We start from the raw sequence: 46,470 nt of genomic DNA, 5'->3' as shown, positions 1-46,470 counted from the left end.
TATGCTTAAATCTATCCGGCGTCACTATAGGCAAGGATGCCCGCGCCTCGATGAGTTACGCGCCTGATGTTCCTAAAAAACCACTCGGCTTTAATAAGCCATCTTAACCTTTAGGTTTCTCATCAGGTCGATAGGCCGTTCATGTCATCAATTATCAGTCTTCGCAAAACCAGTGGGATAACGTTTAAATTTATTCATAATGACGCAGGATCAGGCGTCAAATACCGTGTGCTGTGTCGTGATTACCCAAGCTATCCGGGCAAATTTATTCGCTAGTGCACAAGTCACTACATTGGCGTGTTTTCGTTCAAGCTGCTGTCTGACCCAGTCAGCCAGTTTTCCTGAATAATTATCCAATCGTTGCATAAATATTCGTGCACATTGCACCAGTAGTCTCCGCAAGTTCTTATTTCTTCGTTTACTGATACCCAGCAGGGTATTTTTTCCTCGCTATATTGCCTGGGAACTAATCCCGTTGAGGCGGCAAAATCACGACTTTTGGCATATTGTCGACCATCTTCCCAACGATGAAGAAAGTAAGCTAGCTGTGATTAAACCAACACCGGGGAGGGTCATAAAACGCTGGGCTGTGTCATCCGTGGTGATCGTGTGTTTTAGTTCAGATTCTAACTCGACTATTTGTTCAACAATATAGTGATAATGGGCGTGTAGTTGCATCAACAATCGGACCCGATAACTTGGGAGTTCGTGCTCTGCCAACACAAACGATAAGCGCTTATAATAGCGTCTCCCCTCGGTAGGCTAATCCCAAACTCGAGTAAAGAGCCATGTATCTGATTAGTCGTTTTGATCTTATCCCGGACAAGTGACTTCCTGACCCGATGTAATACACGCATTGCTTGTTGAGCTTCAGTTCTGGGCTGAACAAAATGCATTGAAGGACGTGATGCGGCTTCGCATATCGCTTCGGCATCAACAAAATCATTCTTGTTACTTTTAACGAAAGGTCGGACAAACCGAGGCAAATGAGTTTAGCCTCATGCCCCAAATTTTATAGTTGATTTTCAAAATCTGGTCGAGAGAAGAGTTTCGGAGCAAACCGGTGAAGCGATAAATCTTTCTATGTTCCATTAAGCAATATAGGCATGTCGGTTAACGGGTTATTTTCGATATCGGTTTTGAGCACCTTAATAACGCAGCTTTTTCTTAATTGGTATAAGTTAACGAGAGTTTTTTCCTAATTGCATACCTACTTGTACTTAAGCTGATGATGTAGTTCATATCAAGTTTGAGCCAGCATCGAATGATTAAACCTTAATTTCGCCTGGACATTTCTCCTAAGCTGGCTTAATGTCTCTGCCTCTGATTTTGATAAGTTTGGTAATTTCCAAGTTCTTATTCATTGTCATGGTGTGGTTCTTGCTGGTTGTGGTGGCCCATTGCTCTAAATCATTCGGTAATATATCAGCGGCGAAACCCTCCTAGTCACAAAAAATATGTCTTATATCTCCACTCTAAAGGATAAGATTTTACGATACACTAAATAAATTGGGATTACAGTTTCACAGCCAGACTAAATTTTAAAAAAATGTATCCTTATAGTGTATAAATATATCATAACACTACGTTTATTATTCTAAACTTTACTCATTCTATATTGCATTGAAATATGAAGAAAAAACGTCCTATTTTACAAGATGTTGCAGATCGTGTTGGTATAACTAAAATGACGGTAAGTCGTTTTTTGCGTAATCCTGATCAAGTTTCTGAGCAATTGCGAAAGAAAATAGCGGATGCTTTAGATGAGTTAGGTTATATCCCAAATAAAGTACCGGATATTCTCTCTAATTCCACTAGTCATGCTATTGGTATTTTATTGCCTTCTTTGACTAACCAAGTTTTTGCGGAGGTTATTCGTGGTATCGAATATGTGACGGATAGTTATGGTTATCAAACTATGTTGGCTCACTATGGCTATCGCTCAGAAAAAGAAGAAGAGCGTTTGATTTCTTTACTTTCCTATAATATTGATGGTTTGATTCTTTCAGAACGTACTCATACTCCACGAACTTTAAAGATGTTGGGAACGGCTGGTATCCCTGTCGTTGAACTGATGGATTGTGTTTCTCCTTGTTTTGATATGGCAGTTGGTATTGACAACTTTGAAGCAGCTCGGCAGATGGTAATGGCAATGATTGAGCGTGGTTGCCAGCGGGTGATTTATCTTGGTGCGAGACAAGATGAAAGGACAATTATTCGTCTGGAGGGCTATGAAGCTGCAATGAAAAGCGCCGGGTTAAAGCCAGGTAAGATAATGACACCAGACAGCTCTTCTTACACATTAGGGGGGCAGTTACTGAATGAAGCACGAACAAAATATCCTGATGTTGATGGTCTATTCTGCACTAACGATGACCTCGCAATCGGAGCAATTTTCGAGTGCCAACGTCAAGGGATAGCTGTACCACATGATATTGCGATAGCTGGCTTTCATGGCCATGATGTTGGTCAGGTGATGACACCAAAACTTGCCAGTGTATTGACGTCTCGTGACTTATTGGGGCGGAGGGCTGCCGAATTATTAATGGCTCGGCTGAAGGGCGAACATTTACCGCAAAAAATGATTGATATCGGCTTTCAGTTATCTCTGGGAGAGAGTATCTAATCGGTCTGCTGGATTTGCGTTTTTTTGAACTCATTTGTGATGAATATCACATTTATATTTCCTGAATATTCCGTGTTGTTGCGAATTTCGTCTCTACTTCTGATAATGTTACCGATAACAGTTACCGGTAACATTTCGTGGATAAAATATCTACGTTGAGGAGTTTATATGAACGATGCCCAACATTCGAATCATGTTTTTGTGCTTATGGGGGTATCCGGTAGTGGTAAATCTGCTGTTGCCAGTGCTGTGGCCTATAAATTGGACTCTGCTTTTTTAGATGGTGATTTTTTACACCCAAGATCTAACATTAATAAGATGGCTGAAGGCTACGCACTGAATGATGAAGATCGTGAACCTTGGTTGAAATCACTGAATCATGCAATTTTTGCTATGCAACGCACAAACCCGGTTTCCCTGATTGTTTGCTCTGCTTTAAAAAAACATTACCGGGATATACTGCGTGATCGTAATAAGAATCTGTCATTTCTTTATATGAAAGGCGACTTTGATTTAATTGAAAGTCGATTGAAGGCACGTAAAGATCATTTTTTTAAATCTCAAATGTTGGTATCTCAGTTTGAGGTATTAGAAGAGCCGGGGAGTGATGAACAGGATGTTTATCTGGTTGACATTAGATCGTCTCTTGATGAAGTGATAAATCACTCGATAAGAATAATTAATAGTGTCATTTCAGGGGAAAAATAATGAGTACTTTAACCTTAGTGCTGACAGCGGTGGGTTCTGTTTTTTTACTGTTGTTTTTGGTGATGAAGGCCAGAATCCACGCTTTTGTTGCGTTAATACTGGTTTCTATGGGGGCGGGTGTTTTTTCTGGTATGCCACTGGATAAAATTGCTGAAACAATGCAAGAAGGAATGGGAGGAACGTTAGGTTTTCTGGCTATTGTTGTCGCACTGGGGGCGATGTTTGGTAAAGTTCTGCATGAAACAGGCGCACTGGATCAGATTGCGATTAAACTACTAAATAGTTTTGGTGAAAAGAATGCTCATTATTCATTGGGGATCGCTGGCCTGGTTTGTGCTTTGCCATTGTTCTTTGATGTAGCTATTGTTTTATTGATTGGTGTGGCGTTCGCGGTCGCGCGTCGTACTGGCGGTAATGTAGTGAAGCTGGTTATTCCTCTGTTTGCTGGTGTCGCCGCAGCAGCAGCATTTTTGTTACCTGGTCCAGCACCGATGTTGTTGGCTTCACAGATGAATGCTGATTTTGGCTGGATGATATTGATCGGTATCAGTGCAGCGATTCCTGGGATGTTACTGGCGGGGCCAATCTTCGGTAATTTTATCAGTAAGTATGTCACTCTGGATTTGCCCGTGGATATAAGTGAGCCAAGCCTTGGTCAAGGTAAGATGCCATCTTTTGGTTTGAGTTTGTCACTGGTTCTGTTCCCTTTGGCTTTGGTTGGGTTAAAGGCTATTGGTGAGAATTTTGTTGAACAGGGTTCTGAGTTGTATCAGTGGCTTGAATTTATCGGTCATCCATTTTCTGCGATTTTGGTTGCTTGTTTGATTGCTATTTATGGTTTGGCAATTCGCCGTGGGATGAGTAAAGAAAAAGTGATGGATATTTGCTCTTCGGCTATTCAACCGGCTGGAATTATTTTATTGGTGACTGGGGCTGGTGGTGTATTCAAACAAGTATTAGTGGATTCTGGTGTTGGCCCTGCTTTGGGAAACGCATTGATTGGGGCGGGTCTGCCTATTGCATTAGCGTGTTTCATCCTTGCTGGTACAGTACGCGTTATTCAAGGTTCTGCAACTGTTGCCTGTTTGACAACTGTTGGTCTGATTTTGCCCGTTGTTGATCTTCTGGAATATTCTAGTGCCCAGCTTGCAGCTCTTTCAATTTGTATTGCGGGTGGTTCTTTGGTATTGAGCCATGTTAATGACTCAGGCTTTTGGTTATTTGGTAAATTTACTGGTGCAACAGAATCTCAAACACTGAAAACTTGGTCAATTATGGAAACTATTCTTGGAATAACAGGAGCCATTGTTGGAATGGTTTTCTTTGCCATGTTGTAATTCATATGAATTAGGAGATTGTATTAGATTAATACCGCCTTCCTTAGAAGGCGGCAAGATAAGTTAACTATTTGAAAATATTGCTGACATTAAAATAGTGTTCTTGCTAACGGGTGACGGTGGCACCAGCGATCTTTATAGGAGAAAGTAGGTTTGCCAATAGAATAGCGCATCGTTTTTTGATTCTGTTGGCAGAGCGTTGAAGCATTTTGAATATTTAACCACATGACAATGCTTCCAAGGCTGAGATTAGCGTATTCAGGATCGTATCCACCGTTTACTGCATCGAATGAAACCCATTGAGGGCTGTCTGATTTTATAACTAAATCGTAGGCTGCTGGGGTTCCATTGATAGTTAATACACATCCGTACAGATGTTGTTTGAGTTCGGTGTATAGTTCGGTTAATTTTCCTTTTTCTTCTTCACTGTGTTTTTTTTCCCACCGTTTTTCGTACAGTGTGGTGTAAATATCAACAAATTCCTGGCAGGTGAAATCATCAATTTGATGTATTTCTCCGCCTGCACGCTTAAATTTATTAATTTCATTACTCCGATTTCTTCTTGTTTTATAAGAAAAATCTTCTTTAGCAAGGCATATTGTTCGCTTGTTTAATCGGCCATAGTAGATGTTGACGAAGTTTTCTTTGTGCAGAGGCGATATGGTTTTTGACCTCCCAGGGATGATAGTTTTTAGATGTTTGGCAATAGGGAAGAGAATTTCATCGTAACTGAAAAAATAGTAGTCCTTTTGGTGACTTGCTGCCAGATGATGATCTTTACATGTAAAGTATGCCCCTTCGATAACGTTTTCTATTTGTGGATTTTCTTTGACATAAAAGATAAAACTATTGCCAAATTTTTCATTTAAAAAACGTACAATATCTGGATGAGTAGATATTCCACCACCATAGAGAGAATACGCTTGTTGGTAACGTTCGAAACTACATTCTTTCCAGCCGGAGATGAGCCTTTTTATAGAGCTGAGAGGATACTTTTTGGGAAAAATCATATTTTAAATACTCTTTTTAACGCTATGTTTTACACATGGTATAAACTTATTTTCAACGCATTAAATACAACAAAAAAGATAGTTTGTCTTTATTAAATGGGTTTCTTATGAGCTCATACATATTGTAAATCTAAGATTATAAGTTTAATTTTTCTGTACTAAAAACAAGATAAGTATTTAGTACTATTCCCAATCAAGCCTTATTGTTGCTTATTGACCGAGAACATCTATTAACTGTTGATATAAAGCTTCAGCACTGCGCTCATAACCTGCGGCTGAAAGGTGAACATAATCAGGACGAGCAAGATCTTGTTGCGCCCAGCGCCTAATTGAGCATTTTCCACCCATATATGCACGCCAGTTCCAGAATAGTGTGTGCTGATCTTGAGCGACTTTTTGTTGAGTATGGATGATATTATCCAACATTGTTGGTTGTTGTGCTATACAACTTGTAAATTGGTTGTTTTTCAAAGAATCACCCGGCCCAATGATAAGGATAACTGTTTGTGGTAACTGATTACGAATCTGTTTTATCTTAGTTTCCAGTTGCTGGCGATAGCTTGATAAACCCAGCGAATGATTAAATGCCTCATTTGTGCCATAAGCGAGGATCACCATATCAGGATGCATTTGAACTAATGTATCAATCCATTTTGGCTGCCATTTATCCATCATATTAATAGTTGCACCATTAATACCCAAGGCAGATAACATAATACCTGGTTGTTTACGTTTGATAAACCAGCCGCCTAATTTTAACTGATTATTTTGTATCGCCATAATATTAACTGGGAATGTAACTGATTCTTCAGTAGAAAATTGCCAGTGATCATGGGTTGCCGGTAATTTTAGTATTCGTTTGGTTGCAGATTGTACCAGAATCTGAGCATCACCCGATGCTTGGTATAACGTTTTGAGTTGATAGCGATCATGGGATGGTACAAACAGTCTTAGAATTAATTGACTTATTTGGCTATTGGGTTCTGCAATTGCACCGCCGATAGGAAAATCAGGCCGATTATCTTTGCGGCTGGTGGTGAGTTTCCATTGCTGCTTATCATCGGTCATACTGATCATAGCGTTACGTTGACCAGGTACATTAATTGGGCTAACAAAACCAATCCCTGCATCGCCAAAACGTTGTTGCAATAAAGAGCGAAGCTTGCCGGTAAAAAAGTCTGCGGCAGTATGAGAATCTCCTATCTGAACAAAATGCAGTTGATTATGGCGGCTGTTGTGAAGTTTATCCGCCAGTAAAGCTAAATTCGGTTCACCAAAGTCTATTAGCTGTTGGTTCTCTTTTGCAGACTGTTGTGTTGGCAACGGCAATGGCTTTTGTTTATGGCACGATATCAAACTTAAAGAGAGTGTGATGACCAGACTAATGCCAGCAGATTGATATCGTCGACGAAGTTGTTTAACTATTTTCATTTTGTTTAGCTGGTTCCTGAATAAATTTAATCAATGAAAATATGTTATCTGAGATAGTTTGTTGGCCTTTCAAGCTAAAGTGTATACCATCACCGCTTCTGAGTTTAATTTTGTTACTATTGTCGCCGACATAATCGGAATAATCATTTGCATGATATTTGAAAATATCATTAACAGAAACATAGATTTCTCCGGCTTTCGTTACTTCCGATTGATATAAGGATCTCAGATATTTCATGCTGGCAGAAAGTTTTTTCTGTCGCATATTGGGAGGAGCAACCCAGATAATATCAGCCCCGTGGTTACGTGCTGCGGTAAGGACCATTTCGATACGCTGGCGATAGAGGTTTTCCCAATCAGGGCTGGCGAATTTCAGGTAGATGTTTCCATGTTTTGGTGGCATATCCCAGGGATCATTTGGCCCCAAAAAAATAACAACTAGCTTGATATCATGGTTGGCTTCCAGTGTTTTATTGATAGTTTCCGGCCAATTAAAAAAACTGGGATAAGCAAGCCCAGTACTTTGTTTGCTGAGATTAATACTTGAAATACTGTAATCCCGGTAGAGCCGACGTTTCAGATGGGGAGCGATGCCCTGCATCATTGAATCTCCAGCAAACAGCACTTTATCTTTGGCTGTCAGTGTCACGTTGGTTTTAGCGATAACCGTGCTGGGGGAAACATTATTTCTTAAATTATGGGGTATTGGTGAATTAACAGGATGAGTATGGGGAGATTTCTGTAATAACTCAGGGAAAATTGCAGGCAGATTTGTAACAGGAGAGGGATAACCACTCAGGAGCTTGAGTCCAATTTGAAAATCCACAGGCAGTGTGATATCAGCTTCCTGGCGAGTTCGCTGATGGTTGCTACTGTTATTACTGGTAGTATGTGACATGAAAGCTTCCCCCGCAGCGAGTACACCTTGTTCCAGATTATCACCGAAATCCCAGAGCGGATGGCCTTGCAAAGTCGCCCAAAGACTTTGCTGGTGATATTCTTGTTGCCAGAATCTATCCAGTGAACGATGATTTAGCCAGATTAACAGTAGGCTAGTTAATATTACGATAAAAATAACTTGCCCGGCCGTTTTTAGATTAGATTTGAATTCAGAAATTGGCATAAATGAATCCTGGTATTCCTTGTGGTGAAATCATAAATACCAAAGTCAGAATAATCGCTAATGGTATTGGGTAGCATATCCATGAAATCTGAGAATACATTTTCTCAACCATTATTTTTAGATTAATCAGCCACGGATAAATAATAAAGAGTCCCCAGAACATCAGTAACAACCCACTATTGGCTATTATCGAGTGAAATAAATTTGATGATATCAATTGATTTAATAATATTAGTGCATCATCTAGAGTAGGACAACGGAAGAAAACCCATGCCAGACAGACAAAGTGGAAAGTGATGATTCTGGATAAAAATGAAATGACTGGATTTTGGGGAATATTTTGATTTTTTTTGTCTATTGGGGGAAATAACTGATGTTTAGCATTGAGGATTATTAATCCCAATCCATGAATAGCTCCCCAGATAATGAAATTAATTCCGGCTCCATGCCATAACCCAGAGATTACCATAGCAACAAACAAATTAAGATTTTTACGTACAAATCCTTTCTTATTACCACCAAGAGGAATATAGACATAATCACGGATAAATTCAGATAAACTGATATGCCAACGGCGCCAGAAGGCTTGTAAGTTTTCAGCCAGATAAGGGGCATTGAAGTTTTCAGGTACTCTGAATCCAAGGAGTAGTGCTAATCCAGTAACAAGATTGGTATAACCAGAAAAATTAAAATAGATATGCCAGGCATAGGCATAGATACTAACCAAGATTTGCCCTGCATTGTAGCTGACGGGATCATCAAAAACTGGATTAACATAATTTTCGGATAAATAAGAGCTGAACAAAAATAGTTTGGTTATTGCCAATGTAATTAATAATATGGCTCTTGATGGTTCAATGATCACTCTTGATGATATCTGGATTTGAGGCAGGAAATCTTTAGCTCGGTTTATTGGTCCGGCAACAATACTCGGAAAAAAGCATAGATATAAAGCGACATCAGGAAATGATGCTTTGGGTATTTCTTTTCTTGCGACAGCAACGACATAGCTGACGGAATGAAATGCATAAAAAGATAAACCCAAAGGGACGAGTAGTGTTAGTACGGGTAAATCTATGGACAAGCCAAATTTGGCAAACGCTTGTTGGAGACTTTCTTGAAAGAAAGAATAATATTTGAATAGAGTGAAACACCCCAGAATACCTATTGTCAGGATAGTAAACGTGATGCGGTTGGATAGAAATTTGCTGGCTATGTTTGTTAAAAGATAAATAAATAGCGTATAGCCAAATAGGATGCTGGTGAAAAGCGGATTAAAGGAAAAGACAAACAGATAACTTGCGATTATCAGCAGGTAGTTTTGTGTTTTCGCATGTTTTTGTAGCATCCAATACAAGAGAAAGAAAGCAACAAAGGAACCAAGAAACTCAAAAGAAAAGAAATTCATATTAAACTCTGGTCAATCATTTTATCTCAATACAGGTTAATATTGAAGGATATTATAGTATTTAATCTAAACATTCTATCAATGAAAAGAACAAATGGGTGGATATAAGAAAATCATCCATTCCATAGTGACTGCCTGTCCCAATAGGGCTATTTTATTCACCCTTCTTTGCCATAAAGAGCGAACCCGGACAGTGCTCAGACAAAAGCACGAGCTTTTGAACGCACTTTAGTGCGGCCCGTAGGGCGAGCGAAGCGAGTCATCCTCACGTACTACGTGTACGTTCCGGTTTTTCCGCGCTGTCCGTGTTCACGGTTCATTGATAAAAATAGCTTGCAACAAGCAACAATTACGCCTATTGAGATTGGCACTTAGTTATAGCAACGGATGATATTGGTACTTAACACAAGATATTCATGCTAATGACTTATTTAGGCCCTTAGTCGTGATCGTTTTTAGCTAACTTCTGCGCCTGAGTAATAAGCCCTTTATTGCTGTTAAATACTTTGTGCAGGTAGTTGTTGTAAGTCGAACCCAATTGTGAATATCCTTCAAGATTATCAATCAATTTGCTGGTATTTAGTGATTTCTGAAGGCTTCTCTGCTTGGCGCGTGAAGCACGTAATGATTCATAAGCGTTATGGGTGTTCATATTTCTCATATAGGCTTTGACCGAATCATTGATAGTCGGATAAGCGGAATAACCTTTTATCTTACCTTGGGTTTTCTTACAGTTATTACCGCAACGCATACCAAATAAGTTGTTATTCTGTTGTGCAAGCTTAGATGTTCCCCAACCAGATTCTGTTGCGGCCTGAGTGGCAACAAAATGGGTTGGGATGATGTCAACACGACTTAGTAGCTTGTTCCAGTTAACTTTTTTAGGCGAGCTGCTACAGCTCACGTTGTAGTTTTTACAAATTTGTTGCAGGCGCTTGATGTCCTGTATAGACCAATGCTTGGCATTTTGGTGTTCCAGTAGCCATTTCCGTTCCTGCATAATTTGTTGATTGTGTTGATCAATCACAGGGACAACAACATTTAAAAACGCTTTCTTACGTAGGGTGCCCGAAGGGTATTTTCGCAAATCTGGCAAATTGCTTTGCATGCCATTGTGAGAATACTCTATGCTTTTAGCTGTGCTAGTTGAAGCATGACTAAAAGCGGAAAACAATAGTGAGATAAAGAAAGCGAAGATGGCAGTTGTCCTCGTCGTTTGAGAGGGCATTGCTTTTCCTCGTTTGCTCTGAATAAAAAACAGGCTGATATTAGCAAAATAAATCCAGCATAGCCAGAGTTATTAGTGATTCATAAATATATTTTCTGTAATGAAAATTATTATTTTGCTAATTTGTTCTGTGGTTTTTTATTAATTTATATATGGTTATGTGCTGTTTGTGTACAAAATATTGCCTGTCTAGGTTGAATTATTCATCAGATATGATCATGATTTTTGAGTTAATTTTGTGCCTGTAAGTCGCTTTATCAAAAGAAAAGTGATTTGTAAACCAGCTAGTATAATATCGGAAGTGATTGAACTTAGTTTTATATAGTACTGTTAATTATAGTACTGCCAATCGTAAGAACACCGCAGCGAGTAATAAACTAATTGATATTAATATTGCCGTTATAAGAATAAGTATCATTTTCATAAAAAGGTAACCTGTTACCGATATGGTCTCTTTCCTCTATGAGTTAAAACTAAGTCGTATCTGTCAGGCTTGAGCTAATTTCATAATAGAGTCATTGTTATTGGTACGGTGCAGGATATTCGATATGGTTCTAAATGTTAAGTTAAAATAAGTAACAATGTGTTACAAATATTTATTCCGAGTGATATTGTAATAATATAATAATGGGGGTGTATATAAGAATAAAAAAATTTTAATAATTTATTTGTTGATAATATAAATATTTATCTTTCTATTTTTATATTAAAAGTGTTTTTGGAGAATTAAAGTTATATTGTTCTTGTGCTAGGTTAAATTATTTATCACATTTTTATATTACGTGTAATTATATTTTCTCCTAAAGTTTTTATTTTCGATCAATTCATATATCATTGATTTTAATTGTTTTTTTTAATTTTTAATCAATATAAGTTGAATGTTTTCATATGTTTTGTTTTTCTGTTTATGTGTTTTTTTGTATTTTTTTATCCTTAAGGTATATTTTTGTTGCTGATTGGTTGTTATTTTTATTTATTATTTAATAAGATTTGGAAATATTATCTTGATATTGTTTTTTTTAATTTTATTGATAAGTGAAAGTATGTTTTTTCTATTTTTCATAGAATTACACTATTTTATTGATAAATTAAGCGAGTTTGAATGATTACTTAATGTTAGGATTATCATTGTGTTACATCAATTCAGGGTAGATTATAAATGTAAATGAATTTTTCTATAGAAACACTTTATTACAAATTATTACTTATTGAAACATAAAATTTTAATTCGAATGAGGGAAATAAGAGACATCTCCTTTGCCTCTTGATTAATTGTATTCAAAGTTCAGTACAGAAGTTGCTTTCAGTTCCCCTGCTATGATGTTTTGGGGATCATAAACGTGGTAGTAAGCATTAAGGTCGATGGTAAAGTGTTTATCGATGACATTGCCGGAGTTTTTGCTGAATAGTAGTGTTGCGCCGTGGGATGAGGATTGCGAAGCACTGAAAGTTATCGGCGTTGAATCACTTGTCTGAGAAACACGGATACCAACACCTTTAGCGGCACCTGCTTTGCTGTCAATTAAAGTTCGATTGTCATTTGGTAGCAGATGATTACTGCTCAGGTAAGCTTTAACTGAGCGTGAAGTTTTACCGTTTTGGAGATATTTGCATTCAAAGTTAAGGGTAAAAGGTGTTTCTCCTTTATCTGTTCCGTTAAGCAATCTAATGCGGTTGACTTTTGGTAGATTCACTGTCAATCCCGCATTTAAGAAGTGACAAGTTGTATCTCTGTGATTAAAAATCATTGTGATGGGTTGATAATAGATATCTTCAGAATGTGTCGGCCACTCCCAGGTAAGAATAAAGGTCAGGAAATCGGTAGCGAAACGGAGAATGGCGTCAAGGAGTCCTAAGTTGGTGGTATCCATCGCAATGACAGCAGTTTTTAATGTTGCGGAATTGCCGGAAAAGACGTGAATATTACTACCACCGGGTCTGCCACTCAGTAGCTTTATATTAAGTGTAAATTGGGCTTGCAATTTGCTGGCAGGGTATGTGTCGTTACTGTTTCCCAGATTAATACTGTTGCTAGGAGAAAGATTCGTGATAGTCACTTCGGCATAATCTTTGCCACCATTGAATCCTAAAACAACTTTGTTTTTAGTAAAAGGCGAACCGTTAGCGACAGAGTTTTGTTTCCATAGTGAATTTCTTGTGCATGTAAAATAGCCAGAATATTGGGTGTTGAGTATCCAGGTTGCATTACTGTTCAGAGTGAGATGATCTGTCATATCAACCAGGATTGCCGGTGCCGGTATTGCATATTTGGGTTGGCAATCTGCATAGGCTATGCTACTGCTCAGACTGATTATGGCCGCCAGATACAATGGTTTAAGGTACAATGGCTTAAGTTTCATTATCTTCTCCCTTAACGGCAAATATTGGCGGTTGAGCCCATTTCAGGCTGTGGATTATTTATTATGCAGCTCTTTTCGCCTAGTTGACCGATGTGGACATAAATTTGCTGTGGTAATTTTTCTATACGTAGGAAAACCATACTACCCTGACCAACGTATCCTAAGCTGTTACCTTCTGAATCGACAATTTCAGTACCGAAAGGTAAAGGTTTACCATCAGCCTGAGCGGCGTAGAAGACAAAAGTCTTCCGCTGGTCTGTTTTAAATCCGATATGGGTAATCGCACCGGAATATGGCGCAACATCTCTGATGTTACCGATAAGTTCAGCCGCATCTTCTGGCACTTCACTGGTATCTAGCATGATGGCATTTTTACGATAAGGAGAAAGATAAGGTATCAGCAACTTACCGCTGTTGTTTGTCACCATGCTTTTATCACCATTCACAGAAGCATTTGCTGTGCCCGGTGCGTCAATGATGGCGAAAGTTTCCCCAACTTGATTAGCAGCCAGAATTCCGCTTCGATAAGCAACTAAACTGCCGGTTGCGCCAAGCCCCATTTGGCGGTACTCCTTGGACTGGCTATAAGAACTACTCAATGTGGAAACGGATGTTTTGTAGGTCAAATTTGCACTGGTTGTTGTCGAACCATTTTTCTGATCTGAAATGTTGAAGTGGTAATTTAAACGGTTGTTTGGGCCTGCGCTGCCGCTTAATCCTAAGTTACTGTTGTCATAGTGACTTTCATTGATTGAGACATTATTGGTCAAATAGGCAGGGTAACCAAACAACTCAAAAGGAACAGACAGCATCAGATAGTAGCGCTGTTCCTCTTTACTTTCTGTTTCATTGATATTGTATCGGACACGGCTTGCTGTCAGGGAATAATTGATTTTCCCCAGACTGTTGGAATACCCCATTTGATATTCTCTACTTTTATTCTGGGTTCCCCAGTAATCACGGAATGTTCCCGAAAGAAAAAGTGAACCTGCACGACTACCAAGATTCTGGTTCAAATTGATATTAAAGGTATTTTTTTGATGAGAATAGTATTGTTGGTTATATCCGTTGCTTATCCAGTCATGCAGATCAATCGCATCGATTAGGGTGAGATAATTTTTAGTTGAATAACGATAAGCCGCCAGCGAAAAATTTGTTTTTGTTTGTGGGATATAGCGGCTATAAGCTAATTTGTAGCTTTGGCCTTTCATGGTTGGGCTATTATCAAATTTGGCGCTGGACTGCGAAACGTCAATTGATACAGCGCCAATTGGTAGATTAAAACCACTACCTAACAGTAGTGAGTAATAATCTTTACTGATAATGGTGCCTGTATAACCGGTCAGGACATTATTAAAACCATATTGGTAGCTGGCTTGAAAAAAGTTTGGTTTATAACGACTGTTGGCAATATGTGTTTTACCTGCACTGATATCATATTTGCCAAGACCTTCTTTCATCATATTAGGAACGGATGAAAAGGGGACGGTAAAACTGTTAGTACGTCCGTCTGCTTCCGTCACTTCAACTAGCAAATCACCACCTGAACCTGTTGGTAAAATAGCCTCAATAGCAAACGGCCCGGGTGGTACATTACCTTGATAAATAACAATATTATTTTGGGTGATTTTTACCAGAGCGTTAGTCTGCGCAACTCCACGGACGATAGGGGAAAACCCTTGCCAGGCATCAGGGTACATGCGCATATCTGTTTTCAAATTGATACCTCGGAAGCGGAAAGAGTCGAATAAATCGCTTGATGTATAGCTATCACCAATGCGAAATTCTGAATTAATTGATGAAATTCCTCGTTGCAGATAACGGGTATTGTTACTCCATTTATCACCATTTGAACGTGTGTAGTGATAAGAGGATTGATCACGTAATTGCCAGCCAAATAGATTCAAACCGCTATTAAGTGACACGTAAGCATTATCTTCATTTTCACGGTCGCGGTTTTGTTTATTCCTATTTTGAGTATGGTAATAGTTGGCATTGTAGGACAGCATAGCTCCGGGGATACCTCGGTCCCAGAACGCAGGATCGATATAGCCTTTTAGCTCGTTTTTGATATATGCCTGCGGGACGACCAGATGCAGGCTGAGTTTAGGAACATCGAGATTAGCGGTTCCTTCATGTATTATTTTAGTAAGAAGAATTTCATCTTTGGATAAATTTGATTCTGGTAATTGGTTTTTATCAATTTTTATACCTAACCTAGGAAGATCTTCATTGAGTAAGTAAATATCTTTGCCATCGTTCTGGATATTAATATCAAATCTTCCTTTCCAGTCATTATTCAGATATATGTCAATACCGTAACGGCCAGCGGGTAGCTCTGAAGTGGTATAAAATCGGGATAAATCCGCTTTTGCAGATTCACCAACCAGAAAATCAGTATTAAATGTTTTGGCATAGCATAAACAATCTGTATACAGAAGGGTACCTATTATCAGAGCTAACGGACTAATTTTTTGTCTTATCATGTTCTATGCTATGCCAGTAATATCACTATTGAAGTGGTAAAGTTAATTTATTTATAGCACCAAAATCATCAACAATAGCCAGAGTTAATTTGTCTCCAACTTTTACTTTTTCATTGGTACTGAATGAATGAGAAGAGAACGGTTTTATAATTGTTCCTTCATTTAGTAAGTTAGGTTGAGTGTCAGAAGATTTAAGGCCGATGATATTCATGAAATAGGGTGATGAATTCTCCAATTTTAGTTGGCTACCCTCACGTTTTAATCCAATATGTTGTTGGATCTGTTTCGGTAAGATAGAAAGCTTGTCTGGCCGATAGAAAAATTTGATTCGGGTACGAATAGCAATCTGCATAACGTTTTTATCGCCAATGTTTTCTGCTATGGGTGGAATATCCAGAACATTTAAATAGAACAGCGATTCACGATCCGTGGGTAGATTGCTGCTGATGTATTTAATTCTTAATTGTTGCCCGTTATTGCCATCAATTTTGACGACTGGGGGGGTGAGTAAAAAGGGGACTTTAGCTGTTTCAGGTGTTGAATTAGGATCGCCATCATCTATCCAGGATTGTACCAAGGAGGGTTGATCCCCTGCATTTAATAATTGAACTGATACTTCTTTATTACTGGCTGGATAAATAACACGTGTTGTGTTAATAACGATGTTGGCATGAGCAGATAGAGTTGTTATCCCTAATAATATAGTTAAAAATAATTTCTTCATAACGTTATTTTTGCCAAATTAAATAAGCCTATTTATCTAAATAGGCTTTATTTATTGTAGTAAATAATTATAAATAAGTAACGTGATAAGTAACCATCGTTACTACTTTACCTGGATCAGCAGCATCAGTGCCTACTTTGTAGTATTTCGCATAGAAATCGACAATTTCAGGTGTTGCCTCTGAGCCTTTGATTCCTGTATCAAACGCTTTATTCAGCATAATAGGGTTATTTTCTTCGGTGTGTTTAACAATAGCGATACCTACGTTTTTCGGCTTACCATTTGCATTGAGTTCTTGGTTAACCAGGTACTTAGCATCGTTAGAAATAGTATGTGATGATGAGAACTGGATTTTCAACATAGAGGTTGCTGGATCAAAACCAACGGCTTTGGACTGGCAGTTAGAAAATTCTAGTGAAAATGCTTTCTTCCCATAATCAATTAAGCCTTCTTTTTGTCCGGCTTGAGTGACTGAGATAGGTTCCAATATAATCGACAGATTAGCTGAAGCACCACTGTTAATAGTACAAGTGGCATCAGTGACTGCACCAGAGAAATGTAATGTACCGCCAGCGGCATCATTGGCTGCAACAGCAGAACCTGTAGCAAAAATAAGCGCGGCGGTGGTTGATAACGCTAGTTTATTCATTTTTCCTCTCCAGGAGTAGGGACATCTTAATTGACTTTATCAGGGGTGAAGATAGGGACCCTGAATCCCCAAATACATCAGAAAAATTAAAAAACAATATGAGTGTTTATCTATTAAATTTATTTAATGTTGTAAATTTAAAATAAAAATCAATATATCATATAGTTGAAAATAGTTTAGTAACTTGAGTTTTGGTTGAATAAATCTAATTGTTGATAATGTAAGTTCTTATTTTATCTACTTAGATAAAGCTGATATTGTTTATACATATTTATAACTTGGAAATGTATATTATAGACGATTAAACCTATTTAAGAAGGGATTTTTGTTATTTGAGTTAAATTAAGAGTGAAAGTCTAATTTTTCGATAAAAATAAGTGCAATACACAGATTAAGAGTATAATTAAGAATTATGTTCTTATTTTTGTGATCTTTTTGAGATTTTGTTTCTTTTTTGGTTGTTGAGCTGGTTAATATTTTTATGATTTTTTGATTTGTTTTTTAGATGTTATGTAATATTAATTATTTTATATCAGTTGTTTATTGGTTTTTTATCTTTGTAAATATTTCAATACGGTTTTTTATCCTGTGGAATAATGCCTTGTTGATGTGGGATTTCTCTTTATAGCTTAATTTAAGTATGGTCGGCATAGTTTGGTTTTATTATGAATGATGTTGAGTTTATATTATGATGTAACATTATGGGAATAGTGAATTATAATTGATGATATTACAATGGGATTATTGTTTGAGAAATAGTAATCTAAAGTTTCTCATATATTTTAATTCATAATGTTATATTCATTCTTTCATAGAAAATATATGAATCAATGATTCTCTTGTTGTTCTTGTGCTTTTTCTGCCAATTGTGGAAAATCAAGTGCAATCCAGTAGCTTTCTGGTACAGGAAGATCTTTCATCTGGCGGCTAGGCCACAATTGTAATTCGGCCAATTCAGATAATTTGTAGCCAGTATATTGTTGTGGCAGGGTAAGCCTAAGCGGAACTTGCTGTTCTGTAGGCACCATATTAGGTATGCGATCGCTGTGAATATGGAAATCACGTTGAAGGATTAAGCGTTTATCAGGTATACGGCGTTTGCTGTCCCACCAGATACCATCAACCTGTTCAAACATTTTCCGCGTTTCATCAGGGGATAAGGCTTCCAGTTCACGTAGCGCAGATGGCAGAATGGCTTGCATTGATAGGCGGTATTGTTTCATTGACGGTACTTGCCCTGCCAGTATCAAAGAGAGGGAAAGACGAGCGCCTAATAGATTAGAGTAGAGATCTTCAGGAGAGAACGCAGATACTTTTTCAGAAAATCCCGGTACAGACTGATAACCGTACCATTGGGCGATTTCATGCCATGCAGCAAGTTCAAAAGCCAATTTTACGGCCAGATAAGCAGTTAGGGTATAACGTTGTTCTATCGCTGCTGGTGGTGTGAATTGATAGAATTGAATGCGGCGTAATGCTAATTCGCTGCTGAGTTCTATTTGCCACTTTTCTCCAAGACGAGGCCAGATTTGACTGAACAGAAAAACCGCATTATCAGCGGTATCCCGTACATGGGAAATATCAATGAATCCGCCTCGGCGGGTATATATCATCCCCACTTTTTCATTACTGAGCCCTGTTAATGAAGCAACGGTACCAAAAAAACTGTTGTTATAATTATGTGCCCCAAGATTATCGGCATCCAGCACATTACTTATGTGGTAAAAAGGTACTGGAATGGTCAGTAATTCAGTTTTTAAATTGTAGCCAAAAGCACAGCAAGCTCTTAATCCTTTGGGAGAGGGAATCGGAGCAAGAACCGGCCATGCACGAGTGGCTTCGGCGGTTGTTTCACTATTTAAGTCAGGTTGTACTGGTGCGATTGAAGAAAAAGTTCCCTGGCATCCTGCAACTAACGTTAAAGCAGCAATCCATAAACGCAATTTCAAAACGCCTCTCCTACCTGAAAATAAAATCCATTGCTTTTTTTACCGATACCAAAGTCCAGTCTGACATTCATTTTAGGTTTGAATTCAAAACGATAGCCAGCGCCAACTGTGGGTAACCAGTTTTCTGAGCCAATATCTTTTGCATAATGGCTTAGGGTGCCCGCCCCTGCCCACAAGACAAATCCGTGTCGCCAGTCCAATTTGCGCCGATATTCCAGTTGGGTGCTGATAACATTTTTGTCCCGGTATCTACCTTCATAATATCCACGCATCTGATTACTATTACCTAGCATTGACAGCATATTCCAGGGCACTTGGCCGTCAGTGAAACGACCATAACTATCGAATGCCAATACAGATTTTTCATTTAATTGATAATAGGTGCTGTATTGCATATCAACGATATTAAACCGGCGGTCACTGCCTAATGCCGGGGAAAAATGGGTGTAGGTAATATCAAGAACGTGTCCTTGATGAGCGTTAGGCAGAAAATCCCGTGTGTCGTAGCTGAAATAGGCACTGACGCCCGAACTCAATATGGACCGGCCATCGTTTTCTGCTGCAAAAAGTTTTTTAGCGCCGCTATCAGGGTCTTTGGCGTGTAATGATGAAAAATTCCAGCCAGCGCCTAAATAGGTAGAATCAGCAACTCGATAGAGCATTCTGGGTTGCAGGTGCAGTTCCTGTGAGTGATATTTTTCTTTGCGATCATCTACCTTACCTGCTTGATATCCTGTTCCCCAGTAATAAGTGGGAACGTTGTTCAAGGTACCGGAAAGGAAAAACCGCCATTGATCATCAGCAAAGAAACTGTAGTTATCAAATGTGAAGCCAAAGGCGCCTGTTGAAGAGGCAAATCCATTTAGGGAAAGAGAAGAGGTTTGGCTGGTATGGTCATGATCATCTGGCCGATAAAGACCAACGACAGCAACACCGAGACCGGCACCTAACTCTGGCGTATAAAAAGGGCCGGGTAAAATACCCCAATCAATCGCTTTACTGCTGTCATAGGTATTACTGCCACCTAATTTTTCCAGCCAGCCATCGATTTTTTCCCTGCTGAGTGGTGCTTCACCATATGAGAGATCAGAAATAAAAAGGCTGACTAAAGCCAGCCCATATAAAGTACAACGGATGTTCATTAAAAGCGGAACTCACCTGAAATGTAGAAGCTGTTACGTTTGTTAAAGCCAACTTCAGTCAGCATATTGAAATTGCGTGTGACTTCTAGCCTTGCACCAACGGTATTATTCCAGCGAGATGCAACATGCTGTTTTACTTTGAATTTCATATCAGGATCGTTTAATGCCTTTACCAGTCCAGAAAATGCAGGTGGTAAGTTCAGGTTACTGATATTGCCTTTAAATTCTTGAGTAATTTTCTGGTACATTCCGCCGGTCCATACCTGCAATTTGGTGTTTCCTTGCCCGGGGATAATTGGCTGGAATATAAATTCATAACCCACTCGTGGAGTGACGACCAAGGCGCTGATTTTACCGTCCAGAATATCTAGATTAGTGTAGGTATAGTTAGTATCAAGCGTACCGAAAAACTGCTCGTATCCCCCTGCCAGAGTAAAACCGCCACCATAGGTTTTACCTTTAAAATCCAGTTCGAAAGGAATATCTTTCATGCTAGGAAAAACCATACCGCCTAAATTAATACCTTCAATGTTGGTTTTTGATGTGCCTTTTGTCCAGCCATAAACACCATAAACATTCAGAAAAGGTAGAACCCAAGTATCCAGTTTAAGCATATGAGATTCATTCTTTTCTCGGGTTTTACCTGCTTGGATGTCCAGAGCGTCTCCAGTTTCTGGATTTTTCGGCATAATGATTTTAATATCATCTACAACGATATTCTGTCGCATATTCATATAACCGTAACTGGCGCCAAAAGGTTCCGGTAGGTCATAACCTTTAGCTCTGGCTTCGTCACCCCAAATTGGGAGTATCCGTGATTCTTGCTGATTCGGTTTTCTGGATAAACTACCATCAGCAGTCGTTTGGCTTCCACCGGACTGGCTAACCGAGAGAGAAAGAATTGGGCGCTCATCAGCATAGCTATAAGGGATTGCCATGCATGATGAAATAACAACTAACTTGCTAATATCAGAAAATTCCATATCAAAAAATTTCATAATAGAAAGCTCAGTTTTGCGGGTAAGAAGATTTAAGGTTGTTAGATATGTCCCATCGTAATATTCAAAGCGCAACAGACTCGGCAAACTATCATAAGTTTTGTTGATAATAAGTATCATAAAGTGCTGAAAAGTATAATTTTACTGTTCATCTAATGAACTATTTTGTTTTTCTCAGGCAAAGATAAAAGGATTATGGTTATTACTCCACCTATTAACCCCCAGAATGCAGCACCTACGCCAAGTAACGTCACACCGGAAGCGGTGATCAAAAATGTGATTATTGCTGCGTCTCGTTGCTTTTCATTCTGTAGCGCTTGTAGCAGGCTGCCAGAAATTGTTCCAAGCAATGCTAATCCGGCAATAATATGAATAAGCGCCGCCGGTAGTGCGCTGAATAACATACTGATTGAACCACCGAACAGGCCCGCTATCAGGTAAAACACACCCGCTACGGCAGCGGCCATATAACGGCGATGTGGGTCAGCGTGGATTTCCTGGCTCATACAAATTGCGGCAGTAATGGCGGCAATACAGACGGAAAAACCACCAAAAGGTGATAAGATCAGTGAGATGAGCGCAGTCCAGCTTATCAGTGATGAAACAGAAACTGGATACCCTGCGGCTTTTAGTGTGGCAATGCCGGGCGCATTTTGAGATGCCATTGTAACGATAAAAAATGGGATACCGACACTCAATAACGAAGAGAGTGTGAAACTGGGTGCAATAAATTCAGGGGCAACAAACGCGACTGTGGATTGTTGTTCAAAGTGAATATCTCCCTGTAAAGCGGCGATAATCAGCCCTGATAATAGTGTTAAGATGATGGCATAGCGGGATAAATATCTGCGTGCCAGAAGATAAGTCAAACACATTCCGGCAGTTAGTACGAAGTTGACTGAAAATGAGGAAAAGGCATCCAAACCAAAGCGTAACAGAATACCGGCCAGCATGGCTGCGGAAAGTGCCTGTGGAATATAGTTCATCAATTGGGCAAACAGGCCAGTAATACCGCACAGCAAGATCAGCGCTGAAGCAAAAATAAAGATACCAATGGCTTCGTTGATTGATGTTCCTGGTAGCGTTGTCACCAGTAGCGCGGCACCCGGTGTTGACCATGCGGTAAGGACGGGGGTGCGGTAATAAAGCGATAGCCCCAGGGAGCTGATGCCCATTCCAAGTCCTAGCATACTTAGCCAACCACCGATCTGCATGGGGGTGGCGCCCGCAGCTTCAGCGGCTTGAAAGATAATGGCCGCGGAACTGGTATATCCAACCAGAACAGCGACAAATCCGGCGGTGATGGCCGGAAAAGAGAGGTCACTCAGGGAAATTGCATGGCGCATCTTGGTCTCCGTTTAAATTATTTTGGTTAAAAGCATCTGAATTTGGCTATAATTTAGTTAACTATCAGCATAAAACAAATTTATCTGTAGTGAACTTCCTCGTACAAACTTTGATGACGACAATATGACGGTGGAACCTGCCAGAATTTCAAGTAATTTACTATGATTACAAAGGTAAGGATCACAAAGATAAGGATCGTAAAAACAAGCCAGTCATGATGAATTTCATTCGAAAAATTTGAAGCTAAAAATAACTATATTCTATAATTAATTCTTATAATTATATGGAGCCTGCTAAATGGAAAACTATGTTCGCCCTGTTTTAACGTTACCGGATAATGCGGAACGATTATTATTGCACTCTTGTTGTGCGCCTTGTTCTGGTGAAGTGATGGAAGCGCTACATGCCTCTGGAATTGATTACACCGTTTTTTTCTATAATCCGAATATTCATCCAAAACGGGAATATTTAATTCGCAAAGAAGAGAACATTCGCTTTGCGGAGCAACACAATGTGCCATTTGTGGATGCGGATTATGACAGCGATAACTGGTTTGAACGCGCTAAAGGTATGGAATGGGAGCCAGAAAGAGGGGTTCGTTGCACCATGTGCTTTGATATGCGTTTTGAGCGTACTGCTTTATATGCTTATGAAAATAATTTCAGCGTTATTTCAAGCTCGTTGGGCATTTCCCGTTGGAAAAACATGCAGCAGATAAATGATTGTGGAAAACGAGCGGCAAGTCAGTATCCGGGAATTCAATACTGGGATTACAACTGGCGTAAGCAAGGTGGTTCAGCCCGGATGATTGAAATTAGTAAACGGGAAAGATTTTATCAGCAGGAATATTGTGGTTGTATCTATTCATTGCGTGATACGAATAAACACCGTAAATCTCAGGCGCGGGATATTATCAGGATTGGTGTTAAATATTATGGTGATGAAGATACCGAAGGCACTTGTTAAGCTTTTCACTTTAATACGTTGAGGGGGGGATTTCCCCCCTGAATTTACAGTTTATGACGCTGTCAAACTTGTGTCATAACTATTGCTGCGTGTAGTGGCTTCATGCTGGAAAACTCAGTGAGTCTTCTTGGCTTCTTTGCTTGCTGCCTTTTGGTGTGAGTGTTGTTTAGGTGTGGTTTTACCCGATTTCTTCTCTGCTTTGGTATTTGCTGTATGGGAAGCAGTCACTTTGGTATCCGAAGATTGGGTTACCGGTGTGCTAGGTGCAGCCAATACTGCGCCAGAGAATAACAGTGATAATACAGTTATAGATAAGCCTAAACGTGTCATGATAATTTTCCTGTGTTTTAACTTTGTTTCACTTGCTGGAATACATTTTGAGCGACTAAGTAAGCTACGTGCTATTCCAGATCTGTCTTAACGCCCAGTGAGTATACGAGCTTGATCATTAATTAGGCAAATTTAAGATAATACCTTTTTATAGGTTTTTATAATTTGTTGAAGAATCGTTGAAGTTTTTGGGCATAATTTTCCTGATAACAGAGAGCGTTTATTTAAAGCAATGGGTTCTCTATTAACATGTATACTCCGGGTTTTGCGTGTTGCTGGTGGTTCACTGTTCATTCATAAGCAGGTTTGCACAAGCTGTAATTAACTATTATTGCGAATCTGCTTGTACACTATTTATAGCTTATAGGAACTCATGATGTTCTTAATGAAAATGAAATAAGCGTAATTTATTTATATTTTTGGTGAGGTAATTTATTTGTTTAATTTCAATAATATTAATTAAAATAATCTTCCTAAGACTCTGGATATATATTGGGTGTAGATTGGAAACTGTATTTAGTAATAATCTGAATTCAATTGCAGAAGGAAATAATTATCTCTAAAGCGTTACGCCTGTAGTAATTAATTAACATAAATATAATCTGGTGGAATTATCATATAATAATATTTTTTTATTTAGATAGATTAGAGAGAAATATTATTACAACTAATTTCTAGGTCTTTTGTGGACAACGGAGAAAACTACACTATTATGAAATTGGTGCATTGAAATAATTAATGCTAATATAACCGATTAGTAACTACATCACAGTCTATAATAACAGACTGAACATATTAACGCTCTATTAGGGAAAAACTTATACCGTTCATGATGAAAAGGCAATGAAGTGTCATTATAACTCATTGACTGTAATCGGAAAAGTAATGTTAACCAAGTGGAGATAGATATATGTCTAAATACAAATTAAACCGATATTTATTAGCGAGTTGTGTATTGTGTTTTTTCATATCAGGAAATGTTATTGCCGCCAATCCTAAAATATCTGCATATTATCTGAGTGGGCCTGCTGCGCAGGTTGATACTAAAGAATATTATGCCAGTCTTGATAACTTTAAAAAATTAAGTAGAGATATTTCTAAGAATAAGAGTAACTTTAATACGTTGGTATTGTCTTTTGTCCAGCCTGGTTTTATTAACTATGAAAAAAACAGTCTGAAATGTTCAGGATTGTTTGGTTATATCTGTACTTCTGGTCAAAGTATTAGCACGAAAGAAGCTGAAAATGCCAGGGCTGATTTTGTGGCATTAAAAGGTGTTATCGCTGATTTAAAATCTCATGGAGTGAGTACTTATATTGCTGTAGGTGGATGGAACTTTAGTTGTTATCCGAAAATTTATGATATAACCGCGGGCAAAAAAGATGCCTGTGGTAATGAACCCGGTGCGGTTTATGATATCTTTCCTAATCCCCTGACCAAAATTCCTCGATTTGACAGTACTATTACGGGTAAAGCAGCAGATAAGGCATATAAAAATATTGTCAATTTGGCGGCTGACTTGGGGGTAGTGGGAATTGATGTTGATTATGAAGAATTCTGGCACGCTGATATTAATGCAAAAAGCTGGAAATTAACGCCTGACTCAATCAAGGTTCCTCCTAATAACAGTGAAACCCTTATTACATCAACTTTAATAGCAAAGGGACTAGGCAGTTATGTTTATGATGCGTCAATGAATATTGTTCCTGGCGCAGAGAAAATTCCCCGCGCAATGCCGGCAACCGTGGATAAATTCGCTGCTATTTTAAAGTCTTTTTATACTTCAATTAATGCAGTTAAACCATCACTTAAGCTAAGTACCGCAGGTCCTGCAACGGGAGGTATCCCGAATATGTCCGCTAACTGGGGAACTAATGCGAGGAATAGTGATATTTATGGTGGTGCTTGGTGGGGAGGCAATCTCTATGGTTTGATTTACAATACCGCGCTGAGTTACCCCAATCTGATCAATCGACTCAGTTATATTGGTGTAATGACCTATGATTTAAGTGAAAAAGATTGTGGATTTATTGGGGGAGGTGAAACATATATTCCTTGTGACCTTCCTGGGCAGGTTAAGTATTATTATGGTCAATATATTAACTGGCTTAAATCAGGCAATGAAGTTGTTACCTTCCATGTCAAACTAAAAGGGGCGCGTAACTACGCTCAGGCATCAATTCAACCGCAAAAATTATTGGTTTTGCCGCCTATTACGGTTGGGTTTGAAGTTGGTAAACCCGCAACCGGTAATTTACCGCTTACGAAGAGCGCTCTTAACAGCATATTAGATGGTACGATCAAATATGGTAAAACGGGCCTTATAATGTGGGATCTATTTAAGAATGAACGTTATGACGGTAGTGACTGGAAAGATGAGTGGGCGACACCTAATGATCTTTTGTCTACGGCTTGCAAAAAAATAGGGCTGACAGGAGAGCATTATAATTGCGATAGCTCTGTTCCGACACCTGATCCTGTTCCGGCTTTTACCAAGAAAGAACATTGACGTTAATATTTAACGGAAATGCTGAATCTTCATAATTGATTAGATATTGCCCCGCAATATACTGCGGGGCAACGGATAAAATTATGTGTTTCTTGATGCTGTATCGTTTTCATCCTCGCTGACAATAAACCACGGAGTGTACAGTTTTTCTCGCAAATATTTCTTAGCGGTGATGACCTTGTATTCCCGTCCCAGTGGATCATAAAGATGGGTATCGGCAAACAGATCATCTCGTGCGCTGTCATCACTAACATAGCGCCAGTCATTCAGAAAATAGGGTTGATAGGTACGCACAGGTTGGCCTTTGTCGTCGTATTCTGTGCGGCCAGAAACAGCCCATCGGGTGTCTGTAGCGGCACTGACCAGAACGCCATTTGCATCCACAACCAGCCCACCGTCCTCTTTACGTTGCCAGGCATCACCGGGCTCATGACGGGCTGAACTCTGGAGTAACCGGCCAAAACCATCACTAAAACTCACCGTCTGTTGGTGCTGTTGTTGAGGATCGTTATCGTAGCGGTCAGTGGTGATCCCCAGTACATGTGGAGGTAAACGGGGAATACTTGCCAATAGCGAGATGAGTTGAATCGTTAGGTTCTGATGGACTATTCCCCGTTTCCCGCCTAGCGCACACACTTTCCCATCTTCGGTAACCATATGAGCGGCACGCAGTTGCGCCCATAGCGCTTCTGCTTCTTCTGGTGACTGAGAAAGCTGAGACAAAGATAACAGCGGCATCCAGCTATCAACGGCATAGACTAAACATTGGGCAACGGGGAGTACTCCTGTTAACGCTAGCGCTTTATCTACGGAGTCCGGTGGTGTAAAGGGCTGGTTGGAGTAGCCTGTGGTCTGCCCTGCCTCCGTACCCCAGAACCGGCTGGTGGTCACGCGACCTAGTGCATCCAATGTCACAATATGTTGATTATCATTAATATCTATCAGTTGTACTGGCGTAAGGAAACGATAATCGTAACGGGCTTGCGTCGTTAATCCAGCGGCATCCTGAGTCTGAATTATTACACAACGATGGGTATCCCAGGTCAGTGTGGTTTTCCCTGTCAGCAACGAGTTACGCTGAGTTTGAGGCCGCCAGAACTGTGTGGCATCACCGTAATCGGTATAGCCTTGCCGTGCCACCCATACCGGGCTTTCTGATCCAGTATTAAATAACCGCGCGACTTGCTGATAACCGGCCTGTATCAGTGTGGTATGCAACGCCTGTTCTTCAATCACGCCCTCATACGCCTGTAATGAGGTATCATCCATCATGGCGGTTTCTTGGAACGCGACCAGTGCTTGTAACGTGGGCTTTTCTAGAGTGACTTCCGCTTGACCGGCGGTGTAAAACGTCTGTTGTTGCCCCAGATAAACGGCCGCTTTTTCATCTGCTAGCAGGCCATCGGCTTTCAGCAAGACTTCAAGAGAGATCCCTTCGGCCGGAATTTTGGTCCGGTCATAAGTATAAACATCACGGCGTTGTGCATTTGGTAAACCTAATCGCCTGTTTTCTCCGTCAGTCAGGTGATGCCAGCTATTTTTTTGCCTCACCAGACGTAATTGTTGTTGCTGATCATCATAGCTACTGTCGAATAGTGTTTCCGGCAGGGTTGGCGGGTAGGGGTTTTCTGCCGGTTTTTCGCGGCGAGGCCAGGCAATATCGACACTTTGCAGTGATTGACCAAAGATATCGTGTTGCAGCCAGATACTTTGGCTGAGCTGTGGATCACTGATGATACGTTCATAGTGGTAGCTGCGATTTTCAATGGCGGTAATCCAGGCAGATAATTCGGTTTCTTTCTCTACGGGAATAGAGCGTACCTGATAGCGTGATTCACTGACGGTATAAGGCACCGTTTGATTATCCGTTCCGTCTAGGCCATAGAGCTCGGTGCGTAGCAGTTGGCCTTTAAGTGCCCGCGTTAGCCAGTTACGTTGTGTCTCATTGGGGGTGAATGCTTGATCTGTCTGGTTAGTGTTGTCCCAGATGGTATAACGGGTTTCAAATCCGCTATAAGCTTGGGTGTCTGCCTGCCAATATTCTGTGGCTAATTGGCTGTCTACTTCATCTATCCCGGTGGCGAACCAGCTAATACTCAGTGACGGTGCCGCTTGTTCGGGGGCGGTGCCGTGAGAAAATGTTGTGGTATCTGTCTGTTTGATACAACCAAATCCTCTGAATTCCCGCTCTTTACCATCCCAGACACCGTGGCGGTAACTGACTTCACTGGTGAGCCGGTTACCGCTGATTTCATCCTGAATTTCGGTATACCACAGCAGATGCATTGGAAACGGCAGGTAACAGGCCGGGGATTTGCCTGCTTTGGTGAGCTGTAATTTCTCATCCAACCAGAATTGCGCGGAGCTACGATAATGTAGAGTATGATGTGCGCCCCGGTTATTGTTCATCACATTTAGCAACCAAGGTTTGGTTAACGACAAATCACAATGCCAGTGATGTGGCGCCATATGTGGCACTGTCAGGATCAGACTGGCTATCCCTAATCCCTGAATATCGGCGACTTGGAGTTGGCAAGTGTTGTCAAATTGTACGCCTTCTGGCAAAGCTAACGTCAGCGGGGCATCAAACTGATTACCACTTTGGTTGAGATAAATGAGCAAAGAGCTGGATTGCGCATAGATAATGTCAGTGGTGCCGGAGCCGTCGATATCCGCCAAAAATAGCCGTTCGGGATTGAAGCTAGTTTCGGGCTGGCTAAATCCTGGCAGGGTCAGTGGTTGACCGAAACGGCCATGTCCCAGATTCGGCCAACAGGTAACACGATTAGCTCTAATTTCCACCAGATGTTGTTGACCGGAACCGAGCATATCGCTGAAAGCCACCAGTTTGCGGGCGTCGGTTCCAGTAACGGGCAGAGTGATACCTGTGGATTGTGGGACATCTTGTCCTTTACGCCAGCCGTTTCGCTGGTTGGCGTACAGACGCACGCTTTTCGGCCCGATTAACACTAAATCGGATAAGCCTGCCCCGGTAAGGTCAGCGAATTGGACGCTTGGATGAAAATATTCCACTGGTAAGGCATTGATTGGCGTAAAGTGCGTCCATTTTCCATCGGGTTGCTGGCTATGGTATCCGCGAATACCGGAGGCGGTGACTACCCAATCCAGTTGGCCGTCTCCGTTGATATCCATCAATGAGGCATTATCCTGCAAACTGGGTAGGGTAGGCAGTGGGGCGATTTTGCCGTAAGTGATGGCATTACTGTCTCCGTCTTCCTGACGTTGCGGCGCTTTATACCACCAAGCGCCGCGCTCTTGGTACAGCATACCCGGCAACCCTTCTCCCCGCAGATCAACCAATTGATAACGTTGCTGCGAGTTAAAATTATCTAATGCATCAAAACGTTGCCATGTTGGCATCTTCTCTAGGTCGAACCGCTGCCAGGCTAATTCTAAAGGTGGCAGGGTGATTGGGCTGCCGTCCTGTTCGTGACTCAATTGGCGGGCGGCAATCAATGTAGTGACGCTGGCATCTCTATCGTAGTCCAGTATTAGGCGTCCAACCAGTTCCGGGGCGTCATGGGTACCGGCTTCTCCGGCCATTAGCGCGGTACGGTGAAACATCAGTACTTGTTGACATAAGCGGCGAGTACGCACTTCAAAACCGTATTCATAGCGAGAGAAGATATCCCGGCGTACAGGCCATTGTGCTGTACCTGCATCCCATTTCGGCACGGTATGAAGTGAAGTATCGCGTTCACCGTGGTCAAAGACCAGATGAAACAGCCACTCTTCCGGTGTCGGAGGTGTGTTATCCAGTACGAACAGGCTGGCTTGTGGTTTGATGTTACCGTAGTTCACCTGTACCAGATAGCGCTGTGCGGTTGCATTGGGATGAGCGGTTTTTTCATTGTCGTCACAATCGGCTTCATCTTCGGCCCGGTATTGATAGCTGACATGTTCACCGGTTGGTGTCACGGTTTCTTCCAGCAACCACTGGGCGATTTGTTGATCATTTTGCGGGTTTGCCTGACAAGCCTGTGCGGTTTTCCCTAAGATGTGCAGTTGGCCGTCCGGTGACGATATCAGCCAGAAAGCTCGCCTTTCTTGACCGGAAGTAGGTTGCCAATATTCGATTCTGCTGAAATCTTGGATCTGGCGGGCTTGATAGCGAGTCACGGTATAGGAGATTGGCAAGGTCACGCCTTGCAGCGTCTTAACGCCTTGACGGATATCTGGCTGCCCTTGGTCATTCATGGCAATATTCATGACTTCGCCTTGTGGGGATAAGAACGTGTCGTCATTACCGTATTGTGGAATGCCATGTTGGGTGCGTCGGCTAATAGTCATGACGCCACATTGCCAGCCGATACCGAAAGGCCCGTTACCTGCACTGCTGCTGTAAATCAGCGATAATCTAGGCGCAGTCCCTCTGCCGGTCGAAAGGGGCAATGGCAGAGATAGAGTGGTCATTCCATCAGGGCCGGCAGCACTTAGCGCTTCTCCCATGCCATTGATAGCACCGCCACCTTTGGGAAGTGATAGCGTTGTAATCGATACTTCTGGTGAATCCTGCATAAAGTACTCCTTACAACAGGCCCCTAATAGGGAGAGACCTGTGATCGACAAAGAAAAAAAATTTATGCGTCTCGAATGATGTAATTCAGATGCACAATGATGTCACTCAGATTGGCAACTAGCGCGTTTTGATAACCAGCGTCAAGCAGGGGCTGTTCAGATATACCTGATAAAAATGATATTTTACTTTGCATAACAGTCACCATTACATGGCTTAGAATTAGAACATCTTGGAAGGTTAGTTTCGAAAATCGAGCTAGCTTTCTTGGTGTGACAATTCATAAATATTCCTTTTGTTTCTGTTTGTTTATTGCTGGTTCAATTCAGGTAATACAGAGATAAACAAAACGACCAGTATGAGAAATTTCATCCAAGGTGCTGATAGCAAAAGTGTTATAAAAATGAAAAATAATTTATGATGATAGGCTAGTTCATCATCTATCTTAGGTATTTAGAATCATTTTCACTATTTGGTAAGAGTTGTTAACTGATGGAGGCATGACTTTATAGCGTGAAAGCTTATTATGTTAAGCTTAATTTTTATTAATGTAGGAATAAAAAATTAATTTAATCATAGCGGTAAAGAAACCCCGTAACAGTTTCAGCCTGAAAATAATCAGACTTGAATTGATCGGGGCATTTCTGGTCTTTTGCCGGGTGACGGCTCCTCGTCCTATCGGCATAGGTATCTACACAACTTTCGTCAAAAATGGTATTGATATTCAGTATGCTTTCAATTTTTCTATCGTCAGAACAGATAAATAACGGATAGCTTCATGTTCATTGATACCCACTGCCATTTTGATTTCCCTCCGTTTCGTGATGATGAACAGCAGAGCCTGCAACGGGCGGTACAGATTGGCGTGGATAGAATTATTGTCCCCGCTATTAGTAGTGCAAATTTGCAACAGGTATCTGAATTGGCTTGTTCTTATCCTGAGATTTATGCTGCATTGGGTTTGCATCCTATTTATATCGATCAACATCAGGAAGCGCATCTTGCGGATCTGGAACAATTTCTAAAACAGAAACACGAAAAGTTGGTGGCGGTTGGGGAGATTGGGCTCGATCTCTATATGACTGAACCCCAATTTGAAAAACAGAAAGCGCTATTATGCGCTCAATTGCGGTTAGCAAAACAGTATGAATTACCGGTTATCCTTCATTCCCGAAAAAGCCATGATCAACTGGCAGCGATCCTAAGAAGAATCAACCTTCCCCGTACCGGTGTAGTACACGGATTTGCGGGTAGCTTATCGCAGGCGGAGGCTTTTATCGGTTTGGGATATTACCTTGGGGTAGGGGGAACCATTACTTATGAAAGAGCGCAGAAAACACGTCGCGTAATGGCTGAACTCCCGTTAACGTCTCTGGTGCTGGAAACCGATGCTCCGGATATGCCACTTTTCGGTTTTCAGGGAGAACCTAACCGGCCGGAAAAAATTGCCGGAGTGTTTGCTTCGTTATGTGAGCTTCGTCGCGAAGCTCCAGATGAGATTGCTAACCAACTTTATCATAACAGTATTGAGTTATTTGGATTAGCTATATGATTTACAAAGTGATTTTAACTACTATTGGCAAAGATGCAGTTAACTGAAACTGGATAAATCGATGATGGATTAAGATGCAAAGCTCCAAGGGTATAATATTTGCAATTAATTTTCGTTGAAAAAATCCTTTATAAATTCATCCGTATCAATTAAATCACCTTTAATTTCGCTCGATAGTTTGCTCAAAAAGTCCACCAAATATTGGGCATTCAATTGTGCGATCTTCTTACCCTCTGTGGTATTCATTTTTTCGGGCAGTTTAAATAACTTTGTCTGAAAGTGATCGATTGCATAAGATTTGTCATCCAAGGGGCGATTAAGTGCAAAGGGATCATCATGCTGAAAAAGTCCCTGACCGAGCATACCTGCTATATAAAATACTCTGGCGAGTCCAATGGCTCCTAATGCATCCAATCGGTCTGCGTCTTGGAGTATTTTAGCTTCTATTGTTTCTGGGGGTAAGGCTGCGCTATAGCTGTGGGTTATAATTGCGTGTTTTACCGCATCATAAAGTTCTTTTGGGAACTCTGGAAATTCAATAGATAGAATTTTTACAGCTTCCTGTGCTGCAAGTTTTGAGGACTGTTTTTTTTCTGGATGATTCTTTGGTAATGACACGATGTCATGTAAGTAACTTGAGGCAATGATAACTAAAGGATCACCTCCTTCTTTCTCCATGATTCTTTTCGCGTTATTTGCAACACGGATCAGATGACCAATATCATGAGCGTTATCATTAGAGTTTGCGAGTCGATGTTTTAAAAATTCTCTCAAACGTTCTTCTAGAATATTCGTTTTCATTATTTTCATTTACTTAAAGGTATAATAGGTCTTCTGTTCCCTGTCTTGACTTTAATAATAATAATTCTTGTCCATTTTGTATAGTTGAAATGCAGTAGAAAAATAACTAAATATTAGTATTTAGGACGTTAACGGAAATTTATTAACCGTTACAGGTTGGATACTATGGAGTTAATTGTTTTTGCACAATTGTTTGATTGTTACTCAGGAGTAAATTGTTATCTCCATAGAGGAATTACTCGTAATTTAGACATAGGCTTATTTTCTTAGATTTATTTTTGAAACATTGCTTCTCTGCTTATCTATAGATGTAAATATATATGACAGAGTTGTTGCCTGCGGATCATAAGCACCACACTTTAATTGCATTTACCTGATAATTATTTCTTAATTGTTGATTATTTTGCCATTCCGATATTAGATTATCTGTTGCAGATTATTTTTGTAATTTGTGTGATTTACATCACATTTATCATTTTTTTATTGCTTTTTTCAGTAGATATTTGTGATGTCAATAGCTTGTTCATTCCGATGACTGAGTATAATCAGCGCCGACTCAGCGTCAGTGAGCGATTTACGTTCAACTGACATATTTAATTTATTATTAAGTGAACAGGGATTCTTCCAATGCAACTCTTTATGAGCCTGGTCGGGATGGTAGTGCTGATCTTGATCGCAGTACTCTTTTCCAGTAATTATCGTGCTATTAAACTTCGTACTGTCCTTGGTGCCTTTTTGATTCAGATCGCTATCGGTGCTTTCGTACTTTATGTTCCCGCAGGTAAGAAAATATTAATGGGTATGTCTGAGGGAGTTTCTAGTGTTATCCAGTACGGTCAGCAAGGAATGGATTTTATTTTTGGTGGATTAGTTTCCCCCAAAATGTTTGAACTGTTTGGCGGCGGGGGATTTGTTTTCGCCCTGCGTGTACTGCCTATTATTGTTTTCTTCTCTTCATTGATTGCTGTGTTGTACTACATTGGTGTTATGCAGCTAGTTATCAAAGTATTGGGTGGTGGCCTGCAAAAAATTCTCGGAACTTCACGTACGGAATCTTTGTCTGCGACAGCGAATATTTTCGTAGGCCAAACTGAGGCGCCACTGGTTGTTCGCCCTTATATTGCTACCATGACTCAATCTGAACTGTTTGCGGTAATGTGTGGTGGTCTGGCATCCGTTGCGGGTTCGGTATTGGCCGGTTATGCATCAATGGGCGTACCTTTGGAATATCTGATTGCGGCTTCCTTTATGGCGGCACCAGGTGGCCTGTTGTTCGCGAAATTGATGGTGCCTGAAACTGAAAAGCCACATGACACTGTTGATGCAATGTCACTGGTCGCTGAAGAGGAACGTCCTGCTAACATCATTGATGCAGCCGCCTCTGGTGCCGCTTCTGGTATGCAATTAGCGTTGAACGTCGGTGCAATGTTATTGGCGTTTGTTGCCCTTATTGCATTGTTAAATGGTATTCTCGGTGGAATCGGTGGTTGGTTTAATTATCCACAACTTTCTCTTGAACTGGTGTTGGGTTGGGTCTTCGCGCCAATTGCTTACCTGATTGGTATTCCGTGGAATGAAGCAACGGTAGCAGGTTCTTTCATCGGTCAAAAAATAGTTGTGAACGAATTTGTTGCCTTTATGAACTTCGGCGCTTATTTGAAACCGGATGATGTAGTTACGGCTGCTGGCTTGCAGGTTCTGTCAGATCATACTAAAGCAATTATCTCCTTCGCATTGTGTGGTTTCGCTAACCTTTCTTCCGTTGCTATCCTGCTAGGTGGTCTGGGCGGTATGGCACCGAACCGCCGCGGAGATGTTGCTCGTTTGGGGATGAAAGCCATTATCGCGGGCACACTATCCAACTTAATGAGTGCAACTATCGCAGGCTTCTTCCTGGCTCTGTAACGTTGTTGAAATTAGGCAGGTGGGATAATCCCGCCTGCAATCTATTTTCCTGCCGGTTTATCTTTAATTCGTGGTGAAAAAGCAGCGTCTTCCATACTTCTTGTTTACTAGACGTGAGTTATATTTTTTGTCGTGTATTATTTGATGATAAGCAAGTTGGATTTGCCGGTAAATCCCATGATAAATATAGTTTTATGTGATAAAAATCACATTTGAAATTATTATCTTGCAAATTACATGTAATTAGTGTGATTTTTGGCACAATTTTTTGAACGTTGAAATGTTCAAATATAAGATATGCCAAATTTCAAGGATCAAGGCGTGGCTCGCATTAAAGACCATAAGCCGAAGAGAGCATAGTGCGGTGAAAAGGAATTCAATTGTCGCTGTAGGCATATCATCGCGGCATCTTTAAGGATCAAGTCCGCTCGCCAACAAACAATCGTTTAACAGCATGTGTGGCTCTAGCAGAAGCTAGCCGCGATAATAACGTTGGAGAGTTTTATGACCGATTTAACCGCAGCAGCGCAACGTGCGCTGAGTTTGATGGATTTAACGACACTCAATGATAATGATACAGATGAAAAAGTGACGGCACTTTGTCATCAGGCGAAAAGCTCGGCAGGTAATACTGCGGCTATCTGTATCTACCCTCGTTTTATTCCTCTGGCGCGTAAAGTGTTACGTGAACAGGGCACGCCTGAAATCCGTATCGCAACAGTGACAAACTTCCCACACGGCAATGACGATATTGATATCGCTTTAGCTGAAACCCGTGCTGCTATCGCTTATGGCGCTGATGAGGTCGATGTGGTTTTCCCATACCGTGCATTGATGGCCGGTAATGAACAAGTCGGTTTTGACATGGTAAAAGCGTGTAAAGCCGCCTGTGCAGTAGCGGATGTGCTACTAAAAGTTATTATTGAAACCGGTGAACTGAAAGAGGCATCTCTGATTCGTAAGGCATCTGAAATTTCAATCAACGCAGGTGCTGATTTTATCAAAACGTCTACAGGTAAAGTGCCGGTTAATGCCACACTGGCAAGTGCTGAAATCATGATGAAGGTGATTCATGAGATGGGTGTGGGTGAAACGGTTGGTTTCAAACCGGCTGGTGGCGTGCGTACCGCTGAAGAGGCTGCACAATATCTGGCATTAGCTGATCATATCATGGGTGACAAATGGGCTGATGCCCGTCATTTTCGTTTTGGAGCTTCCAGTTTGTTAGGCAGTTTGCTAAGCACTCTGGGGCATCAGAATCAAGAGCAAAGCAGCAATTATTGATAATCGAGTACCGTATCAATCAGTGCGTAGCCGCTGAATCTTTGCCGATTTTAATCATGATTAGGAGAATGCTTTGCTTCTGACACAGGAAATTATCCGTAAAAAGCGTGATGGGCATCTACTGAATGAAGAAGAGATCCGCTTCTTCGTTAATGGCGTACGTGACAATACCGTTTCCGAGGGACAAATTGCTGCGCTGGCGATGGCTATCCACTTCCAGGACATGGTAATGGAAGAACGTGTCGCCCTGACATTGGCTATGCGTGACTCCGGGACAGTGTTGAATTGGCAAAGCCTGAATTTGAACGGCCCGATTGTGGATAAGCATTCAACCGGTGGGGTTGGTGATGTGACTTCGCTAATGCTTGGTCCGATGGTGGCGGCCTGTGGCGGCTATGTGCCGATGATTTCCGGCCGTGGTTTAGGTCATACCGGCGGGACGCTGGACAAGTTGGAAGCGATTCCAGGGTTTGATATTTTTCCTGATGAGCGGCGTTTTCGTGACATTATTCAGGATGTTGGTGTGGCGATTATCGGTCAGACCCATTCGCTGGCGCCGGCAGACAAACGCTTCTATGCAACTCGCGATATTACCGCGACGGTGGATTCTATTCCCTTGATTACCGCCTCTATCCTTGGCAAAAAACTGGCTGAGGGTTTGGACGCACTGGTAATGGATGTCAAAGTGGGTTCTGGTGCGTTTATGTCAACGTATGAAGCGTCGCAGCAACTGGCGGAATCGATTGTTAGCGTGGCTAATGGCGTGGGTTGTAAAACTACCGCGTTGTTGACGGATATGAATCAGGTTCTGGCATCCAGTGCGGGTAATGCGCTTGAAGTTCGTGAAGCTGTTCGCTTTCTGACGGGGGAAAAGCGCAATCCACGTTTACTCGAAGTTACAATGGCACTGTGTGTTGAAATGCTGGTATCCGGCCATTTGGCAACAGACCGTGAAGATGCACGCAATAGACTCCAGTCTGTCTTAGATAACGGTAAAGCAGCCGAAATTTTTGGTCGCATGGTCGCTGCACAACAAGGTCCGACGGATTTTGTTGAGCGTTATGACAGTTACTTGCCAACGGCTGTTTTCAGCAAACCCATATTGGCTGAACAGCATGGATTTATTACGCATATGGATACCCGTGCTATAGGGATGTCTGTAGTTTCCCTTGGGGGAGGGCGCCGTAAGGCAACAGATCGCATTGATTATAGTGTGGGGCTGAGCAATATCGTTGCTCTGGGCTCAGAAGTTAATGTAGGTACACCCTTAGCTATTATTCATGCCAACAATGAGAATGAATGGCAGGAAGTGGCAAAGGCAGTACGTAAAGCTATCGTTCTGGGTACAGAAGCCAAACCAGCCGCACCGATGGTTTATCGCCAAATTGGCGAATAATAACCATACTTATTATTAGATAATGGTGGCATTTTCGCATTGTTATACCCTATGGATTTCAAGATGCATCGCGACGGCAAGGGAGTGAATCCCCGGGAGCATAGCAAACTATGTAACCGGGGTGAGCGAGTGCAGCCAACAAAGAGGCAGCTTGAAAGATAACGGGTATAGTGTGATTTGACGCAGGAGAAAATTTATGAAACGAACATTCATCATGGTATTGGATTCTTTTGGCATTGGCGCCAGTGAAGATGCCGAAAAATTTGGTGATAAAGGATCTAACACCTTGGGGCACATTGCCGAAGCATGTGCCCGTGGTGATGCTGATGTTGGTCGCAAAGGGCCTCTGTATTTGCCGAACTTAAGCCGTTTAGGTTTGGGGAAAGCGACTGAGGAGTCCTGTGGAACTTTCCCTGTCGGTTTGGATAAAGACGCGGACATTATGGGTGCTTACGCTTACGCCAGTGAACTCTCTTCCGGTAAAGATACACCGTCAGGTCACTGGGAAATTGCCGGTGTCCCGGTGCTGTTTGACTGGGGTTACTTCAAAGATGAAGAGAACAGCTTTCCGCAGGCATTGTTGGATAAACTGGTAGAACGCGCAAATCTGCCAGGTTATCTCGGTAACTGCCACTCTTCTGGTACGGTTATTCTGGATAAGTTGGGTGAAGAACATATGAAAACGGGTAAACCGATTTTCTATACCTCTGCTGACTCGGTATTCCAGATCGCTTGCCACGAAGAGACTTTCGGTTTAGATCGCCTGTATGAACTGTGTGAAATCGCCCGTGAAGAGTTGACTGATGGCGGTTACAACATTGGCCGGGTTATTGCGCGCCCATTTGTTGGAGACAAGGCGGGTAATTTCCAGCGTACCGGTAATCGTCATGACTTAGCTGTAGAGCCGCCTGCTCCTACCATGCTGAAAAAATTAGTCGATGAGAAAAATGGCGAAGTCATTTCTATCGGTAAAATTGCCGATATCTATGCAAACGTCGGCATTACGCAAAAAGTAAAAGCGACCGGCATTGATGCATTGTTTGATGCAACGCTGGTGGAAATGGAAAAAGCGGGTGACAACACCATCGTATTCACTAACTTTGTCGATTTCGACTCTTCTTATGGTCATCGTCGTGATGTTCCGGGTTATGCGGCGGCATTGGAACTGTTTGACCGTCGTCTGCCTGAAATGCTGAAACGGGTGAAAGATGATGACATTTTAATCCTGACCGCCGACCACGGTTGTGATCCAACGTGGTCTGGTACTGACCACACTCGTGAGCACATTCCGGTGCTGATTTATGGACCAAAAGTACAACCTGGTTCATTGGGGCATCGTGAAACTTTTGCTGATATTGGACAGACAGTCGCTGAATATTTTGAACTGTCGCCAATGGAATATGGCAAATCAATGCTCTGAACCTACTTACTGGCTGCTTTTGGGCAGCCATGTATGACTAAAATAACCATTAAATAAAAAAATAAGGAATTTAATTATGGCCACGCCTCATATTAATGCTGAGATGGGTGATTTTGCAGACGTTGTTCTGATGCCTGGCGATCCATTACGTGCGAAATATATTGCTGAAACTTTTCTGGAAAATGTGCGGCAGGTAAACGATGTACGCGGTATGTTGGGGTTTACCGGTACTTATAAAGGCCGCCCGATTTCTGTGATGGGGCATGGTATGGGTATCCCATCCTGCTCTATCTATGCGAAAGAGCTGATCACTGATTTTGGTGCTAAAGTCCTTATCCGTGTAGGTTCCTGCGGTTCAGTACGTCAAGATGTTCAATTGCGTGACGTAATTATTGGCATGGGGGCATGTACTGATTCCAAGGTTAACCGTATACGTTTTAAAGATCACGATTTTGCGGCGATTGCTGATTTCGATCTGGTCCGTAACGCTGTTGATGCTGCTAAAGCAAAAAACATCAATGTACGTGTAGGTAACATCTTCTCGGTTGAGCTGTTCTATACACCCGATCCACAACTGTTCGATGTAATGGAGCAATATGGCATTCTGGGCGTAGAAATGGAAGCTGCGGGTTTTTACGGTGTTGCGGCTGAATATGGCGCAAAAGCGCTGACTATCTGTACTGTCTCTGACCACATTCGTACTCATGAAAAACTGACTGCCGAGGAACGCCAGACGACTTTCAATGAAATGATTGAAATCGCATTGGAATCCGTTCTGTTGGGTGATAAATAATTCTGGTTCTACATTTACTTTTGATTGCATAAAAAGAGCCGCTTTTTATTTAAATGCCAGCCAGTTGAAAAAATTGGCTGGCATAGCTCTTTTATTGTGCGGCTTTTTCCAACGCCTGAGCTAAATCAGCGATGAGATCTTCGGCATCCTCTATACCCACAGAAATACGTACCAACTGTGGTGTGATCCCAGAAGCAAGGCGTTTTTCTAATGGGATAGACGCGTGAGTCATACTAAATGGTTGGCTGATCAGACTCTCCACCCCGCCCAGACTTTCTGCCAGTGTAAATAGTTTTAGCTCTTGAATTAACCGGCGGGCATAATCATCATCACCTTTTAAGTGAACAGAAATCATACCGCCAAAGCCCTTCATTTGACGTTTTGCCAGTTCATGCTGTGGATGGGAAGCGAGGCCGGGATAGAAGACGGTTTTGATCTGAGGCTGTTGCTCCAGCCAATGTGCGATCTTTGATGCACTGTCAATGTGGCGTTGCATACGCAGGGCAAGTGTCCGCATTCCGCGCAGCACCAGGAAACTACTAAATGGATCGAGTACACCACCTATAGAGTTTTGCAGAAAACCCAGTTTTTCTGCTAGTTCTGCATTTTTTCCGACCACTGCCAGCCCGGCGATCACATCAGAGTGGCCGTTTAAATATTTAGTAGCGGAGTACACGACGACATCAAATCCCAGATCAAGTGGGCGCTGGAGATACGGTGAGGCGAAAGTGTTATCTGCCACACTAATAATACCGTGCCGTTGCGCTATTTGTGCGATAGCCGCCAGATCAGCCAATTTCAGTAACGGATTGGTGGGTGTCTCCACCCAAATCATTTTTGTGTCGGGACGAATAGCGGCTTCAAGGCCGGCAATGTCATTGGCTTCCACATAAGTGACACGCAAACCGGCAGTGCGGCTACGTACTTTTTCGAGTAGCCGATAGGTGCCACCGTACAGATCATCGACTGCCACCAAATGGCTATCCTTATCCAAAAGTTCTAGCACTGTAGAACTGGCAGCCAGCCCCGAACTAAAAGCGTAGCCTCGGCTACCGTTTTCCAGTTCGGCTATCGCGCTTTCCAGAGCATCACGTGTCGGATTGCCACTGCGGGAATATTCATAACCAGAGTGCTGGCCGGGGGCTGATTGGGCGTAAGTTGATGTTGCATAAATTGCCGGCATTACCGCGCCAGTGTGATCCGGAGTGTAGCCAGCGTGAACAGTTTTAGTATCAAACTTGGTCATAGAATTATTCCTAAAAATCAATTAAGTTGCTGACGCCATGCGTTCAGCACATCTGTGCGAGTTACCAGCCCAAGAAAATGGTCATTATTGACGATCAGCGCCACATGTCCGGCGTCGAAAGTTGCCATCAATTGTTGCAGAGAAGCGTTTTTATCCAGCGTTTTCACCTGATGAGTCATGGCGTGGCTAACGGGCAGGCTGAAATTATGTGGATCAGCCTGCACGGTGTGCATCAAATCCCACTCGTCGATAATGCCAACGACTTGTTCTCCTTTCAGCACCGGTAATTGAGAAATCTCATACAAACGCATTCTGGTATGCGCGGTTTTCAACGTATCTTCTGGCGATATAAAAACCGTAGCGCCATCCTGATAGCGGTAAGTAATATAATCGCTGAGATCGTGCTGTTGCACACGCGATTTGAATCCCTGTTCCAGCATCCAATAATCGTTAAACATTTTTGACAGATACTTGTTTCCACTGTCACATGCTAGCGTAACCACACGTTTGGGAGTGGTTTGCGCACGGCAATAGCGCAGTGCAGCGGCGAGCAAAGTTCCGCTGGAAGAGCCAGCCAGAACACCTTCCTTTAGCAACAGATCACGGGCACTGGAAAAAGCCTCTGCATCACTGACACGGTATGCGTGGTGCACTCGACTAAAATCGCCCAGAGGAGGGATAAAATCTTCGCCGATGCCTTCTACCTGCCAGCTTCCGGCTTCGCCATATTTGCCGTGTTCAATATAGTCCACCAGAATAGAACCATTTGGATCTGCCAGAACAAACTCCGTTTCCGGCGAAACTTGAGCAAAATAGTGGCTCAAGCCGCCAAGCGTACCGCCTGACCCGACACCGAGCACCACTGCATCGACATTGTGGTCCATTTGTTGCCAGATTTCCGGTCCGGTAGAGGTAGTGTGTGCTGCTGAATTAGCGGGATTATTGAACTGATCGATATAATAAGCACCGGGAATCTCCTGCGCCAGACGTAGGGCATAGTCTTGATAATACTCTGGATGACCTTTACTGACATCAGAACGGGTAAGACGTACATCGGTACCCAGTGCACGCAGATGAAACACCTTTTCCCGGCTCATCTTATCTGGAACGACCAGAATCAATTTATAGCCTTTCAAGGCGGCGACTAGTGCCAATCCGATGCCGGTATTACCCGCCGTAGCTTCAATAATCGTACCACCAGATTGAAGCAATCCCTGTTCTTCCGCCTGTTCGATCATGGAAAGAGCGACGCGATCTTTAATAGAGCCACCGGGATTTTGATTCTCCAGCTTAATAAATAATTGACATTGACCGGTATTCAGATGCGTTAACTCCAGCAACGGGGTATTGCCAATCATATTGAGAACAGAGCGTGATGTGGTCATATCATCTCCAGATAATCCGTTGTATTCAGATAGTTATGGAGGATAACTCTGTATATGTATTTGTTTGAAAGAATGAATAGCAACCATATATAGCCAAAAGGAATATATTAGTTTTGTTTTAGATGTGAAGAAGTATAGACGTTTAGATTTCCTGATTTATTAAAGTGTGAAGTAAATAAAATCATTTAATTTACTGTCAGGAGCTAATCGGAATAAAAACGATGATTTTTGGAATAATAAAGTGGTTCACTTTTCAGACCGTTGACAAATCCCGTTATTTTCAATGAGGTTTGTTAACGGTCTGAGTTGCTTCAAAACTCTGTTAACTCTCATATAATGTAGGAGTACCCCGACGATCTGAAAAATGCTATTTACACGGGAATTCTTCACCTAAAGCCCTTATTGATAACACGGCAAGACGCGTATTCTGACTAATTTCTTCTTTATGCTTAATAGCGTAATCATCACATACTCTCCATATGTTGTTCCTTCCACAAAAAATCTTAGCTTAATCACCGGTTGTTTGCCTCATTGTCTATTACTGTTTCAGATATTCCTTTAGTCATATAGTATTCATCTGTCAGTTCACCATTTATAAATAGTGAGCTAGTTCTGATGCCAGAAAAAATAAAACCTGATGACAAATACAGCTTTATTGCCAATGTGTTTTTTATTGCAACGGTTAATTCAAGTCTACTAATTCCATTTTTCCGTGACCAATCTTGCGCTTTGTTGAGTAGGGTTCTTGCTATGCCTTTATTTCTATATTCTTTTTTTACTCCAAGAACAATAGAACCCAGATGCCTGTTCCTATTGAACACTCCTCTAGATATAACAATAAATCCAACAATGTTTTTGCTATCTTCGCATATTAACATTTGCCTGTCTTTTCCGAATCCTTTTATTATATCCGTCTGTTCTTCAACACTTGTTTTTCTTTCTTCCGGCTCAAGCAACATAAATTCCGATGTGTTATCCAAATCATTAAAAAAAACAATAAGATTGTTTGCATCTTCTACGTTAACTTCTCTAAAAATAAAGATTTCTTTTTCCATAGCGAGTACCATATTAATGAAATTAGCGTATACAGTATATTACTGCATACAAAAGTCAATAAGATTTCGAATGATGTCGGGCTAATTAATGTAGAGGTGACCACAAGTACAGTGATAATGGGAATCACCTTAAGATATACAGATTTTGAATTTGGTGATTTGCTCCTTATTCTGTTAATAATAGATACGGCAATCAAGTCAAAGAATATGACTAATGCACAAGTTATTATATCTATTGTTTCTGTTAGCGTATTGAATACCATCAAACTGATTAATGGTGAGAAGGTTGAAAAGATAATAAGGTAAAATAAATTGGTACCTATCGCTATATTTAAAAAATTGTTCTCATCACTTCTGTAATTTGAAGCCAATGAAATAACAGCAGAAAAGCCCGTAACAAATAGGTAATTCATAACCCCCATGTAAACAAATAATTTTGATAATTCTATGTTTGAAATTAATGTCGATACAAACCTTATTAAAATAGACATCAATATCACTAATGATGTAGATGTTAAAGCCTCATTTATTCCTATATTCACAATATCCTTAATGTAAGGTAAGTCAACTTTTTTCCATTTTATAAATTTTATTAATGGGATTGAAGATGAGATGGCCATGTATGCCCTTGAGATACTGATAGCAAGAGCAATAGAAAATATTAAATCACCAGTAAATAAGTATAATGCAATCATGGCGAATACATTTGTTAATATACTGAATGAGTTGACTTTTACCATGTACCTTTCTTGTTTTGTAGACTCTAGAATTGCGCAGTTAACAGAATATATACATAATGGTATAATTCCGATTGATAGTATCAATGCTATTTTTTTTTGTTACTGTATGGTCACTGTAATAATGTATTGATATCACAGATATTAGAGTTATTAATAAGCCTATTATCGTCCCTGTTATTAAAAGCCAAGTGTAGTTTTTGTAAATGTAGTTTTTATTTTTAATGTCTGATTTTATATTAATGCCGATGAAAAAGGTACATGAAGCAACAACAAATATCTGAATCAACTGTGATGATAGTAAAAAAAATCCGGCATCGTCTGTAGACAATTGATATATTAGTGCGGTAATAATAAGTTGCATTGCCATGTTTAACATTCTACTCTTAAACATTGTTATTGATGGCAATATAATACCCTTGTCAAATATATATAATTTCTTTTCTTCTATCATGAGATCCATCATCCATAATATCAATCTTAGCTATGTATAATTTTCTTGCAATTGACGCTTTTTTTGACTTTTTTGCTATAAACTTATATCCTTCTTTAATCTTGGAATATATTATTATCTCTTCTTTATCGCTTTTATCAAAATAAGTCCATTGGCTTGCTGAGAAGATTAATAAATCATTAATCATCTCATCTGTAAGATGCTTTTTACTTTCATGTCTGAAAGATAAAAAGTATACAAATATTCTCCAGTCGAGATGATATTTCCTTTTGTTTGCCCAACGTATAAATTCTTCTACTTCTTCAAAAGAAACTTCAGCTTTAGATCTGCTCAGAGGGGTGTTTAGTACATTAGTTATGTTATAGATCATGAGTTTAGATAGAGAGTCTGATTTGTTTTTTGGTAGTTCTGATGCGGATTCTCCAGTTACAACATAAGAGTAACAATTTCTATTGTCTGCATAATTCGATGTCATTAATCCAGTCTCCTAATACAAAATTATCATCTCTTTCAACTGATAGTGATGTAAGGTTGTCCTTACTTTCTGTTCCCAATTTATTAAAATACTCTAATGAAAGGCAGATTCGACTAATAAGTGCAATTTTTCAGAAGGGCGGTCAGTTGCTATAGTAGGCATCTTTCTCGCCAAAGGAAAATGCACTATGGCCTATACACAACTGACCGAAACAGAAAGATACCAGATTTCCAGTTTAAGAGAAGCGGGTTTTTCACAGCTTTTCATTGCTGAGTCACTTAAGCGAAGCCCGTCGACCATCAGCAGAGAATTGAAGAGAAATCAAGAAGTCCAGACATACTGCCCTGAACAGGCTCATTTGAAGGTATTGGCTCGTCGTCATTTTGCTAAGAAAGCCGTGAAAATAACGCCGGAAGTAAAAAAATGGATAAAACGGTTAATTTGGAAAGACTTAAGTCCTGAACAGGTGGCTGATTATTTAAAGCAACATAAAGGGATATCTTTGCATCATGAGACAATTTATAGACTGATTTATAAAGATAAAATAGAGGGGGGTGATTTATGGCAACATCTGCGAATTGCCAGAAAACCCTATCGTAAACGTTATGGTAGCTATGAAAGAAGAGGCAAAATTAAAAACCGGGTCAGTATTGATGAACGCCCGGAAATTGTTGATAAAAAAGAACGTATTGGCGACTGGGAAGGAGATACGATAATAGGGAAAGGAAAAAAAAGTGTCTTATTAACATTGGTTGACCGCAAGACGCTGTATACAATTATCGTTAAACTTGATAGCAAGCGAGCTTCAGAAGTCGCGAAAGCGGCAGTGAAAGTATTATTTCCGTTAAAACAAAAGGTTAAGACCATCACGTTCGATAACGGTTTGGAGTTCGCAGATCATGAAATCATCAGTGAAAAATTAGAAACCCAAATTTACTTTGCTCACCCTTATTCGCCTTGGGAAAGAGGGATCAATGAGAATATCAATGGGTTAATCAGACAATACTTTCCAAAGGAAACCGATTTTAATGAAATCTCTGATCAGGAAATAAATTTTGTGGTAAACCGATTAAATAATCGCCCCCGAAAAACACGGGGT

At 40.9% G+C, this 46,470-nt stretch carries 34 protein-coding genes and 1 pseudogene; 12 read left to right on the top strand and 23 right to left on the bottom strand.

The annotated features are described in order from the left end of the window. Positions 1-210: 210 nt before the first annotated feature. Positions 211-1,006 (bottom strand): annotated as a pseudogene (locus AACQ83_RS18560) (IS110 family transposase); the annotation flags it as partial. A gap of 624 nt (positions 1,007-1,630) precedes the next feature. Between AACQ83_RS18560 and gntR the strand changes: the two are divergent. The 3 genes from gntR to gntU all read left to right on the top strand — a co-directional run bounded on the left by gntR (position 1,631) and on the right by gntU (position 4,671). Next, positions 1,631-2,626 carry a gluconate operon transcriptional repressor GntR gene (gene gntR / locus AACQ83_RS18555; RefSeq protein ID WP_112879097.1) on the top strand — a complete coding sequence of 332 codons (996 nt, stop codon included), beginning with the start codon at positions 1,631-1,633 and terminating at the stop codon, positions 2,624-2,626. A gap of 168 nt (positions 2,627-2,794) precedes the next feature. After that, positions 2,795-3,334, top strand: coding sequence for a gluconokinase (gene gntK, locus AACQ83_RS18550; RefSeq protein ID WP_112879096.1), 540 nt, complete (start codon positions 2,795-2,797; stop codon positions 3,332-3,334). Beyond that, complete coding sequence (gntU, locus tag AACQ83_RS18545) at positions 3,334-4,671, top strand: gluconate transporter (protein ID WP_112879095.1); 1,338 nt, start codon at positions 3,334-3,336, stop codon at positions 4,669-4,671. The genes gntK and gntU overlap by 1 nt, the downstream gene beginning before the upstream one ends. Before the next feature lie 89 nt (positions 4,672-4,760). On the opposite strand, the gene AACQ83_RS18540 is transcribed toward gntU, so the two are convergent. The 13 genes from AACQ83_RS18540 to AACQ83_RS18480 form a co-directional block, all read right to left on the bottom strand. After that, entirely contained in the window at positions 4,761-5,681 is a 921-nt protein-coding gene (locus AACQ83_RS18540; protein WP_112879094.1) for a GNAT family N-acetyltransferase, read from the bottom strand. 210 nt (positions 5,682-5,891) lie between these two features. Continuing rightward, on the bottom strand, positions 5,892-7,112 hold the full coding sequence (locus AACQ83_RS18535) for an SGNH/GDSL hydrolase family protein (protein ID WP_112879093.1): 1,221 nt from the start codon (positions 7,110-7,112) through the stop codon (positions 5,892-5,894). Beyond that, positions 7,099-8,235 carry an SGNH/GDSL hydrolase family protein gene (locus AACQ83_RS18530; protein WP_112879092.1) on the bottom strand — a complete coding sequence of 379 codons (1,137 nt, stop codon included), beginning with the start codon at positions 8,233-8,235 and terminating at the stop codon, positions 7,099-7,101. Before AACQ83_RS18530 ends, AACQ83_RS18535 begins: the two co-directional genes overlap by 14 nt. After that, the gene (locus AACQ83_RS18525; protein WP_112879091.1) at positions 8,222-9,643 is read right to left on the bottom strand and encodes an MBOAT family O-acyltransferase; all 1,422 of its coding nucleotides are present in this window, start codon (positions 9,641-9,643) and stop codon (positions 8,222-8,224) included. Before AACQ83_RS18525 ends, AACQ83_RS18530 begins: the two co-directional genes overlap by 14 nt. A gap of 439 nt (positions 9,644-10,082) precedes the next feature. Further along, positions 10,083-10,871 (bottom strand): protein bax, encoded by a 789-nt coding sequence (locus AACQ83_RS18520; RefSeq protein WP_112879090.1) that lies wholly within the window; start codon positions 10,869-10,871, stop codon positions 10,083-10,085. Positions 10,872-12,139: 1,268 nt separating this feature from the next. Further along, positions 12,140-13,231 carry a fimbrial protein gene (locus tag AACQ83_RS18515; RefSeq protein ID WP_112879089.1) on the bottom strand — a complete coding sequence of 364 codons (1,092 nt, stop codon included), beginning with the start codon at positions 13,229-13,231 and terminating at the stop codon, positions 12,140-12,142. A gap of 11 nt (positions 13,232-13,242) precedes the next feature. Next, positions 13,243-15,717 carry a fimbria/pilus outer membrane usher protein gene (locus AACQ83_RS18510; protein ID WP_112879088.1) on the bottom strand — a complete coding sequence of 825 codons (2,475 nt, stop codon included), beginning with the start codon at positions 15,715-15,717 and terminating at the stop codon, positions 13,243-13,245. A gap of 25 nt (positions 15,718-15,742) precedes the next feature. After that, positions 15,743-16,441 (bottom strand): fimbrial biogenesis chaperone, encoded by a 699-nt coding sequence (locus AACQ83_RS18505; RefSeq protein ID WP_112879087.1) that lies wholly within the window; start codon positions 16,439-16,441, stop codon positions 15,743-15,745. Positions 16,442-16,508: 67 nt separating this feature from the next. Next, a complete protein-coding gene (locus AACQ83_RS18500; protein WP_112879086.1) occupies positions 16,509-17,090 on the bottom strand; it encodes a fimbrial protein in 582 nt (193 codons plus the stop codon). An 827-nt stretch (positions 17,091-17,917) separates the two neighbouring features. Then, positions 17,918-19,039 (bottom strand): DUF4056 domain-containing protein, encoded by a 1,122-nt coding sequence (locus tag AACQ83_RS18495; RefSeq protein ID WP_112879085.1) that lies wholly within the window; start codon positions 19,037-19,039, stop codon positions 17,918-17,920. Then, positions 19,036-20,181, bottom strand: a complete 1,146-nt coding sequence (locus AACQ83_RS18490; RefSeq protein WP_112879084.1) for a BamA/TamA family outer membrane protein — start codon at positions 20,179-20,181, stop codon at positions 19,036-19,038. Before AACQ83_RS18490 ends, AACQ83_RS18495 begins: the two co-directional genes overlap by 4 nt. Then, positions 20,181-21,164 (bottom strand): hypothetical protein, encoded by a 984-nt coding sequence (locus AACQ83_RS18485; RefSeq protein ID WP_112879099.1) that lies wholly within the window; start codon positions 21,162-21,164, stop codon positions 20,181-20,183. The genes AACQ83_RS18490 and AACQ83_RS18485 overlap by 1 nt, the downstream gene beginning before the upstream one ends. A 167-nt stretch (positions 21,165-21,331) precedes the next feature. Further along, positions 21,332-22,525, bottom strand: coding sequence for a benzoate/H(+) symporter BenE family transporter (locus AACQ83_RS18480; protein ID WP_112879083.1), 1,194 nt, complete (start codon positions 22,523-22,525; stop codon positions 21,332-21,334). Positions 22,526-22,823: 298 nt separating this feature from the next. Here AACQ83_RS18480 and AACQ83_RS18475 point away from each other — a divergent pair, with 298 nt between their 5' ends. Further along, a complete protein-coding gene (locus tag AACQ83_RS18475) occupies positions 22,824-23,492 on the top strand; it encodes an epoxyqueuosine reductase QueH (protein WP_049584551.1) in 669 nt (222 codons plus the stop codon). Between the two features lie 114 nt (positions 23,493-23,606). Here the strand turns inward: AACQ83_RS18475 and AACQ83_RS18470 are convergent, their stop codons facing one another. Then, the gene (locus AACQ83_RS18470; protein WP_112879082.1) at positions 23,607-23,822 is read right to left on the bottom strand and encodes a hypothetical protein; all 216 of its coding nucleotides are present in this window, start codon (positions 23,820-23,822) and stop codon (positions 23,607-23,609) included. Between the two features lie 910 nt (positions 23,823-24,732). On the opposite strand from AACQ83_RS18470, the gene AACQ83_RS18465 reads away from it, so the two are divergent. Next, entirely contained in the window at positions 24,733-26,331 is a 1,599-nt protein-coding gene (locus AACQ83_RS18465; protein WP_112879081.1) for a toxin, read from the top strand. A gap of 81 nt (positions 26,332-26,412) precedes the next feature. Here AACQ83_RS18465 and tcaC read toward each other — a convergent pair whose 3' ends face one another. Both tcaC and AACQ83_RS18455 read right to left on the bottom strand, forming a co-directional pair. Beyond that, entirely contained in the window at positions 26,413-30,870 is a 4,458-nt protein-coding gene (gene tcaC / locus AACQ83_RS18460) for an insecticidal toxin complex protein TcaC (protein ID WP_112879080.1), read from the bottom strand. Between the two features lie 62 nt (positions 30,871-30,932). Beyond that, positions 30,933-31,064, bottom strand: a complete 132-nt coding sequence (locus AACQ83_RS18455) for a hypothetical protein (RefSeq protein WP_255566991.1) — start codon at positions 31,062-31,064, stop codon at positions 30,933-30,935. A 582-nt stretch (positions 31,065-31,646) separates the two neighbouring features. Here AACQ83_RS18455 and AACQ83_RS18450 point away from each other — a divergent pair. Beyond that, positions 31,647-32,420 (top strand): TatD family hydrolase, encoded by a 774-nt coding sequence (locus tag AACQ83_RS18450; RefSeq protein ID WP_112879079.1) that lies wholly within the window; start codon positions 31,647-31,649, stop codon positions 32,418-32,420. A 105-nt stretch (positions 32,421-32,525) separates the two neighbouring features. Here the strand turns inward: AACQ83_RS18450 and AACQ83_RS18445 are convergent, their stop codons facing one another. Next, positions 32,526-33,221 (bottom strand): phosphohydrolase, encoded by a 696-nt coding sequence (locus tag AACQ83_RS18445; protein WP_112879098.1) that lies wholly within the window; start codon positions 33,219-33,221, stop codon positions 32,526-32,528. A gap of 639 nt (positions 33,222-33,860) precedes the next feature. On the opposite strand from AACQ83_RS18445, the gene AACQ83_RS18440 reads away from it, so the two are divergent. From AACQ83_RS18440 to deoD, 5 genes are all read left to right on the top strand, one after another. Then, complete coding sequence (locus AACQ83_RS18440; protein ID WP_192881044.1) at positions 33,861-35,126, top strand: NupC/NupG family nucleoside CNT transporter; 1,266 nt, start codon at positions 33,861-33,863, stop codon at positions 35,124-35,126. Between the two features lie 504 nt (positions 35,127-35,630). Further along, positions 35,631-36,410 (top strand): deoxyribose-phosphate aldolase, encoded by a 780-nt coding sequence (deoC, locus tag AACQ83_RS18435; RefSeq protein ID WP_112879077.1) that lies wholly within the window; start codon positions 35,631-35,633, stop codon positions 36,408-36,410. Positions 36,411-36,483: 73 nt separating this feature from the next. After that, complete coding sequence (gene deoA, locus AACQ83_RS18430; protein ID WP_112879076.1) at positions 36,484-37,806, top strand: thymidine phosphorylase; 1,323 nt, start codon at positions 36,484-36,486, stop codon at positions 37,804-37,806. A gap of 196 nt (positions 37,807-38,002) precedes the next feature. Further along, positions 38,003-39,226, top strand: coding sequence for a phosphopentomutase (gene deoB, locus AACQ83_RS18425; protein ID WP_112879075.1), 1,224 nt, complete (start codon positions 38,003-38,005; stop codon positions 39,224-39,226). A gap of 76 nt (positions 39,227-39,302) precedes the next feature. Next, a complete protein-coding gene (deoD, locus tag AACQ83_RS18420) occupies positions 39,303-40,019 on the top strand; it encodes a purine-nucleoside phosphorylase (RefSeq protein ID WP_036811781.1) in 717 nt (238 codons plus the stop codon). A 91-nt stretch (positions 40,020-40,110) separates the two neighbouring features. Here the strand turns inward: deoD and AACQ83_RS18415 are convergent, their stop codons facing one another. From AACQ83_RS18415 to AACQ83_RS18395, 5 genes are all read right to left on the bottom strand, one after another. Next, positions 40,111-41,265, bottom strand: a complete 1,155-nt coding sequence (locus tag AACQ83_RS18415; RefSeq protein WP_112879074.1) for a trans-sulfuration enzyme family protein — start codon at positions 41,263-41,265, stop codon at positions 40,111-40,113. Positions 41,266-41,282: 17 nt separating this feature from the next. After that, positions 41,283-42,650, bottom strand: a complete 1,368-nt coding sequence (locus tag AACQ83_RS18410; RefSeq protein ID WP_112879073.1) for a pyridoxal-phosphate dependent enzyme — start codon at positions 42,648-42,650, stop codon at positions 41,283-41,285. Positions 42,651-43,162: 512 nt separating this feature from the next. Beyond that, complete coding sequence (locus tag AACQ83_RS18405) at positions 43,163-43,705, bottom strand: GNAT family N-acetyltransferase (protein WP_158537796.1); 543 nt, start codon at positions 43,703-43,705, stop codon at positions 43,163-43,165. Then, a complete protein-coding gene (locus AACQ83_RS18400) occupies positions 43,666-44,445 on the bottom strand; it encodes a hypothetical protein (RefSeq protein ID WP_158537795.1) in 780 nt (259 codons plus the stop codon). The genes AACQ83_RS18405 and AACQ83_RS18400 overlap by 40 nt, the downstream gene beginning before the upstream one ends. A gap of 419 nt (positions 44,446-44,864) precedes the next feature. Then, positions 44,865-45,371 (bottom strand): hypothetical protein, encoded by a 507-nt coding sequence (locus AACQ83_RS18395; RefSeq protein WP_112879069.1) that lies wholly within the window; start codon positions 45,369-45,371, stop codon positions 44,865-44,867. Between the two features lie 187 nt (positions 45,372-45,558). Here AACQ83_RS18395 and AACQ83_RS18390 point away from each other — a divergent pair. Next, a partial coding sequence (locus AACQ83_RS18390) for an IS30 family transposase (RefSeq protein WP_112875909.1) occupies positions 45,559-46,470 on the top strand: 912 nt, incomplete at its 3' end.

It is taken from the genome of Photorhabdus sp. S10-54 (assembly GCF_963878145.1).
In the GTDB taxonomy this organism is placed as follows: Bacteria; Pseudomonadota; Gammaproteobacteria; order Enterobacterales; family Enterobacteriaceae; genus Photorhabdus; species Photorhabdus kayaii.
The sequence above is the reverse complement of the archived record's forward strand: the minus strand, read 5'-3'. Positions and strand labels throughout refer to the sequence as shown.

Excerpts from the sequence above, each read along its gene's own strand:
- deoC (WP_112879077.1), top strand. The coding sequence starts at position 35,631 with ATGACCGATTTAACCGCAGCAGCGCAACGTGCGCTGAGTTTGATGGAT.
- AACQ83_RS18500 (WP_112879086.1), bottom strand. The coding sequence starts at position 17,090 with ATGAATAAACTAGCGTTATCAACCACCGCCGCGCTTATTTTTGCTACA.
- AACQ83_RS18540 (WP_112879094.1), bottom strand. The coding sequence starts at position 5,681 with ATGATTTTTCCCAAAAAGTATCCTCTCAGCTCTATAAAAAGGCTCATC.
- AACQ83_RS18415 (WP_112879074.1), bottom strand. The coding sequence starts at position 41,265 with ATGACCAAGTTTGATACTAAAACTGTTCACGCTGGCTACACTCCGGAT.
- tcaC (WP_112879080.1), bottom strand. The coding sequence starts at position 30,870 with ATGCAGGATTCACCAGAAGTATCGATTACAACGCTATCACTTCCCAAA.
- gntK (WP_112879096.1), top strand. The coding sequence starts at position 2,795 with ATGAACGATGCCCAACATTCGAATCATGTTTTTGTGCTTATGGGGGTA.
- AACQ83_RS18520 (WP_112879090.1), bottom strand. The coding sequence starts at position 10,871 with ATGCCCTCTCAAACGACGAGGACAACTGCCATCTTCGCTTTCTTTATC.
- deoB (WP_112879075.1), top strand. The coding sequence starts at position 38,003 with ATGAAACGAACATTCATCATGGTATTGGATTCTTTTGGCATTGGCGCC.
- AACQ83_RS18525 (WP_112879091.1), bottom strand. The coding sequence starts at position 9,643 with ATGAATTTCTTTTCTTTTGAGTTTCTTGGTTCCTTTGTTGCTTTCTTT.
- AACQ83_RS18445 (WP_112879098.1), bottom strand. The coding sequence starts at position 33,221 with ATGAAAACGAATATTCTAGAAGAACGTTTGAGAGAATTTTTAAAACAT.
- AACQ83_RS18475 (WP_049584551.1), top strand. The coding sequence starts at position 22,824 with ATGGAAAACTATGTTCGCCCTGTTTTAACGTTACCGGATAATGCGGAA.
- AACQ83_RS18405 (WP_158537796.1), bottom strand. The coding sequence starts at position 43,705 with ATGGAAAAAGAAATCTTTATTTTTAGAGAAGTTAACGTAGAAGATGCA.
- AACQ83_RS18485 (WP_112879099.1), bottom strand. The coding sequence starts at position 21,164 with ATGGAATTTTCTGATATTAGCAAGTTAGTTGTTATTTCATCATGCATG.
- AACQ83_RS18400 (WP_158537795.1), bottom strand. The coding sequence starts at position 44,445 with ATGGTAAAAGTCAACTCATTCAGTATATTAACAAATGTATTCGCCATG.
- gntU (WP_112879095.1), top strand. The coding sequence starts at position 3,334 with ATGAGTACTTTAACCTTAGTGCTGACAGCGGTGGGTTCTGTTTTTTTA.
- AACQ83_RS18450 (WP_112879079.1), top strand. The coding sequence starts at position 31,647 with ATGTTCATTGATACCCACTGCCATTTTGATTTCCCTCCGTTTCGTGAT.
- AACQ83_RS18395 (WP_112879069.1), bottom strand. The coding sequence starts at position 45,371 with ATGACATCGAATTATGCAGACAATAGAAATTGTTACTCTTATGTTGTA.
- AACQ83_RS18440 (WP_192881044.1), top strand. The coding sequence starts at position 33,861 with ATGAGCCTGGTCGGGATGGTAGTGCTGATCTTGATCGCAGTACTCTTT.
- AACQ83_RS18510 (WP_112879088.1), bottom strand. The coding sequence starts at position 15,717 with ATGATAAGACAAAAAATTAGTCCGTTAGCTCTGATAATAGGTACCCTT.
- AACQ83_RS18470 (WP_112879082.1), bottom strand. The coding sequence starts at position 23,822 with ATGACACGTTTAGGCTTATCTATAACTGTATTATCACTGTTATTCTCT.
- deoD (WP_036811781.1), top strand. The coding sequence starts at position 39,303 with ATGGCCACGCCTCATATTAATGCTGAGATGGGTGATTTTGCAGACGTT.
- AACQ83_RS18530 (WP_112879092.1), bottom strand. The coding sequence starts at position 8,235 with ATGCCAATTTCTGAATTCAAATCTAATCTAAAAACGGCCGGGCAAGTT.
- AACQ83_RS18515 (WP_112879089.1), bottom strand. The coding sequence starts at position 13,231 with ATGAAACTTAAGCCATTGTACCTTAAACCATTGTATCTGGCGGCCATA.
- gntR (WP_112879097.1), top strand. The coding sequence starts at position 1,631 with ATGAAGAAAAAACGTCCTATTTTACAAGATGTTGCAGATCGTGTTGGT.
- AACQ83_RS18455 (WP_255566991.1), bottom strand. The coding sequence starts at position 31,064 with ATGCAAAGTAAAATATCATTTTTATCAGGTATATCTGAACAGCCCCTG.
- AACQ83_RS18410 (WP_112879073.1), bottom strand. The coding sequence starts at position 42,650 with ATGACCACATCACGCTCTGTTCTCAATATGATTGGCAATACCCCGTTG.
- AACQ83_RS18535 (WP_112879093.1), bottom strand. The coding sequence starts at position 7,112 with ATGAAAATAGTTAAACAACTTCGTCGACGATATCAATCTGCTGGCATT.
- AACQ83_RS18490 (WP_112879084.1), bottom strand. The coding sequence starts at position 20,181 with ATGAACATCCGTTGTACTTTATATGGGCTGGCTTTAGTCAGCCTTTTT.
- AACQ83_RS18505 (WP_112879087.1), bottom strand. The coding sequence starts at position 16,441 with ATGAAGAAATTATTTTTAACTATATTATTAGGGATAACAACTCTATCT.
- AACQ83_RS18465 (WP_112879081.1), top strand. The coding sequence starts at position 24,733 with ATGTCTAAATACAAATTAAACCGATATTTATTAGCGAGTTGTGTATTG.
- AACQ83_RS18480 (WP_112879083.1), bottom strand. The coding sequence starts at position 22,525 with ATGCGCCATGCAATTTCCCTGAGTGACCTCTCTTTTCCGGCCATCACC.